The organism is Curtobacterium sp. MCLR17_043 (assembly GCF_003224215.1).
GTDB lineage: Bacteria > Actinomycetota > Actinomycetes > Actinomycetales > Microbacteriaceae > Curtobacterium > Curtobacterium flaccumfaciens.
The window spans coordinates 226,835-281,652 of record NZ_QKLH01000004.1 but is presented as its reverse complement, the minus strand read 5'-3'; the positions used below and the strand labels follow the sequence as shown (position 1 = coordinate 281,652).

Sequence of the window (54,818 nt, the reverse complement as noted above, 5' to 3'; positions counted from 1 at the left end):
CCGTCGAGATCATCGGCGGCCCGGAGCCGGTCACCGTGACCCTGCACCCCGCCGACAGCGGGTGGGCTGCGGTCTTCGCCGACCACCGGCGACGCATCCTGGAGGCCCTCCCCGGCTCCGGCACGGACGCTCCGGTCGTCGAGCACATCGGCTCCACGGCCGTCCCCGGCCTGGCAGCGAAACCCATCGTCGACATCGTGGTCGTCGTCGCCGACATCACCGCCGAGGCCACGTACCTCGACCAGCTCCTCGCCGCCGGGTACGAGCTGCGCGTCCGCGAGCCGGGCCACCGCCTGGTCCGGACGCCCGCCCGCGACGTCCACGTGCACGTCTACGAGCGGGGTGCGACGGCGGTCGACGAGTACCTGCTCCTCCGTGACCACCTGCGCGCCGACGCCGACGACCGGGTGCTGTACGAACGGACGAAGCGGGAGCTGCTCGACCGGAGCTGGGACGACATGAACGCCTACGCCGAGGCGAAGACGGCCGTCATCACCGCGATCAAGGAGCGGGCACGACGGAGCCGCGCGTCCTGAGACGCGCGGCTCCGGTGCCGATCCTCAGCTCGTCGGGACGACGTCCCAGTGCTCGCGGATCAGGTTGTCGTCGACCCGGAACAGGTCGGCCGCGCCGAACGGGGCGTCGGCCTTCGCACCGACCGGCTTCGAGAACGTCCACACCAGGTCGCCGTCGGCGAGCGAGATGACGGACTCCTGCTTCGGCAGGCTCTGCGCGGCGCTGCCGGCGAAGAACTGCTTGAGCGCGGCCGTGCCGTTCGCGGCGACCGAGTTGTGCTGCAGGTACGCCGGGTCGAACTTCTCGTCGAGGACGGACACGTCGTGGTCGCGGAACAGCCGGTTGTACGCGGTCACGGCGAGCACCCGGTTGTGCTCCTCCTGCCGCTCGGTCAGGTGACGGTCACGCTTCGCGGCCGGGTACAGGTCGCTGAACATGCTGTTCGTGTTGCCGCTGGCCGGCGTGCCCGTCGGGACCGTCTGACGGAGTGCCCACCACTCGCTGATGCGCCCGTCGCGCATGCGGAACAGGTCGACGGCAGCGTCACCGGTGCGTTCGTCCTTCGGCTTCGCGGTGATCTGCCAGTGCACGGCCACCAGGTCCCCGTCACCGGCGATGTGCTTGATCACGGCGTGGGCGCCGGGCACCCGGGAGCGGTCGGCGGTGAACTCAGCGAGCAACGCGGACGGACCCGAGGCGCTCGTCGCACCGTGCGCGACGGCACCGGTCGCGACGGCGGTCCGTGCAGCCGCACGGGCCTTCGCGGACGCGGGGGACCGGAACGCGCACCGGAACAGGTGCCGGACCGTGGCCTCGTTGCGCTGCTCGGCGCGACGGTCGAGCCGCGAGACCGCCGTGCCACCCGAGGTCGTCCGCGCCGCACGGTCCACCGTGTGGTGCGCGGAGGTCGCCGTGGTGACGGAGGTGGAGGATGAGGTGGAGGTGTGGAGGGGTGCCGCCACGGCCGGACCGGCCACGAGCGACACGGCGATGGCGACCGGAGCTGCCACCGCACACGCCTTGGCGATGATGGGGAGAAGTGATGTCGTCTGCACGGCAGAACGATGGAACCGGTCCCTGGAAGCCCACGCGCGCCCTGGGGCCGCCACTCGCTCGACCGTGACCGGCTTCTCAGTCGCGGTGCGCGCCTCCAGGGTGGCCTGTGCACGCGCTGCCAGGGTGACCCGCTCCCGCTGGTGATCGACGGTCCGTACCTGTGGGACGGCTCACGTCGCCGCTCAGGCGATCGCAAGCCCGGCGAGCAGGTCCTGCACCCGTGCGCGCACGTCGTCGCGGATCGGCCGGACGGCGTCCAGGTCGAGCCCCGCGGGGTCGGTGAGCTCCCAGTCCTCGTAGCGCTTGCCCGGGAACACCGGGCAGGCGTCCCCGCACCCCATCGTGATGACGACGTCCGCGGCGCGGACGGAATCGGTGCTGAGCAGCGCGGGCTGCTCGTTCCGGATGTCGATGCCCTCCTCGAGCATCGCTGCGACGACCACGGGGTTGAGCTGGTCGGCCGGTTCGGAGCCGGCGCTCCGGACGTCGACGCGGCCACCCGCCAGGTGCTGCAGGAAGCCGGCGGCCATCTGGGAGCGGCCGGCGTTGTGGACGCAGACGAACAGGACGGTGGGCATGCGGAGTGCTCCGATCAGAGGACGACGGCGCCGAGCAGGCCGGCTCCGATGACGACGGCCCACGGGGGAGCGGACCAGCGGGTGAGGGCGGTGAAGGCGGCCACGGCGAGCGCCAGTGCGGGTGCCGAGCGGATGCCCTCGGTGATGACCGGGTCCCAGAGCGCCGCGGCGAGGAGCCCGACGACCCCCGCGTTCACACCGGCCAGCACGCGCCGGGCCCACGGCAGGGCACGGAGCACGTGCCAGAACGGCAGCGCACCGATGACCAGGAGCGCCGCCGGCAGGAAGATCGCGACGAGTGCCACCGCCGCGCCGAGGAGCCCGCTCGGACTGCCGTCGGCGACGGCGCCGAGGTAGGCGGCGAAGGTGAAGAGCGGCCCGGGCACGGCCTGTGCGGCGCCGTACCCGGCCAGGAAGTCCGCGTGGCCCACCAGGTGCGTGGCCACGGTCTGTGACTCGAGCAACGGCAGGACGACGTGGCCGCCGCCGAAGACGAGCGAGCCCGCCTGCGCGAAGACCCCGAACAGGCGCACTGCCCCGGTGCCGCTCGCGGCGACGGGTGCCGCGACGAGCAGGGCGGCGAACGCGACGAGCGCCGACACGGCGACCCAGCGGGGGAGGCGCACGGCGATCTGGGAGCCGGCGTCCTCGGTGTCTCCGACATCCTCGACCGAGTCGACCACCCGACCGAGCCACAGCACGCCGACCACACCGCACACCGCGATGACCGCGACCTGCGCCGCCGGGCCGGGGACGAGCAGCACCACGACCGCGGCGGCGGTCGCGATGGTCGCCCGACGGCGGTCCGGTGTGAGCGAGCGCGCCATGCCGAGCACCGCCTGCGCCACCACCGCGGCTGCGGCGGCCTGCAGCCCGAGCAGCCACCCGGCGCCGGCCAGGTCGGGCGTGCCGGAGACCAGCAGGGCGAACGCGACGAGCAGCACCGCGGACGGCAGGGTGAACCCGCACCACGCCGCGAGGAGCCCGGGCAGTCCGGCGCGCTGCAGCCCGAGTGCCATCCCGACCTGGCTCGACGCCGGTCCGGGCAGGAACTGGCACAGCGCGACGAGGTCGGCGTAGGCGTCGTCCCGCAGCCAGCGGCGACGCACCACGAAGGCCTCGCGGAAGTACCCGAGGTGTGCGACCGGCCCGCCGAACGAGGTCAGCCCGAGCCGCAGGAACACCAGGAACACCGATCCCGCGGACGACCGCAGGGGCTCGGGGCTGGTCGTCACCCGCTCATCTTGACGACGGCAGATGGTTCAGTCAACATTGAACCGATGAACACCCGGCGGCAGGACCTCGAGCGGCGTGCGGCGCAGCACGCGGCACTCGGCGACGTCGCCCGCCTGGCGATCGTCGACCTGCTCGCCGCGTCTGACGCCAGCCCGAGCGAGGTGCGGTCTGCCCTCGGGATCTCCGGCCCGCTCCTGGCGCACCACCTGCGCGTCCTCGAGCAGGCCGGTCTGGTCACGCGACGCCGCTCCGACGGCGACGGGCGCCGCAGCTACCTGCACCTCGAACCGAGCGGTGTCCCGCACGGTTCGGCGGCGGTGCCCGGCCCGGTGTCCCGCGTGCTGTTCGTCTGCACCGGCAACTCCGCGCGCTCCCCGCTGGCCGCGGGCGTCTGGGCGCAGGTCAGCGAGATCGGCTCGCTGTCGGGCGGGACGCGTCCCGCGGCCGCCATCGCCCCCGGGGCGGTCGCCGTCGGGGAACGCCACGGCCTGGACCTCGGCCGCCACGTCCCGCGTGCCTTCCGCGACCTCGTCGCCGACGGTGACCTGGTCGTCACGGTCTGCGACCGCGCGCACGAGTCGATCGACGACGGCGACAGCATGCACTGGTCGCTGCCGAACCCCTCGCGCGTCGGCACGCCGGACGCGTACGAGGCCACCTACGCGGACCTCCGGTCCCGCGCCACCGCGCTCGCTGCGCGCCTCGCCGCCTGACGCGGCCCCACGAACGGAACGCCCCGATGAGATCCCCCCTCCTCATCGGGGCGTTCTTCCTGCGCCGTGGTCTGGACGCGCCGACGGACGGGAGGCCCGGGGCGGGCCCGCCCCGTGCCTCCCGTCCGTCCCGTGGTGCGCCCAGGGCGGCGCGCGCGTTCCTGGGAACACCGGGTGTGAGGTCCGTTTACGTTTTCGGCCAACGGGGCAGGCAGGGGCCCCGAGGGCGAGGGCGGCCGCATGACCTGGGTCAGGGACACCATCATCGAGCACCCCGAGATCGCCGTGTTCCTGGCGCTCGGGGTCGGGTTCTTCGTGGGGCGCTTCAGCTACCGCGGCATCGGTCTCGGGGCCGTGACGGGCACCCTGCTCGCCGGCGTCGTCATCGGCGCGGTGCTCGGGGACGACCTGCAGGTCGACCCGATCGTCAAGCAGGTCTTCTTCCTGATCTTCCTGTTCTCGCTCGGCTACAAGCTCGGCCCGCAGTTCGTCGCGGGGCTGAAGGGCTCCGGGCTGCCGCAGGCGGTGTTCGCCGTCGTGCTGGCCGTGGTCGGGTTCGGCACGACGATCGTCATCAGCAGCATCCTCGGCTACAACCCGGGTCTGGCCGCCGGTCTGGCGGGCGGCGGGCTGACGCAGTCGTCGATCATCGGCGTCGCGCAGGACTCCATCGCCGGACTCCCGGTGAGCGACGCGACGGCGAAGGCGTGGAGCGACCTGGTGCCGGTGGCGTACGCGGTGACCTACATCTTCGGCACCGTCGGTGCGGCGCTCTACATCTCCCTGCTCGCCCCGCGGTTCCTCGGCATCCGCGACCTGCCCGCCGCGGCGCACGACCTGGAGCAGCGCCTCGGGGTGCACGACGACAACCCCGACGTGACGTCGGCGTACCAGCAGGTCGTCCGGCGCGCGTACCGGCTGACGACGGCCTTCACGCCGCAGACCGTCGGCGAGTTCGAGCAGGCCTCGGACGCCCGCATCGGTTCGCGGGTCTTCATCGCCCGGGTCCGGCACGGGGACACGATCGTGGAGCCGCACCTGGACCAGACGCTCGCCCCCGGCGACATCGTGGTCGTCGCCGGCCACCACGCGGCGATCATCGAGGACGACCTGGCCGCGTTCGCGGTCGAGATCGACGACCCGACGCTGCTCGACGTGCCGATCGAGGAACTGTCCGTCGTCGTGACCAACAAGGCGGTCGTCGGCCGGACCGTCGAGGAGCTCCGGCACACCGAACGGGCCCGGCAGATCTTCCTGAAGGGCATCAGCCGGGGCGGGCACGCGATCCCGTTCGGCCCCGACACGGCGCTGCACGCCGGTGACGAGCTGCGGGTCCAGGGGCCGTTGCCGTTGCTGGAGCAGGGGATCCGGTACGTCGGCTTCCCCGAGCGGACCGACCCGAAGACCGACATGGTCACCGTCGCCCTGGGCATCACCGTCGGCGCCGTCATCGGTGTGCCGTCGATCACGGTGGGCGCCGTGCCGCTGTCGCTCACCACCAGCGTCGGTGCGCTCATCGTCGGGCTGATCCTCGGCTGGCGACGCTCGAAGAGCCCCACGTTCGGGCACGTCCCGCCCGGCGCGCAGTGGTTCTTCGAGACCGTCGGGCTCACGCTCTTCGTGGCCGTCGTCGGCATCAACGCCGGGCCGGGCTTCATCGACGGGCTCGCGCAGTACGGCGTCCAGCTGCTCGTCGCCGGGGTGGTCGTCACCCTGGTGCCCCTGGTCGTCATGACCTTCGTCGGACGGTTCTTCTTCCGGAAGACCGACCCCGTGCTGGTCCTCGGCATGCTCACGGGTGCCCAGACCACCACCGCGGCGGTCGGGTCCCTGCAGGAGACGGCGAAGAGCAGTGTGCCGCTGCTCGGCTTCACCGTCCCCTACGCCATCGGCAACATCGTCCTCAGCATCGGCGGCGCCGTCGTCGTCGCGATCACCGCACACTGACCCCGCACAAGGAGCACCACATGCCCGTCGCCAGCGTCTCCCGCGAGCAGATCGCGCGCCTGCAGCACCTGTCCCCGTTCGAACTCAAGGACGAACTCCAGCGCATCGCCGGCGAGCACGAATCACGAACCGCGTTCCAGATGCTCAACGCCGGCCGCGGCAACCCCAACTTCATCGCGCCCACCCCACGCGAGGCGTTCTTCGCCCTCGGGCAGTTCGCGCTCACGGTCTCGCGCGAGAACCGGGAGTGGGACCCCGAACTCGTCGGCGTACCGCAGAAGGACGGCATCGCCGATCGCTTCGGGGCGTGGCTGACCGAGCACGACGGCGAACCCGGGGTCGACCTGCTGCGCCGGGTGCTCCGGCACGGGGTGGACGACCTCGGCTTCGCACCCGACTCCTTCGTCTGGGAACTCGCGGACTCCGTGATCGGCGACCACTACCCGGAGCCGGACCGGATGCTGCACCACGCCGAGCAGATCGTGCACGAGTACCTCGTCCAGGAGATGTGCGCCGGGGAACCGCCGGCGCAGCCGTACGACCTGTTCGCCGTCGAGGGCGGCACCGCGGCGATGTGCTACGTGTTCGACTCGCTGCTCGAGAACCGGCTGATGCACCGCGGCGACCGGATCGCGCTGATGACGCCGATCTTCACCCCGTACCTCGAGATCCCCGCGCTGGCCGACTACGACCTCGAGCAGGTGCACCTGCACGCCAGCACCGTGGACCAGGACGGCGTGCACACCTGGCAGTACCCGCCGGAGGAGATCGACCGACTGCGCGACCCGTCCGTCAAGGCCCTGTTCGTCGTCAACCCGACGAACCCGCCCTCGGTCCGCATCGCCCAGGAGACGCTCGACGCGATCGCCCACGTCGTCGCCACCGACAACCCCGAGCTGACGATCATCACCGACGACGTCTACGGCACCTTCATCGACGGCTTCCGCTCCCTGATGGCCGAGGTCCCGCGGAACACGATCGGCGTCTACTCGTTCTCGAAGTACTTCGGCGCGACCGGCTGGCGGCTCGGCGTCGTGGCCGTCAACCGGGACAACGTGTTCGACGAGCGGCTCGCCGCACTGCCCGAAGCGGACCAGTCCGCCCTCGACGCCCGGTACGGCACCCTCTCGCTGCACCCGCGCGACATCCGGTTCGTCGACCGGCTCGTCGCCGACAGCCGCTCGGTGGCGCTCAACCACACCGCCGGACTGTCGCTCCCGCAGCAGTGCCAGATGCTGCTCTTCGCGGCGTACGCCGTGCTCGACGACACCGACCACTACAAGCACCAGGCGCAGGGGCTCATCCGGCACCGCCTGGAGCTGCTGCTCGACGGCATGCAGGTCACCCTGCCCGAGGACGTCAACCGGGTCGGCTACTACGTGGAGCTCGACGTGCTGGCCTACGCCGAACGGCTGCGCGGGCCGGGGATCGGCACGTTCCTCCGCGAGCACTACGAACCGACCGACATCCTGTTCCGGCTCGCCGACCAGACCGGCATCATCCTGCTGAACGGAGGCGGGTTCGACGGCCCCGAGTGGTCGGTCCGGGTGTCGCTGGCGAACCTGCGCGACGAGGACTACACGCAGATCGGCCGGAGCCTGCGGGCGATCGGCAAGCAGTACTTCGACGAGTGGCGCGACGAGCAGGGCGCCGACGCCGACGCCGACGCCGAGGCCGACCGGGCGGCCCGGCCGTGACGGCGCGGGTCCGCAGCCGGACGGCACTGCTCGGCGTCGCCGCGCTGCTCGTTCCGACGGCCCTGGTCACGCCGGCGGCCCTGTTCGCGACGGAGCCGGCAGCGGCGGCCGACGTCCCGCCCGTCAACCCCGTCACCGTGCCGGTGGACGGGCACCCGGCGAACCAGGGGTTCCTGGTCTTCGTCGAGGGCGACGTCGAGCTCGCCGCCGACGAGGCCGAGGGCACGCTCGCCGCCGGCGGTGACCTGGCCTTCGAGACCAGCTACAACATCGGCGCGGGCAACCCGCCCGCGAACGCCCTGACGCTGCCGGGGGAGAGCCGTCCCACGTTCCTGTACGTCGGCGGCGGCATCCGGTTCCCCTCGGAGCAGTCGGCCGTGCTCCGCGTGCTGAACGGTGGGTACGCCCACGTCGGCGACACGGCGACCTACGATGCCTTCGACACCGACCAGAACGGCGCGACGATCGACTACCGGCTCGCTCCGGAGGGCACCACCGCCGAGACGTTCCCCCGCATCGAGGGGACCACCCGGCAGCCTGCGAGCTCCGTCCCGACGACGGCCGACCCGTCGGTGCTGGACTTCGCGTCGTCCTTCGCCCGCTACCGGTCCCTGTCCGCCGACCTCGGGACGTGCCCGGTGACGACCGTGCTCCACGATGCCGCTGGCGCGCCCCTGCCGACGCCGATCGCGCCGGGGACGGCCGCGTACGCGGATGTCCAGCCCGGCGTCACGAACGTGCTGACGGTGGCCGCCGCGGACCTCGACACACTCGACCTGCTGACCTTCGACGGCCTGCCCGGCCCCGGATCGCCCCTCGTCGTGAACGTCACCGGGACGACCTTCGACGGTTCCGTGCCGAACCTCGCGAACCTGACGAACGCGCACGCGCCGTTCGTGCTCTGGAACTTCCCGGACGCGACCACCGTGCACGTTACCGGCGCCGACGTCCTCGAGGGCACGATCTACGCTCCCCGGGCCGACCTGCGGTGGGACGTGACGCAGAACGTCGAGGGCAACGTCGTCGCGGCGTCGTTCACGCACGGGGTCGCGACCGCCGCCGGCCCGGTGCCACGCGAGATCCACGGGTTCCCGTTCTCGACGACGGTGTCGTGCCTGTCGACCGACGCGGTCGAGGGGGACCTCACCCTGGTCAAGCGGGTCGTCGGTGGCGATGCGGACCCGGGTGACTGGACCCTGACCGCGACCGGACCGAGCACGGTCTCCGGCACGTCGGGCAGCGACGCTGTGACGGGTCGACCGGTGCAGCCGGGGGACTACACGCTGACCGAGTCGGGCGGCCCCGACGGCTACGAGGCGGGGGACTGGACCTGCACCGGCGCGCCGGTGACGGACGGGGCGGTCACCGTCGCGGACGGCGACGACGTCGTCTGCACCATCGTGAACACGGCGGTGCCGGACGACGGCAACGGCGGGGGCGACGGAGGCGGCGACGGCGGTGGCGATGGGGGCGGCGGTGGCGGTGGCGGAGGCGACGGCGAGCCCGGTGGTGGCGGTGGCGGGTCCGGCACACCGACCCCCGGCCCGGGCGGGACCAGTACGGGCAACCAGGGCGGCGGCGGACCCGGTACGGGCGGTGACGTCGACACGGCGCCTGTCGCCGGCGTGGAGCCCGGCGGCGGGACCGGGAGCCTGGCCGCCACCGGAGCCGATCCGCTGCCCCTCGCGCTGCTCGCGCTCGGGCTGCTCGTCACCGGTGGCACGACGGCCCGCGTGCGTCACCGCCTCCGGGCCGTCACTCAGCAGGAACGCGAACCGGCGACCAGCCGGAGGACCTGATCGGTGTGCCGTTCCGGCGTCGCGCGTCGGGCGTGCTCGATCGCGGCGGCGGTGTGCGGTCGCAGCAGCGTCCGGTCCGAGGCGAGTTCGATGATCGTCGTGGCGAGCCCGAACGCGGTCTCGTCGTCGGTCAGGACGGCGGCGGAGCCGAACTCACTCGCCAGGCGGATGTCGGAGACGATGACCGGGCGGTGGTCCCGGATCGCCTCGAGTGCGGTCATCGGCTGGCCGTCGTGCTCGAGCGAGCAGACCACCGCCGCGTGCCCGCACAGCAGCAGGTCGTGGACGGCCTGCGACGACAGGCGGCCGTGGACGCGGACCGACACCGGCGTGCGGGCCGGGGGGACGGTCCCACCGGCGACGTCGACCCGCACGGCGTGTGCCCCGAGGCGGATCTCCACCAGCCGGATCGCGTTGAGGAGGACGTCGAGGCGCTTGTCCGGGGTGAACCGCGACGCCCAGACGAGCCGGAGCGGGCCGAGTTCCGGCGACGGCGGCGGTTCGACCGGCCGGCGGACGAGGGCGTTGGGCACGACGTGGACCGGGCCGATGCCGGCCTCGCGGAGGACACGGGCCTGCCGCGTCGTCGGGGTGACGACGACGTCGGCCGCCCCGGAGACGGCCACTGCCATGTTGCGGCGAGCGTCGTCCATGGGGTGCCCCGTGAAGCGGTGCCGTGTGGGCCGGATCCCGGTCACCACGCGGTGCGCGTGCCGTGCGAGGGGTGCCATCGCCGCCGCGGTCCAGCCCCGGACCGGCGCCGAACCGTGCACGGTGTGGATCGTCGGCAGCTCGAGGGAGCGCGCCGTCGTCAGCGCCGCCGCGGCGAGGCCGAAGTCCGAGTGGGTGACGACGAGGTCGATCCGTTCCTCGACCATCAGCGTGCCGAGGCACCTGCGGACACGGACCGAGTTGCGGACCACGGGTAGGTCGCTCTCCGGGGCGCTGATCGACGGCTCGACCTCGAACAGGCGGACGCCGTGCTTCCGAAGGTCCGCGGTCTCGCTCGACTGCGGAGTCGCCACCCAGACGACGTGACCGGACTCGGCGAAGGCCTTCGCCTGCTCGACCAGCGCGGCTCGTTCGCCCCGCATCGCCGACAGGGGGAAGTCGCTCACGAGCAGGACGGTCGCCTTCGCCGCTGCCACGTCAGCAGCCGGTCTCGAGCACGGTGGTGTGGCGGGCGCTGCGCATGCGGTCTCTCACGGTTCGGGAGCGGAACGGGGTGCTAGGAACCGTAGGCGTTCAGAAGACGATCGTCTAGTGAGCCGCTGTGCTGCTGAGCGGGCCTTCATCACTCCCCGGGTCGACGCTCAGCCGGGCGGGGTCCAGCTCGCCTACCGTGGAGCCACCAGACGATCGTCTGGCGAAACTGACGGCGCACGCCGAGGAACGAGACGACATGCCCATCTCCATGCCAGCTCGGGCGCACCACGTCCCCACGCTGCTGTCCGGCGTCGCGCTCGTCGTGGGCGCGGTCCTGGTCGCGACTCCGGCACAGGCCTCCGCGGACGCCGCGCAGGCGACGGCCGCCGTGGTCTCCACGCCGACCACACCGACCACCTCGTCGCAGCACTGGAACTACTGGTTCACCTACCCCCTGGGGCACGCGAGCCCCACGGACATCTGGAACCGGCTCCACACCTGCTTCTCGTGCGGGATCCCGATCACCGGCGCCCCGACCGCGTTCCCGAAGGTGGGTGACGTGGTGCCGTTCACCCTGAACCGGTTCGGGGACGACAGCTTCCGGGTGAGCACGTTGTACGACTACTCGGATCCGACGGTGCGACCGGGCGTGAACTCCGGCCTGATCTTGACCGCGACCGATCAGAACATCGGCGGGGCCGGATCGGTGCTGAACATCGACTTCACGGTCCGAGCCACCGACGGGCAGACGATCATGACCGTCAGTGCGAACGTCGAGAACGACTTCGGGTCGTCCGGTCGGCGACAGGCCTACGCCCAGTGGGAGCACGACCAGTGGGCCCGCGTCGCGGACCGGCTGCAGCACGGCTGAGCGGCTACGGGCTGATCCGGGACCCGCCGGTTCCTGTCCGGTTCCGGCGGATCCTGTACACGTCTGAGCCGTGGTCGTCGTACAGTCTCCGGAAGCTACCCCGCCGGACCCTACCGGCGGGTGCCCGACCCCCCGTTCCCGGGCTGGCCTCGTCATGACCACCGCGTCGAACCCGACGGCGTCGTAGCGCGAGGACGTCTGCTCCTGACCCGAACTCGTGGCAGACGTCCTCGCACCTTCCCGCTATCGTCGAGGAACTGCCGGTCCCCGATCTCGGGGCGAGCAGCGGCCAGGGGACCACGGGGGACACCATGCAGCACCAGCGCGCCATCACCGCACTCACGACGCTCACCGCGACGATCGCCCTGGCGGTGACGCTCAGCGGGTGCACGGTGTCGACGTCGTCGTCACGGACCGTCACACCGGACGCCTTCGAACGCGTCGTCGTCGACGCGTTGGCGGACGTCTCGGACGCGACCCCCGAGGTCGACTGCGGTGCGGACGACATCGCGATCGAGGACGGCGCCGAGGTGCACTGCGACGTGAACACGGCGGGCTACGACGTGGTCTACGACTCGGTGTCCACGATCAGCACCGACGGCGGCGACGACTACCACGTGGACGTGGAAGTGGCCGACCAGCCCAAGGACTGATCGGCCACTGCGCGGTGTCCGACGACTAGCGGTCGGACGCCTCGACGACGCAGCTCTCGACCTGCTCGGCGGCCTTCGAGTCGTCGGCGAACGGCGTCGGCGCGTCCGAGGTGGTGGTCGTCTCGTCGGCGACGGCCTGCTTGGCGACGTCGTTCACGGCGTACAGCGGACCGTCGAAGTCGTCGGCCGTGGGGTCGGCGGTGGTCGCCCAGATGGTGACCTCGTCGTCGTTCGAGTCGTTGCTGTCCGCGGGGACGATCGCGGCACCGAGGTACCAGCCGCCGTCCCCCTTCTGGATGTTCGCGAACTCGGTGGTGTCGTGCGACCCGACCGCCTTGTCGATCATGTCGACGGCGGCGCTGGCGGCCACGTCGCACTGGGCCGACTGGGACTTCTCCTCGGAGCCGGGGACCTTGCCGACGGGGTTGATGTTCTGGGCTCCGCCGGGGTCGCAGGCGGTGAGCAGGAGGGCTACGGTGGCGGCGCCGAACAGCGCCGTGACGGTCTTCGCTCGCGTGGACATGGCCCTGAACGTAGGCCAGCCCCGGTGGGCGGCGGTTCAGCCAGGAGCGTTCCCCGACGACGGACGGGAGGCCCGGCGCACGTCGTGCCCCGGGCCTCCCGTCCGTCACGTGGTCCCGTTGCCGGACCGGCGTCCCGTCACAGGATCGGGGTACCGCCGGTGACGGCGACCCGCGCGCCGGAGACGTAGCTGCCGTCGTCACTGGCGAGCAGCACGTAGACGGGTGCGAGCTCGGCCGGCTGGCCGGGACGGCCGAGCGGCGACTGCTTGCCGAACTGCTCGACCTGCTCCGGCGGCATCGTCGACGGGATCAGCGGCGTCCAGATCGGACCGGGGGCGACGCTGTTCACGCGGATGCCGCGTTCCCCGAGCAGCTGCGCCAGCGCGGCCGACAGGTTCGCGACGCCGGCCTTCGTGACGTCGTAGGGCGCCAGGTTCGGCTTCGGGTTGTCGGAGTTCACCGAGCTCGAGCCGATGATCGACGACCCCGGGCCGAGGTGCGGCAGGGCCGCCTTGACGAGGTGGAAGTAGGCGCTGAGGTTCGTCGCGAGGGTGTGGTCCCACTCCTCGTCGCTGATCTCCTCGATCGTCTCGTGGGTCATCTGGTAGGCGGCGTTGTTCACGAGGACGTCGAGCCCGCCGAGTTCCGAGACCGCCTGGTCGATGACGGATCGGCAGTACGCGGGATCGCTCACGTCGCCCGGGAACAGCACGGCCTTCCGACCGGCTTCCTCGATCCAGCGCTTCGTGTCCTGCGCGTCGTCCTCCTCTTCCGGCAGGTAGCTGATCAGGACGTCAGCGCCCTCGCGCGCGAACGCGATCGCGACGGCCTTCCCGATGCCGCTGTCCCCGCCGGTGATGACGGCGCGCTTGCCGGTGAGCTTGCCGGAGCCGCGGTACGACTCCTCGCCGTGGTCGGCCTTCGGGGTGAGTTCCTGGTCGCTCCCCGGGGTCTGCTGCTGCTCGGTCATGTCTCTCCCTGTGGTCGGTTTCCCTGGACGTCCCCGATCGTCTGCGACCCCCACTGGGCACCGGTTCAGGCTCCGGGCGTACCCCGTCCGGAAAGCGAAGATGTGTGCGGCGCGCAACGGCGGCCTACCGTGGCAGCGGATCAGGGAACCGTCACCGCGACGGATGCTCCTCTTCACCAGGGAGCAAGTGTGAAGTACGTGAACTACGCGGGCACGGTCCGTGTCCTGACGAGCGACACGATCGCCGACGCGGTGATCCGGTACGCCGCAGCACTGCACCAGAGCCGGCTGAGCGACGTCGTGTCGATCCCGACGGCCGACGACTTCGGGGTGGCGAGCACGATCGAGGTGCTCCTGGCCCCGGCGATCCCGGTCGCCCTCGAGCCCGCTCCGGACGACGACCTCGAACCCGAGGGCGAGGCGTTCCTGCTCGAACTCGGTCGGCGCACCGAGGCCGTGCTCGCCGTCGACACCAACGCGTCGCCGCCGGACTTCGGGCGCTGAGCCGGCGCCCCTACGCCACCGGCCCCTCGGTCAGGTCCGACCGGGTGTCCGCGTGGATCACCTCGTCGTGGTCGAACGTCAGCGCGGCGGCGCGCAGGCGAGCCACGAACACGGTGTCCTCAGCCTCGAGTTCGTCCTCCTCGGCGTCCTCGACAACGAGCTGGCTCGACGGACCGATGAGCACCTTGGTGGTCGTCATGGTGCCGTCGGCGGCCACGGCGGGGATCGCCACGGTGTCCGCACGGCTGCCCCCGGCCAGTGCGGCGGCGTACTCGATCACGGCATCGGCCACGTCGTCGCTCGTCAGGATCGTCGAGCGGTCGTACTGGATGTACTTCATGTTCGACCTCCTGGAGCACAGCCAACAGCGCGTTGGCTGGCCGCCGTACAGGAACGCGGCGCGTCGCTCGTTGCGCGGACGCCGACTTGTCGGGAGGATCATCACGTGCCCGAGACGATGCACCGCTTGCTGCGGGAGACCCAGACCGCCGAGCCGTCGGTCGCGGCCGAGGCGATGGCTCGGACGCACATCACCCACGGACTGTCGGTCGAACCCACGGACGCCGAGTTCGTGTTCGAGGAACGCGTGCGCGGGACGGCACTGCTGTCGCTCGAGTCGACCCGCTGCACCGGGGTCCTGAGCGGCACGATCGAGCCGGGCGACGCGATGATGATCTTCTGGATGAAGTCCGGGGTCGCCCAGGTCGACGAGAACATCGTGAAGATCGGCCGCCCGACGCTCTTCCGGCAGGGGCCCCAGCGCTTCCGCTGGATCGCGTGCAACAAGGACGTCCTGCGCATCGACCGCTCGATCGTCGAACAGGTCGCGGCCGAACGCGGCGACTGGGCCCCCGGTCCCATCGAGTTCCGTCCGCGGCACGTCCCCGAGGGCGCGCCGCTCGCTGCCTGGTGGCTCATGGTGCGGTCCGTCGCACAAGAGGTGCTGGCCGGACCGGACGCCGTCCCGGTCGAACGCGAGCGGGAGCTCGCGCGCTTCGCCGCCGGTGGGCTGCTCACCGCGATCCCGCACTGGCCCGTCGGGCAGCACGAGCCGGCGATGGCCGCCACCGCCCGCTTCGCCCGTGCCGAGACCTTCCTGCTCGAGCACGCCACGGAGCAGATCACCGTCGACGACGTCGCCGAGGCCGCAGGCCTGAGCGTGCGTGGCGTGCAGGCGGCGTTCCAGCGGCACCACGGCATCACCCCGACCATGTACCTGCGCCGCATCCGGCTGCTGCTCGCCCGCGAACAGCTCGAGTCGGGCGACGGTCGGAGCATCGCCGAGATCGCCCGGGCCACCGGGTTCGCCCACCTCGGCCGGTTCGCGGGGAGCTACCGCGAGGAGTTCGGCGAGCTGCCCCGGCAGACCGCGTCCACCGCGCGGGACGGCGCCCGCGCCTAGCGAGCAGCCGCGCGGGCCCGCAAGAATCCCGCAACCGCCCGCCGTCCGGCCGATCGCCGACGATCGTCGCCCTACGTTTGCGCTGCACGGACACGCAGCCACGACGACTGGAGACCCCATGGCCGGCTCAGCAGCACCACCCGTCCCGACCACGGCCGTCCCGCCGACGACCGATCCGTCGACGTTCGGCCGCCGGCTCGTCGAGGACGCCTCCTACGCCCGTGAGCACTTCGTCTTCACGGCACTGCTCGGATCCCCGCTGCTGCCCCGGATCGTCCGGCGGCTGCTGCTCCGTGCCGCGGGGGCACGCGCCGAGTCCGGTGTGGGGACCGGGTTCTCGCTGACGGGCGACCCGAAGCACCTCACCATCGGCCGGGGCGTCTTCTGCAACCGCAACGTGACCGTCGAGGCCGTGGCCCCCGTGACGATCGGTGCGAACACCGCGATCGGGATGCAGGTGCTCATCATGACGAGCCACCACGAGATCGACGCCGAGGGCCGGTGGAGCGACGTCGCGACCGGCCGTCCGGTGGTCGTCGAGGAGCACGTCTGGATCGGCGGCCGCGCCACGATCCTGCCGGGCGCCCACATCGAGCACGACGTCGTGGTCGCCGCCGGCGCCGTGGTCGTCGGCCGCCTGGCGGCGCACGGCGTCTACGCCGGCGTCCCCGCCAAGCGCATCCGTGAGCTCGCCCCGTCCGCGCGACCGCCGGTGGTGGACCCCGCCGCCTGACGGCCTGGAGGCCCGTGGCGTCGTCGCCACGCGCCTCCCGTCCGGCGTTGGTGCGGCTTCGAACACGCCGGTGTGTTGCTGCGACGCCCTGCCGTCGTCGAGACGCCGCCGAATGTGGAGGCGTCTCGACGACCTGGCGGCGCCGAACGAAGACGACGGCGTCTCCTTCCGCGGGGACGCGGGACCTGCCACGATGATCACGACGCGGACGACGACGCCCGCGCAGGACGAGGGAGACCGTCATGACCGTTCGCCTCAACCCCTACCTCGGGTTCCGGAGCGGCGCCCGCGAAGCGCTCGAGTTCTACCACTCGGTCTTCGGCGGGACGCTCACCATCGGCACGTTCGGTGAAGCCGGCATGAGCCAGGACCCCGCCGACGCCGACAAGGTGATGCACGGCCAGCTCGACGGCGACCAGGGCCTGCTCCTGATGGCCTCGGACGCGCCGTCCGGCATGCCGACACCCGCGGAGAGCAGCATCTCGCTCTCGCTCAGCGGCGACGACCACGAACTGCTGACACGGTGGTGGAACGGCCTCGCCCAGGGCGCGACGATCATCGAACCACTCACCACAGCGCCTTGGGGCGACACCTTCGGCATGCTGACCGACCGCCACGGGGTGTCGTGGCTCGTCAACATCAGCGGCGCGACGAGCTGAGCGGCAGCGAACCCTCGCGCGCCGGCACCGGCCACCGCGGCACCCAGCACCGGACCTGCTCGGCGTAGCGGCGGAAGTCGTCGCCGAACCGTTCCTCCAGGTCGGATTCCTCGAGCGGGCGGACGATGCAGTTCCAGACCACGGAACCGGCGATCGCGTAGACGACGACCAGCCACGACGACAGCAGCAGACCGACGGCGACGCCCTGCGTGATGCCGGCCAGTGCCATCGGGTTCCGCACCGACCGGTACGGCCCGGCGACCACCAGGCGGTTCGCGGTGGCCGAGGGCAGCGGCGTGCCCTCGCCCTTCGTCGACATCGCCGCTGCCGACGCGATGCCGAGCGCGCTGGCCAGCAGGAGCACGACCACACCGACGACGGTGATGGTGGTGACGAAGGGTGCCGGCAGCTGCGGGTGGAGGCCCCAGCGGTGCTCGGCGAACGCGATGAGCAGGGGGAACACCCCGAGGAACAGGCCCCAGAAGACGACGATCTGCAGCACGGTCGCGGTGACGTGCCGGGAGCGCGGGGCGCTGGCGTCGGCGGTCCGGATCCGCAGCGGACCACTCGTCACCCACTCCGTCGGGACCCGTCCGAGCAGCACCAGGGCGAGGGCGAGGGCCGAGCCGATCGTGGCGGCCAGCATGACGAGCACCCCCCAGCCGGCCTCGCCGGTGACGGTGGCCCAGACGCTCAGGGCGACGAGCACCAGGGCGGTCCACACCGTCGTGCCCAACGCGGCGGCCCGGACGCCGGCGGCGGCGAGCGCCGAGGCGACGACGAACAGCGGGACGTCGAACACGGCGACGAGCACCGGGTCGAGCGAGCCGAGCGTGGCCGTGCGGATCCAGGGCAGCGTCGCGACGGCGATCCACCAGGCCGCTCCACCGACGGCTTGCAGCGCGTAGTACCGCCGGCCCCAGGACATGGGTGCACGGTAGCAGTGCGCGGCGAGGGGCCGGGCCGTCGGCGGACCGTGCGTGCCGTCGCTCCCGACGGTGGGTCAGTCGGTGTGGTTGATCTGTCCGAGCCAGCGACCGAAGGACGGGGTGCGCTCGTCGTGCAGGGTGGGCAGGACGGGCTTCGGCAGGCAGGCGCGCTCGTCGGTGACGGTTCCGGCGCCGGTGCTCTTGTGGAGGTCGAGGCTCATGGTGTGCTCCTTCGTGGTCGGTGGAGAGTTCGACACCGGGCGGGGCCGTTCCATTCCCACCCGGTGTCGTCCTGGTCCGGTGCAGCGCGTTCCGGTGCAGCGCGTGCCGGTGCGTCGCGTTCCGGTGCCTCGCGTTCGGTTCAGGAGGTGCCGAGCTCGACCTTGATCCAGCCGGGTTCGCGTCGGTCGAACGCCTGGTAGGCAGCGATCGCGTCGGTGATCGGCTCGTGCTCGGTGATCAGGGCTGTCGGGTCGAACTGTCCGGCCGCCACCATGTCGATCAGCGGCGGGGTGACGGAGTGGTGGTCACAGTTCCCCATCCGCACGGTCAGGTTCTTGAGCATCGCCTCGCCGATCGGGTAGTGCTCGGCCGTCGGTCCGTACACCCCGATGATCCCGATGCGGCCGTACTTCGCCACGCTCGCCACCGCCCAGCGAGCCACCTGCGAGGGGCCGTCCCCGGGCTTCCACTGCTGTTCCTCGCCGAAGCCCTCGGGCTCGGCGTCGGGCGCGACCGTGGCGACCTCGGCGTCGAACGCCGCCGCCTGGTCCTGGTCGACCGCCGCCGGGCCGCGCTTCGGGCGTTCGGCGTCCACTCCGACCGCGTCGATCACGCAGTCCGCGCCGATGCCGTCGGTCAGCGACATGATCGCCTCGACCGGGTCCTCGGCGTTGTAGTCGACGACCTCGCAGTTCTGGGCGAGCGCGGCAGCGAGCCGGGTCTCCTCGCCGTCGACGACGATGACGCGGGCCGCACCCTGCTTGTACGCCGAGGCCGCCGCGAACTGTCCGACGATCCCGGCGCCGAAGACCACCACGACGTCACCGCGCGTGACGCCCGCGAGCTCCGCGCCGAACCACCCCGTGGGGAAGATGTCGGACAGCAGGATCGCCTGCTCGTCGGAGACGGTGTCCGGGAGCGGGTGCATGGTGTTGCGGGCCCACGGGACGCGGACGTACTCCGCCTGCATGCCGTCGACCGGTCCCGTCGAGGCCGGGCCGCCGAAGAACGCGGTGCCCGCCTGCGGTCCGTTGCTGTTCGAGCGGTCGCACTGGGCGGTCTTGCCCATCCGGCAGTACCGGCAGGCACCGCAGGACACGGTGGAGTTGATGACGACGCGGTCGCCGGGGCTGAAGCCGCGCACCGCGTCCCCGACCTCGGTGACGACGCCGACGGCCTCGTGACCGAGGATCGTGCCCTCGACCATCGGTGCCATCGTGCCGCGGACGAAGTGCAGGTCGGTGCCGCAGATCGCACTGCGGGTGATCCGGACGATCGCGTCCTCCGGGTCCTGGATCGTCGGCTGCGGGACCTCGTCGAGCCGGATGTCGCCGATGCCGTGCCACACGACTGCGCGCATGTGATGCCTCTTCCTGTTCGGGTGCGGGGTTCGCAGGGTCAGGAAACGCGCGAGGGGCTGGGCGCGGTCGGAGGCGCATCCGCCCTGCGCAGTCGTCCAGCACCGCCGGGTTTGCTCGACGGCATGAGCGAGCACGACGACGAGCAGACCCGGGCCGACTTCGACGACGCGGTGAACATGACCGCCACCGAGTTGCGGAAGTGGCTCGACACCGACGAGTCGAAGTCCGTCGGGCAGAAGCCCTCGGGCGGTGGCGAGTCGACCGGGCACGAGAGCGGCCGGCACATCATCCGCATCCTCGAGAAGCACAAGGCCGACCGCACCGACGACGACCTGGCGCACATGCGGAAGGTCGTCGGCTACGTCGCCCGGCACTCGGAGCAGCGGCCCGACGGCGACGTGCACGACACCCCCTGGCGGTACTCGCTCATGAACTGGGGCCACGACCCGGAGAAGCACTGACGGCATCGGGCAGAATGGGCGGTGTGAACGAGACGGGCATGCCGCGCTTCCGACGGATCTGGTCGACCGTGCAGGTCGGTGTCCTCGCGATCGCCGTCGCGTTCTGCGTCGTGATGCTCGTGATCGGGCAGGGCAAGCTCGACCGGGTCTACGCGGTCGCCGCGGTGTTCTTCGGACTCGCCCTGGTCGGGCACAGCACGTACCTGTGGCTCGTCGCCCGGGCGAACCGCCGTCCCTGACGCTCTTCCGCGTCGGCGATCACGGCTAGGCGTTCTGGTGGACCCGCAGCCAGTCGATGGTCATCTGCTGCGGGAACCGTGTCGAGGCGTCCGGCGAACCCGGCCAGTTCCCGCCGACCGCGACGTTGAGGATCACGAAGAACGGCTTGTCGAACACCCACGTCGCCGAGCCGACGTCGGCCCGGGTGACCGTCCGGTACGCAACGCCGTCGACCGTCCAGGTGATCGAGCCAGGGCGCCAGTCGACCCCGTACACGTGGAAGTCGTCGGCGAACGCTGCTCCGGACGGGTTCGTGTACGCCGCCGAGATGCCCTGCGCGCCGGAGTACCCGGGCCCGTGCACCGTGCCGTGCACGATCCCCGGCTCGTACCCGACGTTCTCCATGACGTCGATCTCCCCGCACGCCGGCCAGCCGACCTGCCCGATGTCCGCGCCGAGCATCCAGAACGCCGGCCAGATGCCCTGGCCGCGGGGGATGCGGATCCGCGCCTCGATGCGGCCGTACTGCGCGGTGTAGGTGCTCTCGGACTTCAGCCGAGCCGACGAGTACGAGCCGTCGGCCTCGCGGTGTGCGGTGATCACGAGGTTGCCGGCACCGTCGAGCGCCGCGTTCCGCCGCGAGTCCGTGTAGGTCTGCAGCTCCGCGTTGCCCCAGCCGCCGGCACCCAGGTCGTACCGCCAGATCCCCGGGTTCGGCGCGCTGCCGGCCGGGCCGTCGAACTCGTCGGCGGCGAGCAGCACGGGCGCAGCGGTCGGCGCCGCAGCTCCGGTCACGGCCTGTGCCGAGCCGTCCGGGATCGCCGTCGCGCCGAGGGCGGTCGTCGCGGCCCCGGCGAGTCCGAGCGTCATGAAGCGCCGTCGATCGATGTGCTGGTCCATGTCGTGCTCCCTGCAGCGCGATGGTGGTGTGGTCGTCGGATCATGCACCATCCGGCCGCACCTGAACAGGCCCACATCCCGCTTCGTCCGCGGGACGCACCCGTCAGCCGAACCGCATCGCCAGCGGCACGAGCAACCCCGCGACCCAGACGAGCACCATCACGAGGGCGCCGACCGCGATGAGCCGTCGGCGACGCCGCAGCTTCGGGCTCCGCTCCTCGCCCCACATCTGTGCACGGACCAGCACCCGGTTCGCCTGCTCGACGACCTTCCGCACCTCGGGGTCGTCGACGTCGAGGACACCGGCGCGGGCGTGCTCGGCGATGACCGCGGCTTCGTCGACGGTCAGGTCGTCCTTGCGCATGCTCCATCTTCGCACCGCGTGCAGGGGTACGACCCGGCTGTGCGGGAACGGACCACGGCCGGGTACCAAGGACACATGGGACATCGGTACCGCGGGAAGATCGTCGTCATCACCGGAGCATCGAGCGGCATCGGGAGGGCCGCCGCACACGAGTTCGCCCGGCAGGGCGCCACACTCGTGCTCGCCGCACGCGGGCACGACTCGCTCGAGGCCGCAGCAGCCGAGTGCCGGAAGCTCGGCGCCGAGGCGATCGCGATCCCGACCGACGTCGCCGACGAGCACCAGGTCAAGGACCTCATCGGCACGGTGACGACCCGCTTCGGTCGCATCGACGTCTTCGTCGGCAACGCGGCCCTGTTCGTCTACGGCCTGTTCGAGCAGACGCCCACCGAGGCGTTCAAGCGCGTCGTCGACACGAACCTGTACGGGCACCTCAACGCCATCACGCACCTGCTGCCGCACTGGAAGCAGCGCGGGAAGGGCACCTACGTGCTCGTCGGCTCGATCCAGTCGCTGCTCTCGGCGCCGTACCAGTCGGCGTACGTGACGAGCAAGCACGCTGCGCTCGGCCTGGTCGACGTGCTCGGTGACGAGTTCGCGGGCACCGGCATCAAGTTCACCGCGCTGCTGCCGTCCACGATCGACACCCCGATCTACCAGAACGGTGCCAACTACACCGGCAAGACCTCGCACCCGCTGCCGCCCACCGTCTCGGTCGAGCGGGCCGGCCGTGCTGTCGTGCAGGCCGCCACGCACCCCAAGCGCTACCGCTTCGTCGGACGGATCCAGGCATCGCTCGTCCCGTTGCAGTACGTGTTCCCGGGCCTGTTCCACAAGATCACGAAGCCGATGGTGGAGACGTTCGCGCTCCGTGGCAAGGGCGCCCCGACCGACGGGAACCTCTACGCCCCCGCCGACGCCGCGAACGCGACGGACGGCGGCTGGGTCGCGAAGCGACGGCGCGTCACGCGCCCCCTCGTCTGGCTCGGCGTCGCGGCTGCGGGCGCGGCCGTCGTGCTCGGCCGCTCGCGTCGGTAGACGCATCCGCTGACGGCCTGGAGGCCCGGTGCCAGCTGGCACCGGGCCTCCCGTCCGTCCGCGCGTGCGTCCGAATCCGGGCGTACCTGCCCGAACCGGGCGTACCTGGCGGAAACGGGCGTACCTGCCCGATCCGGGCGTACCTGCCCGATCCGGGCGTACCTGCCCGATCCGGGCGTACCTGCCCGAACCGGGCGTACCTGCCCGAACCGGGCGTACCTGCCCTGTTCTTCTTGGCAAGTACGCCCGATCTCACCAGGTACCGCAGCTGTTCTGGGAAGGAACGGGCGGCTAGAAGAGCTTCGCGCTCGCGCGCCGGGCACCCTCGCCGAGGGACTCGAGCTTCGCCGCGGCGATCTGCGGGTGCACGCGGCCGCCGAGGCCGCAGTCGGTGCCGGCGATGACGCGCTCACGCCCGACCACCGAGGCGAACCGCTCGATGCGCTGCGCGACGAGGTCGGGGTGCTCGACGACGTTCGTGGCGTGGCCGACGACGCCCGGGACGATGACCTTGCCCTCGGGCAGGGCGACGTCCTGCCAGACGGTCCACTCGTGCTCGTGGCGGGCGTTCGCGGCCTCGAACGAGTACGCGCCGGCGTCGATGTCGAGCATCAGGTCGACGATGTGGCGGAGCTCGATGTCGGTGGTGTGCGGGCCGTGCCAAGAACCCCAGCACAGGTGGAAGCGCACGCGGCTGGTGTCGAGGCCCCGCAGCGCGTGGTTGAGCGCCTCGACACGGATGCGGGTGAAGGCGCGGTAGTCCTCGATGCTCGGCTCGGGGTTGATCTGGTCCCAGTTCTCGGCGATCGAGGGGTCGTCGATCTGCAGCACGAGGCCGGCGTCGAGGATCGTCGTGTACTCCTCGCGCAGGGCGTCGGCCCACGCCCAGATGTGTTCTTCCTCCGTCGCGTAGTACTCGTTCGCGATGCGGGCGGCGGAGCCGGGGGAGAGCGCCGTGATGAAGCCGTTGTCCGCGCCGGCGGCCTCGACCGCGTGCTTGAGGTTCGCGGCGTCGGTGGCTGCGGCCTCGTGGCCGGTGTAGGTGATCGGGCCGGTCGTGGTCGGGAACGCGGTGGCGTTCTTGCCGGTGCCGATGCCCGACTCGGGGTCGGTGTAGGCGTCGTGGAAGATCGTCCAGTCGCGGCGGTCCGGGAAGCTCGTGAGCCGGATGTTCCCCGGGGTGGACCGGACCGGCTGCTGCGAGAAGATGTTCTCGTCGGTCAGGCTCAGGCCGCTGACGCGCTGGAACGAGTAGCCCCACCAGGCGCCGTAGTCGACGCTGTTCGACATCGCCTTGCCGAACTCGCCGTCACCGGGCTGCGTGATGCCCAGCGCGGTCTGCCGTGCGACGACGTCGTCGACGGCCGCGCTCGTCAGGGCTCGGACCTCGTCGGTGGTCTCGAGCGTGAAGCCGTCGGCGGCCACGGGCCGTGCGGCGTTCGCGGCGATGAGCTCGGGGGTGCGGGGGAGCGATCCGGCGGTGGTGGCCTGGATGCGGTCGGTGTTCTCGAAGGGCATGCGCTGCCTTCCTCTCGATGGGTGCGGACTGTCGGGAGTCGGGGGCCGCGCGCGAGGCTTCGCGGTGCGCTGCAGTGCCACTCTGCCACGAGGGGTCCGGCCCGTTACGTTCCGCGTCGCGCCACCGGGCCACGCGTCGTACGGTCGACCCATGAGCACGACGACCCCGACGAGCGACACCACCACGACGAACCCGACGCCCCCGGCCGCACCGACCTTCGCGGAAGCGTGGACCACGTGGCACGACGACCACGAGCAGGCCCGGGCGAGCGAGCACGGCTTCCTCGCGATCACGAGCATCCGTTGGCTCACCGCGACGCCGGAACGGTTCGAGGACGCCCCGGGCAGCTGGTCGACGGACGAGGACGGCCCGGTGGTCGCACTGGCCGACGACGAGACGATCGAGGTCGACGGACAGCCGGTCACCGGGACGCACCGGTTCGGCCCGCTGCCGGAGCGCTCGAGCACGAACGTGGTGTGGCGCGACGGCGAGGAGACCGTGGTGATCGAGGTCGCCCGGCGCGGCGGCAGTGACCTGCTGCGCCCGCGGCACCCGTCGAACCCGACCCGCGTCGGCTACCAGGGCACCCCGGCGTACGCTCCCGCTGAGCGCTTCGTCGTGGACGCGCACTTCGAGCCGTTCGACACCCCGCGTGAGGTCACCGTCGGCAGCGTCGTCGACGGCCTGCTGCACGTGTACGAGGCCCCCGGCGTCCTGACGTTCGACCTCGACGGACCGCGGTCGCTCCTGGCGTTCAACGGGCACGCCGGCGGCCTGCACGTGCTGTTCACCGACCGCACGAGCGGGGTCACGACGTACGCGGCGAACCGGAGTCTCGACATCGCCGCACCGGATGCAGACGGTGCCACCCGCATCGACTTCAACCGGGCGACGAACCTGCCGTGCGCGTACACCCCGCACGCGACCTGCCCGCTGCCGCCCGCCGAGAACCGGCTCGACGTGGCGATCGAGGCGGGCGAGCAGCTGCCCGCAGCCTGACCGCGGAGCACGCACGCCCCGCCGAGCACGCACGGCCCGCGGGCGCGCACGGCCCCAGCCGCGCACCGGCGCAGCCGACCCGTCCACGAGAATGGGGGAGCCATGCCACGACCCACCTCCCGCATCCCGCTCAACACCCTCGCCGTCCCGTTCGGCCTCGCCGGCTTCGCCGAGACGTGGTCGTACGCCGCCCCCGTGCTGCACCTGCCCACCGTGGTGCCGCAGGTGTTCTGGGCGATCGCCGCCGTAGCGTGGGTGTGGCTGCTCGGTGCGCACGCCGTCCGGGGCGCACGCGTCAGCGAACGGCTCGTCGACCAGCTCCGCCACCCGGCGCAGGGGCCGATCGCCGCGCTCGTGCCCGCGACCGCGATGCTGCTCGGCGTCGACCTGGCGCGGTTCGCCCCCGTCGCCGGGCAGGTCGTCGTACTCGCCGCCGTGGCCACCGCGGCCGGGTTCGCCGCCTGGCTGCTGAGCACCTGGTTCGAGGGTCGACTCGCCCTGGAGTCCGTGCACGGCGGCTACCTGCTGCCGACCGTCGCCGCGGCCCTGGTCGCCTCGGTCGCCACGCACGAGGTCGGCGTCGGCTGGCTGTCCTGGCCGGCCCTCGGCGTCGGCGTGTTCTTCTGGGGCGTCATGACCGGCCTGCTGCTCATCCGGCTGGCGTTCCGACCGGCGCTGCCGGGGCCGCTCGTGCCGACGATGGCGATCCTGGTCGCGCCGCCGGCGGTCGCCACCCTGTCGGTGTTCGCCCTCACCGACAGCGCTGTGACCCTGCCCGTGCAGGCCATCGCGGGCCTCGGCGTCCTGATGGTCCTCGTGCAGCTGGCCCTGCTGCCGCGGTACGTCCGCCTGGCGTTCTCGCTCGGGTTCTGGTCGTTCGTGTTCCCGGCCGCCGCGGTCGCCACCGCCGCGGTGGAGTGGTTCCGGGCACTCGCGCTGCCGTCCGCCTGGATCCCCACCACCGCGTTGCTGGCGCTGCTGAGCGTGCTCGTCGCGGTCGTCGGTGCGCGCTCGATCGGCCTCGCCGTGCACCACCTGCTCGGGCAGGCCGAGCGCACCCTGCACGACGCCGACGACGAGGACGCCGCCCCCGGCCCCGTGACGGGCGCGACGCGCGTGGTCTGACGGGCGGGGCGGTCGGGCCGCGCAGGCGGCGGACGGGAGGCCCGTGGCGGCCCCGCCCCGCGCCTCCCGTCAGGTCGCGGGGACGCGTCTCCAGCCGCTGGTCGCCCGCCAGGCGAGCGCGTCGAAGTGGAAGACGCTGCCCATGCCGGGCTGGTCGAGGGCGCGCGTGATCGGGACGCCGCGCAGGTGGGCCAGGAGCAGTGCGCCGACCGCGCCGTGCGACACGATCGTGACGTCGCCGGTGGCGCAGTGCCGGCGGACGGCCGCGACGATTCGCTCCTGGGCGTCGATCGCCCGCTCCCAGCCGCGGACCGACTGCTCGGGTGCAGCGAAGAACGCGTCGACGACGGCCTCGAACTCGGACGGCGGCAGGTAGCCGGTCGCGCTCCGGTCGATCTCGCCCAGCAGCGGGTCGTGCTCGACCGGCAGTCCGACGGCGCTGGCGAGCAGGTCGGCGGTCTCGACGGCCTTGCGCTCGGTGCTCGAGACGGTCCGCCGGGAGACCGGTGTCGATGCGAGCCGGTGTGCGGCGGCGGCCCGGACGCGACCCTCGGGCGACAGCCCCCACGACTCGATCGGGACCGCGGGGTCGACCACCACTTCCGCGTGGGTCAGGAACGACGAGACCATCCGGCGATCCTCGCACGGTGCGAGGCGCGTCACACGGCGACACCGTCGGTCACGTTCCGCAACACCGCTTCGCCGCTCGGCCGAACCGTCCTAGCGTCGCCCCATGACCGTGCCCGACCGCATCACCCTCGTCACCGCGCTGCAGGGCGCCGGCTGGCACCCCGCCGCCTGGCGCGCCGCCGGCCCGGCAGCACAGCGCCTCACGAGCCTCCGGCACTGGCGCGACGTCGTCGTCGAGCAGGACCGGCTCGGCGTCGACGCCGTCACCCTCGAGGACTCCTTCACCGCCGGCCCCACCGACCCCGACGGCGACCTCGACACATCGACCGTCGTCGGCCGCCTCGACGCCCTCCTGGTCGCGAGCGCGGTCGCCCCCGCGACCCGCGCGATCGGTCTGGTGCCGACCGTCTCGGTCACGCACACCGAACCGTTCCACGTCGCCACGGGCCTCCAGACCCTCGACCACGTCTCGCTGGGGCGGGCCGGATGGCGGATCCAGGTGAGCCCGACGACCCGCGAGGCCGCGCTGTTCGGCCGCCGCCCCGGCGGCGACGACGCGGCCACGTTGTTCGACGAGGCCCGCGAGGCCGCCGAGGTCGTCTCCCGCCTCTGGGACAGCTGGGACGACGACGCGATCATCCGCGACGTCACGACCGGCCGCTTCATCGACCGCGACCGCATCCACGAAGCGGCGTTCTCCGGCTCGTTCGTGTCGGTGCACGGCGCGTCGATCGTGCCGCGGTCGCCGCAGGGGAGGCCGCCGGTGTTCGCGCTCGCGCACCGCTCCGACGCGGCAGCGTTCGCGGTGGACGCCGCGGACGTCGTGCTGGTCACGCCTGGCTTCGACGGCCTGGAGGATCGGGGTGCGCTGGCACTCGTCCGTGACGCCGAGCAGGCGGCCGGGTCCGACCTCCGTCGTCCGGTCCTCGCGGACCTCGCGGTGCTCATCGGGTCGTCGCCGGCGGCCGCCGCCGACGAGCTGGCCGCGCTCGATGCGACAGCGGGCGCTCCCCACGCCGTCGGCTCCGGGTCGGACACGTCCGTCCTCGCGACGACGGTGCCGGACCTGGTGACACGGATCGGGGACCTGCGGGCACTCGGGTACGCCGGCGTCCGGCTCCGTCCGCTGCGCATCCCGATCGACTCGACCGCCATCGCCAGGCAGCTCGTCCCGGCGCTCGTCACCGCGGGGCTCCGCGCCGACGTGGCGTCCCGTCCCACCGCCGACCTGCGCACGCGGCTCGGCATCGCGCCGGCGGTCAGCCGGTACGCGCGTCCTGCCGTCACCGGTGTCGGTGTCAGTTCCGGTGTCGGTTCCGTCTCCTCGGGGGTCTCAGCATGAGCGTCAAGCGTCAGGTCCACCTCGCCGCCCACTTCCCGGGCGTCAACAACACCACCGTCTGGAGCGACGACCGCGCCGAGAGCCAGATCGCGTTCTCGTCGTTCGAGCACTTCGCCCGGAACGCCGAGCGGGGGTGCTTCGACTTCCTGTTCCTCGCCGAAGGGCTGCGGCTCCGCGAGCAGAAGGGACGCATCCACGACCTCGACGTCGTCGGGCGCCCGAACACGCTCGCGATCCTGGCCGCGCTGGCCGGCGTCACCGATCACATCGGTCTCGTCGGCACGCTGCAGACGACCTTCAACGAGCCCGTGGAGCTCGCGAAGCAGCTCGCCACGCTCGACCACCTGACCGACGGCCGCGCCGGCTGGAACGTCGTGACGAGCTCGGACGCGTTCCACGGTGCGAACTTCCGCCGCGGCGGGTTCCTCGACCACGCCGACCGGTACACGCGGGCAGCGGAGTTCGTGGAGCTGTCGCGTGAGCTCTGGGACTCGTGGGAGTCGGACGCGATCGTGGCGAACGGGTCGGGCGCCGCCGGGACCCTGGCCGCCGGCGCCTTCGCCGACCGCTCCCGCATCCACGACGTCGACCACCACGGTCCGCAGTTCGACGTGACCGGCACGTTCCCGGTGCCGCGCAGCCCCCAGCGGCACCCCGTGATCGTGCAGGCCGGCGACTCCGACGAGGGCCGCGACCTCGCCGCCGGGCACGCCGAGGTGGTCTTCTCGCTGCACACCGAGTTCGACGACGCGCAGTCGTTCTACCGCGACGTGACCGAGCGACTCGAACGGGTCGGACGGTCGAAGGACGAGCTGCTGATCCTGCCCGGCGCGACCTTCGTGCTCGGCGACACGGCGGACGAGGCCGAGGAACGTTCCCGGGCGATCCGCCGCGCCCAGGTCAGCCCGGCGACGGCGATCGCGTTCCTCGAACAGGTGTGGAACCGCGATCTGTCGTCGTACGACGTCGACGGGCCGTTGCCCTCGATCGAGCCGGACCTGGAGGGCGCCGACATCACCCGTGGCCGCGTCCGTCACACCCGCGACGTCCCCGCGCTGGTGCAGTCGTGGCGTGACCTCGCCGCGGCCGAACACCTGTCGATCCGTGACCTGGTCATCCGCGCCTCGACCCGTGGCGGCTTCGTCGGCACGCCCGCACACATCGCCGCCGAGATCGACCGGTACGTGCAGGAGCGCGCCACCGACGGGTTCGTCGTCGTGCCGCACACCAACCCGTACGGGCTCGACGAGTTCGTCGACCGGGTCGTCCCGCTGCTGCAGGAGCGCGGCGTGTACCGCCAGTCGTACGACGAGGGTGCGACGCTCCGCCAGACGCTCGACCTGCCCGGACGGGTCCTCGACCGGCAGCGGGTGCTCGCATGAGCCGGGTCCCGCTCTCCGTCCTCGACCTCGTCCCGGTGAGCAGTGGGTCGACCCCCGCCGAGGCCCTGGCGAACACGGTCGACCTGGCCGTCGCCGCGGAACGTGCCGGGTACGCCCGCTACTGGCTCGCCGAGCACCACCTCAACCCCGGCGTGGCCGGCAGCGCACCGACCGTCGTCATCGGTGCGGTCGCCGCTGCCACCAGTTCGATCCGCGTCGGCAGCGCCGCGACACTCGTCGGCAACACCCGCGGGCTGCAGATCGCCGAGACCTTCGGCACGCTCGCCGCGCTGTACGGGCCGCGCATCGACCTCGGGCTCGGCCGCTCAGGAGCACCAGCACCGGGCGCCCCGAAGCCGCCGTCGCTCGCCCCGCGGACCGACCGGGTCGTCGACGGCCTGCTCGTCCCCGCGCCGTTCGAGTTCCGCATCGCGCCGGGCAGCAGGTTCGCGCTGCAGGGTGAACTGCTCGGCCGAGTGCCCGGGGACGTCGACCGGTTCGCGGGCGAACTCGACCTGATCCGCGGGCTGTTCGCCGGCACGTGGTCGCGGGACGATGCTGTCGTCGAGGCGCCCCCGGCCTCCGGCGCACCCGTCGAGCTGTGGATCCACGGCTCCACCGGCGGCGAGAGTGCCCGGATCGCCGGCGCGCTCGGGCTGCCGTACGGCGCGAACTACCACACGTCCCCGGGCACGGTCCTGGCTTCGGTGCAGGCCTACCGCGACGCGTTCCGCCCGGGTGTGCTCGACGCGCCGCACGTCATCGTGTCGGCCGACGTGCTCGTGGCGCCGACCGCGGCCGAGGCGGACGAGCTCGGGCTCGGGTACGCCCAGTGGGTGCACTCGATCCGCTCCGGCGTCGGGGCGATCGAGTACCCCACCCCGGACCAGGCTCGGGAGCTGCGGCTCCCCGCTGAGGCCGAGGCGTCGGTGGCGGACCGGCTCGCGACGAGGTTCGTCGGCGACCCGGCACACGTCGCGGAACGGCTCGAGACGCTCCGGCGGGTCACGGGAGCGGACGAGTTGCTCGTCACGACGATCGCGCACGACCACGACGCCCGGGTGCGCTCCTACGAGCTGCTCGCCGCGGAGTGGGCGGCGCCTGTCGTCGAGGGGGAGTCCGCTCTGGCTGCGCGATAGCTCGCTGCGTGCGCATGTTCCGACGTCCCACCTGTCGTTCGACGGGTGGGACGTCGCTCGTTGCCCACGCATCGGGTGCGCCCCGCACGCACGACACCCCCGCGACCACGACGGTCACGGGGGTGTCGCGCGCGTGTTCAGCTGTTGTCGAGCGGCAGGCCCTCGGGGTTCACCTCGGACGTCTTCACGGCCTCGTTCGACAGGTTGTAGGCCGCGAGCCACTTCGCGTAGGTGCCGTCCTCGATCAGCTCGTTGATCGCCGCGGCGACGGGCTTCGCGATCCCGCTGCCCTCCTTCGTCGTCGCCGCGATGAGGCCCTGCAACGAGGAGCCGGCGCCGGAGTAGGTGCCCGCGGTCTTCGTCGGCTTCGCGGTGCCCTTGCTCTGCGTGTTCTGGTACGCGATCGTCGGGTTCGGGCCGAAGTATGCGTCGATCTTGCCCGAGTCGAGCGCAAGCTTGATCGCGTTGCCGTCCGGGTAGTACTTGATCGTGAAGTCCTCGCCCTTCGCCCGGAGTTCCTTCTGCCACTCGAGCAGGATGTTCTCCTGGTTCGTGCCGGAACTCACGGACAGGGTCTTCCCCGCGAGCACGGACGGGTCGCCGTCGAAGCGCAGCGAGCTCGACGCCAGCACCTGGAACGCCAGGTTGTCCTGCCGGTACGAGGCGAAGTCGTACTTCTCCTTGCGCTCCTCGGTCACCGTGACGTTCGAGAACCCGGCGTCGTACTTGCCGCTGTCGATGCCGACGAACAGGTTGTCCCACGTGGCGTTCTGCACGTCCGCGCGCAGCCCGAGCTTCGCGGCGACGAGCCGTCCGAGGTCGGGCTCCGAACCGGTGATCGTCTTCTGGTCGTCACCGGTGAAGGCGAGCGGCGGGAACCCGGCGGGCAGGGCCCCCACGCCGATCGTGAGCTTGCCGGATTTCCGGACCGCGGCGGGGAGCGCGTCGTGCAGCTTCGTGTCCTCGGTGACCTCGACGGTCGTCTCCTTCGCCGCACCGTTCGAGGCGGCGCCGATGGTGACGGAGCCGTCGGGTGCGCCGCTCGTGTCGGCGGAAGCGCCCGCGGAGCACCCGGCGAGGGCGACGACGACGCCGGCTGCGAGGACGAGGAAACCGGCGCGGTTGCGCCAGCGGGACGGGGTGGTCGTGGACATGGTTCTCCTTGGGGTGCGTGCGGGGATCGGGGGTCAGGGGTCAGCGGACGCGGGACAGGAAGTCGCGCGTGCGGGTGTGCTGCGGGTGGTCGAGCACCTGGGCCGGCGGCCCCTGCTCGACGACCCGCCCGTGGTCGAGGAACACGACGTGGTCGGCGACCTCGCGGGCGAAGGCGATCTCGTGCGTGACGATGACGAGCGTCGTGCCGGACTCGGCGAGGGACCGGATGACGCCGAGCACCTCGCCGACGAGCTCCGGGTCGAGCGCCGAGGTCGGCTCGTCGAGCAGGACGACCGACGGCTCGAGCGCCAGGGCCCGGGCGATCGCGACCCGCTGCTGCTGCCCGCCGGAGAGCTGCCGTGGCCGGGTCTCGCCGCGGTCGCCGAGTCCGACCCGATCGAGCAGGGTCCGTGCCCGGGCTCGGGCCGTGGCGACGGGGACCCCGGCGGCGATCGGCCCCTCGGCGACGTTCTCGAGCGCGGTGAGGTGCGGGAAAAGGTTGAAATGCTGGAACACGAACCCGATCCGGGCACGCTGCCGCAGGATGTGCCGCTCGGGCAGCTCCTTCCAGCGGGGGACCCCGTCGCGGCCGGTGCGCAGGCGGACCCCGATGGGCTCGTCGCCGACGGTGACGACCCCGCGGTCGAGCGGTTCGAGGTGGTTGATCGCCCGGAGCAGCGTGGACTTGCCGGAACCGGAGGGGCCGAGGACGACGGTCACGCTGCCGGACGGCAGCGACAGGTCGATGCCGTCGATGACGACGCTGTCCCCGAACGCCTTGACGGCTCCGTGGATCGCGATGGCGGCGCTCATCAGATGCTCCTGTCGTCGACGGTGGAAGCGGACCCGGACGCGACCGCGCGCTCGGCGGCGGCTGCCTGTGTGCGGCGACCCGCGCCTCCAGGCCGTCCCGGACCACGTCCGGTCCCGCCGCCCCGCAGCGCGCTCCGCACCCGCTGCCACGGTGTCGGCGGCAGCGCACGGACCGACCCGCGGGCCGTCCACCGCTCGACGTAGTACTGCACGATCGAGACCGCGCTGGTGAGCACGAGGTACCAGATGGTGGCGACGACGAGCAGCGGGATGATGTCGCCCGGGTACGTGCTCGACAGGTTCTGCACCACGCCGAACAGGTCGAGCAGCGACACGTAGAACAGCAGCGACGAGGCCTTCAGCAGTCCGACGACCTGGTTCACGAACGCCGGGACGATCGACCGCAGCGCCTGCGGCATGATCACCCGCAAGAACTGCCGGCGACGGGGGAGCCCGAGCGCCTGCGCGGCCTCGTGCTGGCCGTGGTCGACGGCGAGCACCCCGGCGCGGACGATCTCGGACGCGTAGGCGATCTCACTGAGGCTCAGCCCGATGACCCCGATCGCCAGGTCCCCGAGCAGGTTCGCGGTCGGCACCTCGAGCTGCGGCCCGAAGGGGATCCCGATGCCGATGGTCGGGTACAGCGACCCGAGGTTGTACAGGAAGACGAGCACCAGGATGAGCGGCACCGACCGGAACAGCCACACGTACCCCCACGCCAGCCCGGACAGGACCGGGTTGTGCGACAGCCGGGCGATGGCCACCAGGATCCCGCCGGCGAAGCTGATCACGGCGCTCAGCGCGGTGGCGGTGAGCGTCAGCTGCAGGCCGGTCAGGACCGCCGGACTGAACAGCCACTTGCCGACGGCCGGCCAGCCCCACTGCTCGTTCGTGAACAGCGTCTCGCCGAAGTTCAGCAGCACGACGAGCACGAGGGCCGCGGCGATCCACCGCAGCGGGTGCCGCAACGGCACGACGGAACGGTCGAGTGCGGCGTGTCCGGCAGCGTCGATGGTCGCGGTCTCCGGCCTGGAGGCGCGGCTCGCCCCGGTCGTCCGGCCCGCGTCGTCGACGCTGGTCGCCTCCCACTGCGGGGCCCTGGTGGTGTCGGTCATGTCGCGACCGTAGGAGGGCCGGACGCCGCCGACAACGCCTCGCGCAACACCCCGCCACGCGGCGCAACACCCGGCCATCCGGCGCAACGCGGCGTCACAGAACGGTGTCCTGCGTGACGTTCCGTGACGGCCGACGGAGCGCTACCGTTGCGCCATGACAGCGCATCGTGTGACCGCCCCGGCGCCCCCGGCGGACGGCACCAAGGTGAAGGGTCCGGCGTCGTACTTCCCGAGCATCGAGACGACGTACGGGCGCCCGGTGCAGGAGTGGCTCGACCTGGTCGCCGACCGGCTCGACGACCACCAGCACATGGAGGTCGTCGGGTGGCTCAAGGCCGAGCACGGCCTCGGGCACGGGCACGCGAACGCCCTGGTCGCCTACGTGAAGCACGCGCTGGCCTCCTGAGCGGTTTTGCGTGGTGTGGTGCCGCGGCGGTGTCGGTCGCGGTGCGTGGTGCGGCGGTGTCGGTCGCGCCGCGTGGTGCGGCGGTGTCGGTGGTCGTTCCTAGCGTGGGGGCGTGGCCGAACCCGTCGATGCGTGGTGGCGCCGCCGACAGTGGTCGCGCGGCGAAGCGGTGCCGTACGCCGTCGGACAGTTCCGCGCCGACTGGGCTCCGTACCCGGTGCTCATCCGGCAGTACCACCCCGACTGGAACCACGGCGTCGTCCTGACCCAGGTCCCCCCGGCTGCCGAGGTCCTGCTCACCTGGGAGTGCGACGTCGGGCACGTCTTCGTCGCGACCCCGTCCGAACAGCGGTCCCGCCCGGGCCGTGAACGTCGGCGATCCGTCTGGTGCCCCGAGTGCGCGGTGCAGGCCCAGCCGCAGCGGTGGCCGGTGCTGCCGTCGGACTGGCCCCAGGCGGTACCCGTGCCGCAGCGGGTCGTCCGGAGTTCCGGACGACAGACGCTGCCGGCGGCTCCGGTGCGCGGGGTCCCGGCCGGAGCCGTCGCGTCGAGCCGATCCCGGTCCCGTCGGCCCGTCGCCGGGTCCGCCAGCGCGGCCGGCTCGGCAGGGGCGGCCCGTGGTGCACCACGGCGGACTGCTCAGTCCGTTCCCCGCACGATCTGCCCGAAGACCCCGCGGCTGCCGTCGGGTGAGTCGTTCACGAGCGTCTGCGCCCCGGCGACGGCGTCGGCGGTCGAGGCCGAACTCCGGGGCATGCTGTCCGAGCGGTTCGCGTTCACCTACGACCACTCCGCCATCCGACTCGACCGCCCGTTCTTCGACCACGTCGAGGCCTGGCCGGACATCATCCTGCCCGAGCTCCGCGTCGCCATCGAGTACGACTCCACCGGTCGTCACGGCCTCGAGCACGTCGGCCCGCGGCAGGAGACCGACCGGAAGAAGGACCGCGCCGTCCGCGCCGTGGGGTGGGAGGTCGTCCGCATCCGCACCGGGCGGCTCCCCGCGCTCGGCCCGTACGACCTCCAGGTCTCGGGGATCTCCGGCCGGACCGTCGACCGGTTGGCGGACACCCTGCGCGAGCTCCGGGGCGCGCTGTTCGTCGACGCGTACGCCCGGTGACGCCGTCGATCGGGGTACACGCACGACCCGGCGGGGTACGGCCCGGCTGGGAGCGGTCGCGAGCGACGGGTAGGTATACATGGTGACCACCGTCTTCTGTCTCCACGCCCTCGGAGCGAGTTCCGAGGAGTTCGCGCTGCTGCGCGCCGAACTCCTCGGCGACCTCGACCTGATCGGCATCGACCTGCCCGGCTTCGGCCGCAGCCCGTCGTCGTCCGGCACCACCGTCGAGGAGATGGCCGTCCTGGTGGAGCGCGCGATCGGGGCGAGTGGCTCGACGGAGTGGATGCTCCTCGGACACTCGATGGGTGGCAAGGTCGCCACGGTGGTGGCCGACCGCACGATCTCCGGCGCGAACGGCCTGTTCGGACTGCGGGCCGTGCTGCTCCTCGCCGCGTCCCCGCTCGCTCCCGAGCCGATGGACGACGACCGCCGCTGGACGATGCTGTCGTGGGCTGCCGGTGGCCCGATCGGTGCCGAGGACGCCGCGGAGTTCGTCGCCGCCAACACCGCGGCACCCCTGGCGCCCGCGCGGCACAGCGCGGCGGTGCAGGACGTCGAGCGGACCGACCCCGCGGCCTGGACAGACTGGCTCTCCCGCGGCAGCCGCGAGGACTGGTCGGACGGCGCACCGAACCCCGTGCCCGCCCTGGTGCTCGCCGGTGCCGAGGACGGCGACCTCGATGCCGACGCCCAGCGCCGCCTGACCCTGCCGCACTGGCCGAACAGCGAGCTCCACGTCGTCGACGGGGCCGCCCACCTGCTGCCCTGGGAACAGCCGAAGGCCGTGGCCGAGCGCATCCGCGAATTCTGGCAACGCCGGGTCACGGGATCGCCGGTCGTCCCCGTGGAGCACGCACGCGTGATCGCCTCGCCGCGGGTCAGCGCCCGGACGCGGGGGCTGCTGGCCCAGCGGTCCCTGCCCGACGACCCGGCCGCCGCACCCCACGCGCTCACGCCGACGCAGCTGGACACCCTGCGTGCGGTCGCGCGGATCGTCGTCCCGCAGCCCGGCACCGACCAGGTCGACCTGGCACTGCGGGTCGACGCGCAGCTGGCCGCGGGGCTCGGCGACGGCTGGCGGCCGGACGGCCTGCCGGTGGACGCCGAGGCCTACCGTGCCGCGCTCGACGTCCTCGCCGCACCGGCCCGCGACGGCGTGCTCGACCAGGCCCTCGAGTCCGTGGCTGTCGGGCGCTACCGCGCCGACGGCGACCTCGACGCCGAGCAGCTGCGCGCGTGGTTCGAGGACGCCAGCGTCGACCTCGTGAAGCACTGGCTCGCACACCCCGCCACCATGGCCGCCATCGACTTCGACGGGTACGCGAACGGCGGCGACGGCGTCCGCAAGCAGGGCTTCCAACTGCTCGCTGCGGGCGAGCGCGAGGCCTGGGAACCCGAGGCTCCCGCCGACCCCGGCACCGCCACCACGATCGACACCGCACCGACGACCGGAGCTGCACGATGAGACTCGACGGACAACGCACGTACGGCACGGACGACGTCGTCGACGTGGTGGTGGTCGGCACCGGGGCCGGGGGAGCACCGCTCCTCGCATCGCTGGCCCGCCGTGGCCTGACGGTCGTCGCGCTCGAGGCCGGGCGCAACACCGAGCCGGGCGACCACGTGCCCGACGAGGTCGCCGCCCCCGGTGACATCAACTGGATGGACGAGCGGCTGAGCGGCGGTGGAGCCCCCACGGCCTTCGGCCCGAACAACAGCGGCACGGGCGTCGGCGGGTCGACGCTGCACTGGGGCGCGTTCACCCCGCGGCCGAGCGAGCACGATCTGCGACTGCGGACCGAGAGCGGCGCGGGGCAGGACTGGCCGATCAGCCACGCGGAACTCACCGGCTGGATCGAGCAGGTCGAGCACGACGTCGGTGTCGCCGGTCCCGAGCACTACCCATGGGACCCGTCCCGCCGCTACCGGATGCGCCCGCCGGCCCGGAACGCCTCGTCGGACATGATGATGCGCGGCACCGCGGCGGCCGGGATCACCGCGACCGACGCCCCGGTCGGCCTGACCACCGAGGACCGGCACCAGGAGCACCACGGGCTGCGCCAGGCCTGCGTGTCCTGCGGCTCCTGCCACCAGGGCTGCCGCAACGGCTCGAAGGTCTCGATGGACACGACCTACCTGCCCGCCGCGGTGGCGTTCGGTGCCGAGATCCGTCCGGAGTCCTTCGTGCACGGCATCGAGCTCGACGCGGCGGGACGGGTCGAGGCCGTCCTGTACACCGCCGAAGGGCGCGAGCACCGCCAGCGCTGCCGGACCCTCGTCCTCGCCGCGGGTGGTGTCGAGACGCCGCGACTGCTGCTGCACACCGGTGTCGCGAACGGCAGCGGGCAGGTCGGCCGGAACTTCACGGCGCACGGAGCCACCCAGGTGTGGGCGCGGTTCGACGAGTCGATGCGCTCGTACCGTGGGTACCCGTCGTCGATCATCACCGAGGACTTCGTCCGACCGGCGGACGCCGACTTCGCGGGCGGCTACCTCATCCAGAGCCTGGGCGTGCAGCCGCAGACCTTCGCGACCTCGCTGGTCCGGGGCGGCGGACTCCGCGGTGCCGAGCTCGTCCGGGCGCTGCAGGACTACCCGTTCTCGGCCGGCGTCGGCATCAACGCCGAGTGCCTGCCGTACGACGACAACCGCCTCGAGCTGACCGAAGAACTCGACGAGCACGGTGTCCCACGTGCCCGGGTCTCGTTCACCCCGGGGTCGAACGAGGAAGCGATCCGCCGCCACGCGGTCCGCACGATGACGACCATCGTCGAGGCCGCTGGCGGTCAGGACGTCCGGGTGCTCGAACGCACGGCGCACACCATCGGCACCGCGCGGATGGGCACGGACCGCGAGACCTCCGTCGTCGACCAGGACGGCCGCTCGTGGGACGTCCCGAACCTGTGGATCGCCGACAACTCGGTGTTCCCGAGCGCGGTCATCGCGAACCCGGCGCTGACGATCATGGCGCTCTCGCTCCGCACCGCCGACCGCATGCTGCAAGCCGCCTGAGCAGCAGACGTCAGCCGCGGAGCGCCAGCGCCTCGCTCGTCCACCGGGCGTGCAGGTCCCACGGATCGTCGACCCCGGCGGCGACGGCCTCGACGTGCGCGAGCAGCTCGGGCGTGACCCGGAACCACTCGGTACCCGGGTACCGGCTGGCGGCGAACGCGGCGTGCCGTCGGCGTTCGAGGTTCCGGTCACCGCGCTCGAACGCCAGCAGGTCCTGGTGCGGGATCGCCGCGAGCCGCTGCCGGGGGTTCATCGTCGTGCCGATCTTGATGCGGTCGCCGAAGTCGTCGCGCATCCGCAGGTAGTAGACGACATCGACCCGAGGGGGAGCGAGGTCGCCGTCCGGCACGTCACCCCACCGCCACTCGCACCGGGCGCACACCACACCTGAGGGGTACCGCACACCGATCCTCGACCCGCACACCGGGCACGGGCCGGGCAGTGCGTCCTCGATGCCGGGGTGTTCGGCCGCGAGGTCGGCGACGAACGCGACGTGCGCGCCGCACAGGGGGACGCCCGCGAGCCCGTCCGCGAGCACGCGTGCGCAACCAGGCACGCAGCACGAGGAGGTGACCATGCGCCGAACGTTAGCCCGACCCACCGACGTGCCCCGGGCCTCCCGGCCGCTGCGCGCGCTGGGCGTACCGGGCGTCCCTGGGCGGACCGGGCGTCCCTGGTCGAATCGGGTGTACCTGGTCGAATCGGGCGTCCCTGGTCCGTTCTTCCGACCATGTACGCCCGTTCCCACCAGCCATCGCGCCCGTTCTGGGAAAGAACGGGCATACCTGCGACAACCGGCCGCCCCGGCCGCCGGGTGTACCGACCGAGAACGGGCGTGCCGGGTGTACCTGGTCGAACCGGGCGTACCTGGTCCGTTCTACCGACCAGGTACGCCCGTTCCCACCAGCCATCGCGCCCGCCATGGGAAAGAACGGGGACGCAGGCCGCCGTCAGTCGGTGAAGATCACCCCGACGGGCTCGCGCTTCTCCTCCTGGAACTCGTCCTCGCCACGACCGAGCGCCCAGTACGCCGACAGCGACATCTCGCGCTTCTCCAGCCCCCAGTCGTCCTGCAGCAGCCGACGGATCGCCTTCATCGCGGTCCGCTCGCCGTGCGCGAAGACCTGGACCGGCCGGGAGGCACGCGGCAGCCCGCGGGCCGTCTCCAGCAGGAGCGTGCCCGGCTGGGCGCCGGTGGCGTCCCGGTGCAGCCACCGCAGGTCGACCCCGGCCGGGTGCCGGAGGTCCTGCTCATCAGCGGGCCCGGCCACCTCGACCAGGGCGACCCCGGTGGCGGAGTCGGGCATCGACTCGAGTGCCGCGCCGATCGCGGGCAGGGCGCTGTCGTCACCGAGCAGCACGTGCGTGACCGCCGGGTCCGTGGTGGGCGCGTAGCCACCACCGGGCCCGGACAGGGCGAGCCGATCGCCCGGCTGCGCGGACGCTGCCCAGGGACCGGCGAGGCCCTCGTCGCCGTGCACGACGAAGTCGATCGCGATGGTCCGCGTGGTGTGGTCGACCGCGCGCACCGTGTAGGTGCGGCGGGCGGGGCGGTCGTGCTTCGGCAGGGTCTCGCGCAGTGCCTCGAGGTCGTACGGCGGCACCAGTCCGAGCGACGGCTTCGCGAGCAGGAGCTTGACGTACTTGTCGGTCGAGCCGAGTCGGTCGGGGTCGGCCTGGGCGACGAAGTCCTCGAAGGCCGAGCCGCCCAGGTGCACGCGCACCATGTGGGGCGAGAGCCGTTCGGTGCGGTCGACGACGAAGACGTGCTGGGGGCGTTTGGGTTTCGAGCTCATCGTGGGGGAGCTTCCTCTCGCGGGTTCGGCGTCACCTGGGTGATCCCTGCTTGACGCGCGCATCACTAAGGTTAGCCTTACCTCATGGACTCGACCGTCATTCCGTTCTCCGAGCTGCTGCGGCGTCGCACGCGGCGCTCGCACGGTGCCTCGGCCACGAGCGGCTTCATGCAGGACCTGCTCGGCGGCGACTGCGACGTCGCCGACTACGCGGACCTGCTCGGACAGTACGCCTTCGTGTACGACGCACTCGAGCGGGCGGCGGAACCCATGGCCGACCACCCCGTGGCGGCGCCGTTCGTCACCGCGCAGCTCACCCGGATGCCGGCGATCCGTGCCGACCTCGAGTACCTGATCGGCCCGGACTGGTCCGAGCTGGTGTGCCCGCTGCCCGCGACGACCGCGTACGTGCGACGCCTCAACGAGGTTGCGGCCGAGTGGCCCGGCGGCTTCGTGGCGCACCACTACACGCGGTACCTCGGCGACGTGTCCGGCGGGCACGTGATCGGCCAGGTGCTGGCCGAGCGGTTCGGGTTCGACACGAACGGTGTCCTCTTCTACATCTTCGACCAGGTCGCCGACCCGAGCGACTTCGAGCACACCTACCGGGCCCAGCTCGACGCCGCGCCCTGGACGGCTGACGAGCAGGAGCGGGTGATCGCCGAGGTCGAGCTCGCCTACGAGCTGAACCGAGGGCTGCTCGCCGGCCTCGATGCCCGCCGTGCGCCGTTCCGTCAGGAGCCGGGCAGCGCCTCCGTGCCTGCCTGATCCAGCGGCGGCAGCACCCCGGCACTTCCGAACCCGGACCCGCGCGGGACCGCCGGCCCCGCGCGGACCCTGCTCCGCGTCCGTCCGGACCCCGCCCCGCGTCCGTCCGGACGGTCGACGTCATGCGCCCCGGGTGCCGATACGCTGCTGGGACCCGGGACCAGCCTCCCGGACGACCCGGAAAGGACTCCATGACGGCGATCGACGGATCTGCACGCCACGAGCGCGCGCGGGACGACGTCAGCGGTGCGGTCGACAGTGACCTGCGCGCCGACGTGCGGTACCTCGGCAACCTCCTCGGCCGGGTGCTGCGGGAGAATGGGGGCGACGAACTGCTCCACGACGTGGAGTCGTTGCGCGCCGCCGTGATCGACGCCTACGAGGGCGACCACGCCGAGGGTGCCGCGCGTGCCCAGGCGATCGTCTCGGGCATGTCGGCCGAACGCGCCGAGGCCGTGGCACAGGCGTTCACCACCTACTTCCACCTCACGAACCTGGCCGAGGAGCACCATCGCGTGCGGGTCCTCCGGCAGCGTGGTGACGACGGCGGCGTGGCCGGCGACTCGTTCCCCGCCACCTACGCCGAGCTCGTCGCCGAGGTCGGCGAGGCCGAGGCCGCCGAGCGCCTCCGCACCCTGCGGTTCCACCCGGTGCTGACGGCCCACCCGACCGAGGCCCGCCGCCGCGCGGTCACCACGGGTGTCCGCCGCATCACGGACCTCATCGACGAGCGTGACCGCGCCCGGAACGCGACGGCCCGCGCCGAGAACGAGCGCCGCCTGCTCGAGGAGATCACGACCCTCCTGCGCACCTCGCCGCTCCGGACCACCCGGCCGACCCCGCTCGACGAGGTCCGTACCGCGATGAGCGTGTTCGACCAGACCCTGTTCGAGATCGTCCCGCAGGTCTACCGCCTGCTCGACGACCGGCTGCAGGGCGACGACGCCGGCCGCGCTCCCGTGATCGCGCCCGCGTTCGTGCGGTTCGGCACCTGGATCGGCGGCGACCGTGACGGCAACCCGCACGTGACGGCCGACGTCACCCGCCAGGCCGCCGAGATCGCGGCGGAGCACATCCTGCTCGGCCTCGCCCGCGCGACCACCCGCATCGGCAGCGCCCTGACGCTCGACGCGAGCGACACCCCCGCCGACGCCGGCCTCACCGCCCTCGTCGCCGCGCAGGAGTCCCTCGACCCGGGCATCGCCGAGCGCATCGGCGTCCGCGCACCGAACGAGACCCACCGCCGCGCGCTCCTGTTCGTCGCCGCGCGCATCGACGCCACCCGGACCGGCACCACGCCGCTGGCCTACGACGGCCCCGAGGCGCTGCTGGCCGACCTCCGCACGATCCAGGCGTCGCTCATCGCCGCCGGCGCGATCCGCCCGGCGAACGGCGAGTTGCAGAACCTGATCTGGCAGGTCGAGACCTTCGGGTTCCACCTGGCCGAGCTCGAGGTCCGCCAGCACTCCCAGGTACACCGCACGGCCCTGGCGGAGATCCGCGCCGGTGGCGAACTCAGCGAGACCACCGAAGAGGTCCTCGCCGTCTTCCGCACGATCGCCGGGCTGCAGTCCCGCTACGGCGTCCGCGCCGCGAACCGGTACATCGTGTCGTTCACGCAGTCCCCGGCGGACCTGGCGAACGTGCACGAGCTCGCGGTCGCCGCGCTCGGGTCCGCCGAGGCCGCGCCGGTGCTCGACGTCATCCCGCTGTTCGAGACCTTCGCCGACCTGCACGCCAGCGTCGACATCCTCGACGAGGCCGTCCGCACCGAGGCGTTCCAGCGACGCCTCGCCGCGACCGGCCGTCGACTCGAGGTCATGCTCGGCTACTCCGACTCGTCGAAGGACGTCGGCCCGGTGTCCGCGAACCTGGCGCTGTACGACGCCCAGGCCCGCATCGCCGACTGGGCCCGAGACAACGACATCGAACTGACCCTGTTCCACGGCCGCGGCGGTTCGCTCGGCCGCGGCGGCGGTCCCGCCAACGAGGCCGTCCTCGCGCAGCCGCCGGGATCGATCGACGGTCGGCTCAAGCTCACCGAGCAGGGCGAGGTCATCTTCGCCCAGTACGGCGACCAGGACATCGCCGCCCGCCACCTCGAGCAGATGGCCTCGGCGACGCTGTTCGCGTCGACGCCGTCGAACGAGGCGCGCACCGCCGCCGCGGCCGCCCGGTTCGCCGACCTCGCCCAGCAGCTCGACGACGTCTCGCGCGTCGCCTTCTACGACTTGGTCAAGGCCGACGGCTTCGCGCCCTGGTTCGCCCGGGTCACCCCGATGGAGGAGATCGGCCTGCTGCCCCTCGGCTCCCGCCCGGCCCGTCGTGGCCTGTCGGTGGAGTCGCTGGAGGACCTCCGCGCCATCCCGTGGGTGTTCTCGTGGACGCAGGCGCGCATCAACCTCGCCGGCTGGTACGGGCTCGGCTCCGCGCTCGAGGCCGTCGGCGACGTCGACGTGCTCCGCGCCGCGTACGCCGAGTGGCCGCTCTTCGCCGCGATGATCAAGAACGTCGAGATGTCACTCGCGAAGACCGACGAGCACATCGCCCGCCGGTACCTCGAGCTCGCCGACCGCGACGACCTCGCCGCGAAGGTGCTCGACGAGATGGTCCGCACCCGCGACTGGGTGCTCCGCGTCTCCGGCGGCAGCGACGTGCTCGAGGACCGACCCGTCCTCGCCCGCGCGGTGCGACTCCGCAGCCCGTACGTCGACGCGCTGTCGCACCTGCAGCTCCGTGCGCTGCGCGCCATCCGCACGTCCGGCAGCACGGACCCGACGGACGCCGACCACCGGCTCCTGCTGCTCACCGTCAACGGGATCGCGGCCGGCCTGCAGAACACGGGCTGACGCCCCCACCCGACGGACAGGAGGCCCGGTGCCAGCTGGCACCGGGCCTCCCGTCCGTCCCCGCGCACGTCCCGGGCCGCACCGCCCAGCGGTCACGAAGCGTCTGCCGCGCCTCGCGTCGCCGCTCCGCCGAGTGGTCAGGACTCGTCGGGCGGCCCCGGCCGGGCGGTCACGAGGCGTCGGCTGCGCCGTCGCCGAGCGACGGAACACGACCGCTCGGCGGACGTGAGCGGGGTGTCGTGACCGCTCGCGCCTCGCGCCGTCGGTCGGCCCGAGCGGTCAGGACACGTCGGGTGGCGCCTGCCGAGTGGTCACGAAGCGTCGGCTGCGCCGTCGCCGGGCGACGGAACGCGACCACTCGGCGGACGTGAGCGGGGTGTCGTGACCGCTCGCGGCGCCGGACGGGAGGCCCGGTGCCAGCTGGCACCGGGCCTCCTGTCCGTCCGCGCGCACGTCGCGGGCCCGCACTTCGTGAGCAGGAACGGTCGCCTCCGGCACCGCGAACCGACCGTTGCTGCTCACGAAGTGTCCGTCGAATCGATTCGGGGACGCGTAGCGTGTCGGAGGTGACGACGGAGCGCAGCCTGGGACCGACGACGACCGTGCTGCCCCCGATCGTGCCGCTGGCGCTCATCGTCGGGGTCTCGCCGTTCGCGACGGACATGTACATCCCCGCACTCCCGGCCATCGCACGCGACCTCGGCACCACGCCCGGCGCCGTGCAGCTGTCACTCACGGCGTTCCTCGTGGCCTTCGCGGTCGGCCAGCTGCTCGTCGGACCGGTGAGCGACGGGATCGGTCGTCGGCCGATGCTCGTCGTCGGGACCGCCCTGTTCGCCCTCGCGTCGGTCGGCTGCGCGCTCGCCCCCGACGTCGTGACGCTGGTGGTGGCCCGCGTCGCCCAGGGACTCGCCGGAGCCGCGGGTGCCGTGGCCGGTCGGGCGATGGTGTCCGACGTGACGAGCGGCACCCGGATGGCGAAGGTGTTCGGCACGCTCGCGGCCATCAACGCGATCGGGCCGGTGGTGGCCCCGCTGGCCGGGGGAGCGGTGCTCACGGTCGGCACGTGGCGGCTCATGTTCGTCGTGCTGGCCGTGCTCGGTGCCGTGTTCTTCGTGGCGGTGGTCCTGCGGTTCCGCGAGACCCTGCCGCCGGAGCGTCGTGGTGGCGTCGGGTTCGCGGCGAACGGGCAGCGGATCCGCGAGCTCCTGGCGATCCCGCGGTTCCGGGCCTACGTGCTGAGCGGGGTGCTCTCGACGGTGGGGTTCTTCGCCTACATCGCGACGAGCTCGTTCGTGTTCCAGTCGGAGTTCGGGTTCTCCGAGGGGCTGTACACGCTCGTCTTCGCCACGAACGCGTCGATGATGATCGTCACGACGCTGTTGTTCGGCCGGCTCGTCGGGCGGTTCAGCGAGGACGCCCTGCTGACCCTGGGCCTGGTCGTCGGGACGGTCGGGGCCACGGCCGTGCTCGTGTCGGCGCTCCTCGGACTCGGGCCCGTGCCGGTGTGGTGCGCCCTCGCGGTCGTGACGGCCGCGTGGGGCTTCGTCCTGCCGGCGGCGATGACCCGAACCCAGCACGTCGGCGCGGCGCACCCGGGGACCGCGGCCGCCCTGCAGGGCGGGCTGACCTTCGGCATCGGCGGTCTCGGCACCCCGCTCGCCGGAGCCCTCGGCGGCACCGCACTGGCGATGGGCGGGGTGATGGCAGCGCTGATGGCCGCGGCCGTGGTGGTCCAGGTGACGGCGACGCGGCGAAACCGGTCCCACAACTGAGGGGCTGAGCCGGTAGGTTGCTGGTTGCAAGGCGCACCGATCTGAGGAGACCCACCGAGATGGACATCGTCGTACACGAGGCGGAGACCGACACCGCCGTCCTGGAGTGCAGCGGCCGGCTCAACATGGTCTCCGCGCCCACCTTCCGCGAGACCGTCGCCCAGATCGTCGGCAACGGGCGTTCGCGGCTCGTGGTCGAGCTCTCCGGGGTCGAGTTCATGGACTCCTCCGGCCTCGGCGCCCTGGTCGGCAGCTTGAAGACCGCACGCCAGGCCGGCGGCGACCTCCGCATCGCGGCGCCGTCAGAACAGGTCCAGATGGTGCTCAAGCTCTCCAACATCGACAAGATCCTGCGGACGTACCCCGACGGGGACGCCGCGGTGACCGACTGGTGATGACCGCCCCCGTCGCCGAGCACATGCTCGCACTGGCGTGCCCCCCGGACGACGTGTCCGCCGTGCACGACTTCCTCGCAGGCGTCTGGCAGCACGAGCCGTCCGTCACCGCCGAGGACCGGATGGCCCTCGAGCTCGCCCTGGTCGAACTCACCTCGAACGTCATCGAGCACGGCGCCCGCCCGGACGGTGTCTCGTGCGAGCTCCGGCTCGAGATCGGCGACGAGCGCTTCCAGGCGCTGCTGTCCGACGACGGGGTCGCGGCGACGGTGGATCCCGACGCCGCCGTGCTGCCCGACGACTTCGCTGAGGGCGGTCGCGGACTCGCCCTCGTCCGCATGGTCGTCGACGACCTGCGGTACGAACGCGTGGCCGACCGGAACCGCTGGACGGTGCTGCGCTCCCGGCACTGAGCGGGAGCACGGCCGTCATCGATCGGCCGAGTCGCAACGGTCGTCCGCCCAGCGCACTCCGTGGGCCGTAAACCGCAATGACGGGTCGGCGATTGTCGCGTTTCCCGGATACCGTGTCACGATTCGCGCGATGACTGTCGAGCCTGATCCCCGGATCCGGTTCGAGACGTCCGGCGCCGGACTCGACGCGGCCGTGCAACTGTACGAAGAGGCCTACGAGAGCACGGGGTTCTCGGCGTCCCGGACCGATCGTCCGTTCGCGTACCGGTTCCAGGTCGTGGGCGACGGATCGATGACCTTCCGCTCCACCCGGTTCGACGGGCGGATGCAGGGCGAGGTCGAGGTCCCCGACGAGTACGTCGTGATGTGGACGTCGGACGGCGGCGGCCGCGTCGACGTCGGTCGCCAGGAGGTCGACTTCGCACCGGGGACCCCACGGGTGTTCCCGACGCGGCGTCCCTTCGTGTTCGACCTGCAGGACGTCCGCCAGAGCCTCGTGCAGTTCGACCGCACGTACCTGGAGGGCGTCGCCGCCGAGGTGCACGGCACCCGGCCCGGCCCCCTGGTGTTCGACCACACCGCAGCGCCCCGGCCCGAGGACCTCCGCGCCTGGAACGCCCGGGTGCAGCGCGCCGCGGCGATCGTGCTCGGCCCAGCGCCGCTGACCGAGCTGGCCCTCGCCGAGACCGTGCGGGAGACGGCGCTGGCGTTCCTCGACACGTTCCCGCACGAGACCATCGCCCCCGACGTCGCGCTGCCGCAGGGGGCCACTGGTCGTGTCCGCGAGGCCGTGGAGTTCATGCACGCCTTCGCCCACACGCCCGTGACCACGACCGACGTCGCCGAGCACGTCGGCCTGAGCGTCCGGGGGCTGCAGCAGGCGTTCCAGCGGCAGGTCGGAACGGCGCCGAACGCGTTGCTGCGGGGGATCCGGCTGGACCGCGTGCACGAGGAACTCCGCCGCGCGTCGGCGGGCGACCTGACGGTGGCGAGCGTGGCGTTGCGCTGGGGCTTCGCGCACCTCGGCCGGTTCTCGGCGGCGTACGCGTCCCGCTTCGGGCAGTACCCGCGCGACACGCTGCAGCAGCCCCGGGGCGCAGTCCCGCAGCTCTGAGCCGGGCAGTGCACCGCGCGCCACACTCCGGAACGGTGCCTCGCTTCTTCGCTACGCTGCCCCGGTGAGCAGAGCGCTACCGTGGGTGATCGTCCCCGGCATCTGGAACTCGGACCAGGACCACTGGCAGTCCGTCTGGGAGCGGGAGCAGCAGGACGAGCACGACGAGCACATCCAGCACGACCACCGCCCCCAGCAGCCCGCCGCCGTCCGCATCGCCCCCACCTCGTGGAGCGACCCGGACCCGGACGACTGGCGCGCCGCGATCTCCACGGCCGTGGCCTCGTGCCCGGAGTCCCCGGTCCTCATCGCCCACAGCCTCGGCGTCCTGGCCGTCGCCGACTGGTTCGCCACCACGGCGGACGCTCCCGCGCTCGTCACCGGTGCCTTCCTCGTCGCCCCGCCCGACCCGCTCGGCGACACGTTCCCGGCCGAGGCCTCGGGCTTCGTGGCGCCGCGCCCGGTGCCCTCGGCCCAGCAGGTCCCGACGCGCCTCGTCGTGAGCGACGACGACCCGTACTGCAGCGCGGACCGGGCGCTCGTGTTCGCCGACGCAATGGGCGCGGACGTCGTCCGCGTCGGTGCCCTCGGGCACGTGAACGTCGCGAGCGGCGTCGGTGCCTGGCCCGCGGGACGGGAACTGCTGCGGGCGTTCGAGGACGGCCTCCGCCCACCTCGGTGACGACGGGCGCGACACGCCGCTCAACTCCGCCGCGATATGGCAGGCGGTGCAGCGACACACCGCGGATGTCCCGCGTTTCGGCCCGCGCGATATTTATCCTTCGAACATGGAGACCCAGTCCGGCGCACGCACCCCGCTCGTGGACCCGTTCGGCCGCGAGCTCGAGGAGTGGCTCCGCGACGCACCGGCGACCCGTGCCCCCTACGTGCCGGACCTCGTCGTCCCGCCCGTCACCGGCCCCGTGCAGCGCCCCGGACACGCCGCGAGCAGCACCACCACCGCGGCCGCCGAAGCAACCGCCGACGCGACGACCGCCGACCAGTCGGCCGCCCCGGCACCCGTCGCCGCCCCCGCGTTCCGCCGCGACCGCGCCCGCCACGCCGCCGTCTGCGCCCCGTCGTTCCCGGAGCCGCCGGAGCGTCTGGCCCTGCGCATCGAGGACCTCGCGGTCGAGGTGTCGTCGTCCACGGGCCGCAGCAGCATCGAGCGCATCGTCCTGCTCGAGGACGAGGTCCGCCGCCGTGACGAGGACCTCGCTCGCCTCGCCGCGTGGGAGGCCACCGTCGCCGGCTCGGAGGACCCCGAGGTGACGGCCGCCCGCGCCTTCGCCCACACCGTCTTCGCCGACCTGCTCACCGACGCCGCCGCCGAGGCGGACCGCCGCGACCGTGCCGCAGCCCGCCGCGCAGCGACCGCGCCCGTGGCGCTCGTCACCCGGCCGGCACCCGTGCCGACCCGCGCAGCACCGAGCGTCCCCGCAGCAGCGCAGGCCGCACCCACCGCGGAAGCCGCGCCGGTGGTGGCACTCGTCACCCCGGAACGCGACGAACCCGTCCGACCGGTGCTGGGCCTCCCGGCCGTGTCCCCGGTGTCCGCGGCCACCCGACCCACCCCGCTCGTCCTGCCCGCCACCGGGCCGACGGTCATCGACCGCGCGGCCTTCGCCGCCGCGCTCACCGCGCACCAGGGCGTCACCGCGAGCACGCCGGTCGTCCTGCCGGACGCCGTCGCCGCCCCCGTCGTCCCGGCACCCGTCGTGGACGCGACGGAAGCCGACACCGACTCCGCCACGGCAGCAGCGCCGGCCCCGGCCGGCTGGTGGTCGCGATTCGTCGACCGGCTGCTCGGCCTGCTCGGTCGTCGCTGACGACCCGCGGCCGCGGTGCGGTCGGCTGCAGCGCTTCCGGTCACACCGCTTCCGGCTGTACTGCCTGGAGGCCCGGATCACCCCACACGGACCGGCTGCCCCGTGCGGGGCGGTCGCCTCGGTAGACTGACGGGATGCCGACGCTCCGCGAACTCCAGGCCGTGATCGAGGACCTGTGGCCCGCCGCCGGTGCCGAGTCGTGGGACTCCGTCGGACTCGTCGCGGGCGATCCGGCCGCCACCGTCGAGCACGTGCACCTCGCCGTCGATGCGGTCCCCGCCACCGCACGGGAAGCCGTCGAAAACGGTGCCGGGCTCCTGCTCACGCACCACCCGCTGCTGCTCCGTGGGGTGACGACGATCGCCGAGTCGACCTACAAGGGCAGCGTCCTCGCGACCCTCGTGCGTGGCGGCAGCGCCCTGCTCGCGGCGCACACCAACGCCGACGTCGTGACGACCGGCACCTCGGCCGTCCTCGCCGACCGACTCGGGCTCACCGAGCAGCGACCGCTCGACGCCGGAGCCGACCCCGACACGGGCATCGGCCGAGTCGGGGTGCTGCCCGAGGGGACGACCCTCGGCGCCCTCGCCCGGAAGCTCGTCGACCTGCTGCCGCCCACGGCCACCGGGGTCCGCGTCTCCGGTGACTTCGACCAGCCCGTCCGCACCGTGGCGCTCTGTGCGGGTGCCGGCGACTCGCTGCTCGGCCACCCCGCCGTGCTCGGCGCCGACGTCTACATCACGAGCGACCTGCGGCACCACCCGGCCTCGGAGTTCCGCGAACAGGCGCTGCTCGGCAGCGGGCCGGCGCTCATCGACACCTCGCACTGGGCCACCGAGTGGCTCTGGCTCGACGTCGCCGCGGAGCAGCTGCGCACCCGGGCCGGGGTCCGTGTCACCGTGAGCGACCTCCGCACCGACCCGTGGGACTTCGCCGTCCTGCCGGCCGCCGAACCCACCACCCCCACAGAAGGAGCCTGACCATGAAGGCAGCACCCGAGGACCAGGTCATCCTCCTCGACGTCCAGCGTCTCGACAACGACGTCACCCGCATCGCGCACCGCATCACGTCGTTGCAGAAGGGCGACCAGCTGACCGAGCTGAGCAAGCAGGCCGCGGCGCTCCGGAGCGAACTCGTCGCCGCCACCGGCGAGGTCGAGGACGCCGAGCGCGACCTCGCCCGCCTGGAGTCCGACACCGCTGTGGCACAGGCCCGTGTCGAACGCGACACCACGATGCTGCAGAACGTCGCGAACGCGAAGGACGCCGCTGGACTGCAGAGCGAGCTCGACTCGCTGCAGCGGCGCATCGGCGGCCTCGAGACCGCCGAGCTCGAGATCATGGAGAACCTCGACGGCCTCCGCGCCCGGGTCGGTGACATCGAGGCCAAGCTCGCCGACGTCGAGGCCGCCCGCGGTGGTCTGGTCGCCGAGCGCGACGCGGAGATCGCCCGGCTCACGGCCGACCGCGAGTCCGCCGAGCAGGCCCGCGCCGACGTCGCCGCCAAGGTGCCGGCCGAGTTGCTCGCCCTGTACGACCGGCAGCGTGCGCGCTACGGCTTCGGCGCCTCGCTGCTGCAGGGCGGCGTGTCGACGGCCTCGGGCGTGGCGCTCAACAACTCCGACCTGCAGACCATCCGCCGGGCTGCGCCCGACGACGTGGTGCTGTGCCCCGACAGCGACGCGATCCTGGTGCGGACGGCCGAGTCCGGGCTGTAGACGCGAGCGACGTCCGTGGCGGAGGCGCGGTGCCAGCTGGCACCGCGCCTCCTGTCCGTTCGTGGGCTGGTCGCAACGCGTCGCGTGCGTGCCGCCGTGCGGTCACGACCTGTCGGCTGCGGTCGTGCCGGCCGACGGTTGGTGACCACTCGGCGAACCTGAGCGGGGAGTCGTGACCGTGCGCGCCGCCTGCGCCGCCAGACGGGAGGCCCGTGGCGGCGCCGCACCGCGCCTCCCGTCCGTCGTGGGCTGGTCGCAACGCGTCGCGTGCGCGCCGCGCGCGACGTCCGCGCGGACCGACGCGGCACGGAGGAGGGGCGAATGGGCCGGCCGTACGCCGGGTTCTGTCCCGCCGCTTGCACGGCGGTGACGGCCATCTCTCTCGGACCGACGTTGCCGTCGGCCTCCAGCGGTCTACCCGAGGACTCGGCGAGCAGCCTCAACGTCCTCTGTCTGACCTTGCTCCGGGCGAGGTTTACCGAGCGGATCCGGTCACCCGGACCCCTGGTGGTCTCTTACACCACCGTTTCACCCTTACCGACGTTGCCGCCGGCGGTCTGCTTTCTGTGGCACTGTCTCGCGGATTGCTCCGGGTGGGTGTTACCCACCGCCCTGCTCTGTGGAGCCCGGACGTTCCTCGGCGCTCCCGGGGGAGCGACGCGACCGTCTCACCGACCCATTCGCTGGATCGAGTCTACCCGGCTCCGCGGTGCCCGATGCGAGGGGAGCCCCACGCACACGGGTACCTGATGAGAACGGGCGTACCTGGTCGGAAGTTCCGACCGGGTACGCCCGATTCGACCAGGTACGCGCGCGATCAGGTACGCCCCCGACCAGGTACGCGCGACCAGGACTAGACGCTGCGCGCCGCCAGGGTCGCGGCACCGATGATGCCGGCGTTGTTGCGGAGCGTCGCGGGGATGATGTCCGCCTGCAGGTCGAGCAGCGGGAGGAACTCCTCGTACTGCTTCGAGACCCCGCCGCCGACGACGAAGAGCTCGGGGGAGAGCAGGGCTTCGAGCGTCGAGTAGTACTTCTGCAGGCGCTTCGCCCAGTGCTTCCACGACAGGTCGTCGCGCTCCTTGGCGGCGAACGAGGCGCGCGACTCGGCGTCGTGCCCCTCGATCTCCAGGTGCCCGAGCTCCGAGTTGACGATGAGCACGCCGTCGTTGATGAGCGCGGTGCCGATGCCGGTGCCGAGCGTCGTCACGATGACCAGGCCGTCCTTGCCCTTGGCCGCACCGAACTGCTGCTCGGCGAACCCGGCGGCGTCGGCGTCGTTGACGAAGTGGATGGAGCGGCCGAGTTCCTTCTCGAACAGCGCCTCGGCCTCGAAGCCGATCCACTTCTTCGACACGTTCGCGGCGGACATCGTCTTGCCGTCCCGCACGATCGCCGGGAAGCAGACCCCGACGGGCACGTCGTCACCGGGGGCGAGCTCGCCGATGATCTCCTTGACCACCGCCGTGATGTCCTGGGGCTTCCCGCCCTCGGGCGTGGCCTTCTTGATGCGGTCCGTGGTGAGGGCGCCGGACGCGACGTCGACGATCGCGCCCTTGATGCCCGTACCACCGATGTCGACGCCGACTGCGAGGGAGGTCATGAGGTTGTCGTGCCTTTCGGTTGCCTGCCGGAGGTGTCCGGTCAGGAGACGGTGAGGAGCTCCGCGCCGCGTTCGGTGACGACGAGGGTGTGCTCGAACTGCGCGGTCCACGACTTGTCACGGGTCGAGACCGTCCAGTCGTCGGACCAGATGTCGGCCTCGATGCCGCCGAGCGTGAGCATGGGTTCGATGGTGAACACCATGCCGGGTTCGATCACCGTGTCGTACTGCGGTGCGTCGTAGTGGGGGATGATCAGGCCGGAGTGGAACGCCCGACCGACGCCGTGTCCGGTGTAGTCGCGGACGACGCCGTAGCCGAAGCGCTTCGCGTACGCCTCGATCGCGCGGCCGATCACGTTGACCTGCCGGCCCGGGGCGACGGCCTTGATGCCGCGACGCAGTGCCTCTTCGGTCCGGGTCACCAGGTCCGACACCTCGGGCGCGGCCTGTCCGACGACGAACGTGCGGTTCGTGTCGCCGTGCATGCCGTCCATGTAGGCGGTGATGTCGATGTTGACGAGGTCGCCCTCCTGCAGGACGGTGTCGTCGGGGATGCCGTGGCAGATGACCTCGTTGAGGCTCGAGCAGAGCGACTTCGGGTAGCCGCGGTACCCGAGCGTGGAGGGGTAGGCACCGTGCGCGACGACGAACTCGTGCCCGATCCGGTCCAGCTCGTCGGTGGTCACACCGGGGCGGATGGCTTCGCCGACGGCGTCGATGGCCTGCGATGCGATGCGTCCGGCGACTCGGATGCGCTCGACCTCGTCCGGCGTGTAGGTGTCACCGAGGCCGTGCTCGTGGGGCTCGACCTTCCCGACGTACTCCGGACGCTCGATGTCCTTCGGGACGGCGCGGTGCGGGGAGATGCGGCCGGCGGTCAGGTGTCCGTGTTCGTCCCGGGGCATGCGGACCACTCTAGCCGCGGCGCGACGCGCCGAGCGCAACCGCCCCAGGGCGCAGCCCGACGCGCCGAGCGCAACCGCCCGACGCGTCGAGCGCAACCGCCCCACGGTGCGGCCCGACGGGGTGGACGTGACTGCCTGGAGGCCCGGTGCCGGTCCGCCGGACCGGCACCGGGCCTCCAGGCGGTTGCGTGGGTACGGTGGGCGGCATGAGCGAAGAACGCATCGAGTCCCAGTGGTGGTTCAACGACAAGACCGGCCAGGTCGAGCAGGGCCCGCAGTCCCCGCAGCGAGACCGGATCGGCCCGTTCGCGACGCGCGAGGAGGCGCAGCACGCGCTCGACCGCATCGCCGCGAACAACGACAAGTGGGACGCTGAGGACCGCTGAGCACCCCGGCCGGCGCCCCGCCGACGCCCCGGTGACGGCGCGTCGCACGGCCCCGCGCACACCGCCGGACCACTAGCCTGGGACGAGGCCCGCCAGCGGCCACCCGATACACGGAAAGGTCGTGCATGGACAAGCAGACGGACTTCGTGCTCCGCACCATCGAGGAGCGCGGCATCAAGTTCATCCGACTCTGGTTCACGGACGTCATCGGGACGCTGAAGTCGGTGGCGATCGCCCCGGCCGAGGTCGAGGGCGCGTTCGCCGAGGGCATCGGGTTCGACGGCTCCGCGATCGAGGGCCTCACCCGTTCCTACGAGGCCGACGTCCTGGCACACCCGGACCCCTCGACCTTCCAGATCCTGCCGTGGCGCGGCGAGATCGACCCCACCGCGCGGATGTTCTGCGACATCACGACGCCGGACGGGCAGCCCGCCGTGGCCGACCCCCGCAACGTGCTGAAGCGCACCCTGGCGCGTGCGAGCGATCGCGGGTTCACGTTCTACACGCACCCCGAGATCGAGTTCTACCTGCTGAAGAGCCGCGAGTGGAAGGACGGCGGCCCGCAGCCCGTCGACCAGGCCGGCTACTTCGACAACGTCCCCGGCGGCAGCGCGCACGACTTCCGCCGCCGGTCGGTCCGGATGCTCGAGGACCTCGGCATCTCGGTCGAGTTCTCGCACCACGAGGCCGGCCCCGGGCAGAACGAGATCGACCTCCGCTACGCCGACGCACTGACGATGGCGGACAACATCATGACCTTCCGCACCGTGGTGAAGGAAGTGGCGATCGAGCAGGGCGTCTACGCGACGTTCATGCCGAAGCCGATCTCCGGCCAGCCCGGTTCCGGCATGCACACCCACGTCTCGCTGTTCGAGGGTGACCAGAACGCCTTCTACGAGGCCGGCGGCCAGTACCAGCTGTCGCAGACCGCCAAGCACTTCATCGCCGGCGTGCTCAAGCACGCGCCGGAGATCACCGCGGTGACGAACCAGTTCGTCAACTCGTACAAG

General features: G+C 72.4%; 56 protein-coding genes and 1 other RNA gene (2 of these 57 running past the window's edge). 35 read left to right on the top strand and 22 right to left on the bottom strand.

The genetic code is table 11. The features are described 5' to 3' along the window. Positions 1 to 536: the 3' portion of a GrpB family protein gene (locus DEJ03_RS06155; RefSeq protein WP_110863908.1), read on the top strand. Its footprint begins 40 nt before the window's first position; only the last 536 of its 576 coding nucleotides appear in the window; its start codon lies beyond the left edge, outside the window; the stop codon is at positions 534 to 536. Positions 537 to 560: 24 nt separating this feature from the next. Here DEJ03_RS06155 and DEJ03_RS06150 read toward each other — a convergent pair whose 3' ends face one another. The 3 genes from DEJ03_RS06150 to chrA form a co-directional block, all read right to left on the bottom strand. Then, positions 561 to 1,526, bottom strand: coding sequence for a nuclear transport factor 2 family protein (locus DEJ03_RS06150; protein WP_110863907.1), 966 nt, complete (start codon positions 1,524 to 1,526; stop codon positions 561 to 563). Between the two features lie 228 nt (positions 1,527 to 1,754). Next, positions 1,755 to 2,150, bottom strand: coding sequence for an arsenate reductase ArsC (locus DEJ03_RS06145; protein WP_110863906.1), 396 nt, complete (start codon positions 2,148 to 2,150; stop codon positions 1,755 to 1,757). A 14-nt stretch (positions 2,151 to 2,164) separates the two neighbouring features. Next, positions 2,165 to 3,385: a chromate efflux transporter gene (gene chrA, locus DEJ03_RS06140; RefSeq protein WP_110863905.1), complete on the bottom strand. Its 1,221-nt coding sequence runs from the start codon at positions 3,383 to 3,385 to the stop codon at positions 2,165 to 2,167. Positions 3,386 to 3,430: 45 nt separating this feature from the next. Here chrA and DEJ03_RS06135 point away from each other — a divergent pair, with 45 nt between their 5' ends. The 4 genes from DEJ03_RS06135 to DEJ03_RS06120 all read left to right on the top strand — a co-directional run bounded on the left by DEJ03_RS06135 (position 3,431) and on the right by DEJ03_RS06120 (position 9,542). Then, positions 3,431 to 4,099: an ArsR family transcriptional regulator gene (locus tag DEJ03_RS06135; protein ID WP_110863904.1), complete on the top strand. Its 669-nt coding sequence runs from the start codon at positions 3,431 to 3,433 to the stop codon at positions 4,097 to 4,099. Between the two features lie 240 nt (positions 4,100 to 4,339). Beyond that, positions 4,340 to 6,046, top strand: a complete 1,707-nt coding sequence (locus DEJ03_RS06130; RefSeq protein WP_110863903.1) for an aspartate:alanine exchanger family transporter — start codon at positions 4,340 to 4,342, stop codon at positions 6,044 to 6,046. Between the two features lie 20 nt (positions 6,047 to 6,066). Continuing rightward, entirely contained in the window at positions 6,067 to 7,743 is a 1,677-nt protein-coding gene (gene aspD, locus DEJ03_RS06125) for an aspartate 4-decarboxylase (RefSeq protein ID WP_110863902.1), read from the top strand. Beyond that, positions 7,740 to 9,542, top strand: coding sequence for a collagen-binding domain-containing protein (locus DEJ03_RS06120; protein ID WP_181422619.1), 1,803 nt, complete (start codon positions 7,740 to 7,742; stop codon positions 9,540 to 9,542). The genes aspD and DEJ03_RS06120 overlap by 4 nt, the downstream gene beginning before the upstream one ends. On the opposite strand, the gene DEJ03_RS06115 is transcribed toward DEJ03_RS06120, so the two are convergent. Continuing rightward, complete coding sequence (locus DEJ03_RS06115; protein ID WP_146237660.1) at positions 9,503 to 10,660, bottom strand: glycosyltransferase family 4 protein; 1,158 nt, start codon at positions 10,658 to 10,660, stop codon at positions 9,503 to 9,505. The genes DEJ03_RS06120 and DEJ03_RS06115 overlap by 40 nt on opposite strands. A gap of 284 nt (positions 10,661 to 10,944) precedes the next feature. Here DEJ03_RS06115 and DEJ03_RS06110 point away from each other — a divergent pair, with 284 nt between their 5' ends. Together DEJ03_RS06110 and DEJ03_RS06105 are read left to right on the top strand one after the other, a co-directional pair. Then, positions 10,945 to 11,559: a hypothetical protein gene (locus DEJ03_RS06110; RefSeq protein ID WP_110863899.1), complete on the top strand. Its 615-nt coding sequence runs from the start codon at positions 10,945 to 10,947 to the stop codon at positions 11,557 to 11,559. 311 nt (positions 11,560 to 11,870) lie between these two features. Then, positions 11,871 to 12,212, top strand: coding sequence for a DUF4333 domain-containing protein (locus DEJ03_RS06105; RefSeq protein WP_110863898.1), 342 nt, complete (start codon positions 11,871 to 11,873; stop codon positions 12,210 to 12,212). A gap of 25 nt (positions 12,213 to 12,237) precedes the next feature. Here DEJ03_RS06105 and DEJ03_RS06100 read toward each other — a convergent pair whose 3' ends face one another. Both DEJ03_RS06100 and DEJ03_RS06095 read right to left on the bottom strand, forming a co-directional pair. After that, entirely contained in the window at positions 12,238 to 12,735 is a 498-nt protein-coding gene (locus DEJ03_RS06100) for a hypothetical protein (protein ID WP_110863897.1), read from the bottom strand. A gap of 137 nt (positions 12,736 to 12,872) precedes the next feature. Next, positions 12,873 to 13,706 (bottom strand): SDR family oxidoreductase, encoded by an 834-nt coding sequence (locus DEJ03_RS06095; protein WP_110863896.1) that lies wholly within the window; start codon positions 13,704 to 13,706, stop codon positions 12,873 to 12,875. 189 nt (positions 13,707 to 13,895) lie between these two features. On the opposite strand from DEJ03_RS06095, the gene DEJ03_RS06090 reads away from it, so the two are divergent. After that, complete coding sequence (locus tag DEJ03_RS06090; RefSeq protein ID WP_071244494.1) at positions 13,896 to 14,210, top strand: hypothetical protein; 315 nt, start codon at positions 13,896 to 13,898, stop codon at positions 14,208 to 14,210. A 10-nt stretch (positions 14,211 to 14,220) separates the two neighbouring features. Here the strand turns inward: DEJ03_RS06090 and DEJ03_RS06085 are convergent, their stop codons facing one another. Beyond that, a complete protein-coding gene (locus DEJ03_RS06085; RefSeq protein WP_110863895.1) occupies positions 14,221 to 14,550 on the bottom strand; it encodes a hypothetical protein in 330 nt (109 codons plus the stop codon). A gap of 105 nt (positions 14,551 to 14,655) precedes the next feature. Here DEJ03_RS06085 and DEJ03_RS06080 point away from each other — a divergent pair, with 105 nt between their 5' ends. The 3 genes from DEJ03_RS06080 (at position 14,656) to DEJ03_RS06070 (ending at position 17,004) form a co-directional block, all read left to right on the top strand. Continuing rightward, positions 14,656 to 15,612: an AraC family transcriptional regulator gene (locus DEJ03_RS06080; RefSeq protein ID WP_110863894.1), complete on the top strand. Its 957-nt coding sequence runs from the start codon at positions 14,656 to 14,658 to the stop codon at positions 15,610 to 15,612. A gap of 118 nt (positions 15,613 to 15,730) precedes the next feature. Continuing rightward, positions 15,731 to 16,345: a DapH/DapD/GlmU-related protein gene (locus DEJ03_RS06075; RefSeq protein ID WP_110863893.1), complete on the top strand. Its 615-nt coding sequence runs from the start codon at positions 15,731 to 15,733 to the stop codon at positions 16,343 to 16,345. A gap of 242 nt (positions 16,346 to 16,587) precedes the next feature. Then, entirely contained in the window at positions 16,588 to 17,004 is a 417-nt protein-coding gene (locus DEJ03_RS06070; RefSeq protein ID WP_110863892.1) for a VOC family protein, read from the top strand. Here DEJ03_RS06070 and DEJ03_RS06065 read toward each other — a convergent pair. The 3 genes from DEJ03_RS06065 to DEJ03_RS06055 all read right to left on the bottom strand — a co-directional run bounded on the left by DEJ03_RS06065 (position 16,985) and on the right by DEJ03_RS06055 (position 19,515). After that, positions 16,985 to 17,932, bottom strand: coding sequence for an isoprenylcysteine carboxylmethyltransferase family protein (locus tag DEJ03_RS06065; protein ID WP_110863891.1), 948 nt, complete (start codon positions 17,930 to 17,932; stop codon positions 16,985 to 16,987). The two genes, DEJ03_RS06070 and DEJ03_RS06065, sit on opposite strands and share 20 nt — an antisense overlap. A 75-nt stretch (positions 17,933 to 18,007) precedes the next feature. Then, the gene (locus DEJ03_RS17875) at positions 18,008 to 18,154 is read right to left on the bottom strand and encodes a hypothetical protein (protein WP_164941096.1); all 147 of its coding nucleotides are present in this window, start codon (positions 18,152 to 18,154) and stop codon (positions 18,008 to 18,010) included. Positions 18,155 to 18,294: 140 nt separating this feature from the next. Beyond that, positions 18,295 to 19,515, bottom strand: coding sequence for an alcohol dehydrogenase catalytic domain-containing protein (locus DEJ03_RS06055; RefSeq protein WP_110863889.1), 1,221 nt, complete (start codon positions 19,513 to 19,515; stop codon positions 18,295 to 18,297). A 123-nt stretch (positions 19,516 to 19,638) separates the two neighbouring features. Here DEJ03_RS06055 and DEJ03_RS06050 point away from each other — a divergent pair, with 123 nt between their 5' ends. Together DEJ03_RS06050 and DEJ03_RS06045 are read left to right on the top strand one after the other, a co-directional pair. After that, positions 19,639 to 19,977, top strand: a complete 339-nt coding sequence (locus DEJ03_RS06050) for a DUF3140 domain-containing protein (RefSeq protein WP_071244508.1) — start codon at positions 19,639 to 19,641, stop codon at positions 19,975 to 19,977. 38 nt (positions 19,978 to 20,015) lie between these two features. Then, entirely contained in the window at positions 20,016 to 20,216 is a 201-nt protein-coding gene (locus DEJ03_RS06045) for a hypothetical protein (protein ID WP_111110269.1), read from the top strand. A gap of 25 nt (positions 20,217 to 20,241) precedes the next feature. Here DEJ03_RS06045 and DEJ03_RS06040 read toward each other — a convergent pair whose 3' ends face one another. Beyond that, positions 20,242 to 21,096 carry a family 16 glycosylhydrolase gene (locus DEJ03_RS06040; RefSeq protein WP_110863937.1) on the bottom strand — a complete coding sequence of 285 codons (855 nt, stop codon included), beginning with the start codon at positions 21,094 to 21,096 and terminating at the stop codon, positions 20,242 to 20,244. Between the two features lie 103 nt (positions 21,097 to 21,199). Beyond that, positions 21,200 to 21,460, bottom strand: a complete 261-nt coding sequence (locus DEJ03_RS17870; protein ID WP_071405277.1) for a hypothetical protein — start codon at positions 21,458 to 21,460, stop codon at positions 21,200 to 21,202. A 75-nt stretch (positions 21,461 to 21,535) separates the two neighbouring features. Here DEJ03_RS17870 and DEJ03_RS06035 point away from each other — a divergent pair, with 75 nt between their 5' ends. Then, positions 21,536 to 22,498 (top strand): SDR family oxidoreductase, encoded by a 963-nt coding sequence (locus DEJ03_RS06035; RefSeq protein WP_071405276.1) that lies wholly within the window; start codon positions 21,536 to 21,538, stop codon positions 22,496 to 22,498. Between the two features lie 291 nt (positions 22,499 to 22,789). On the opposite strand, the gene DEJ03_RS06030 is transcribed toward DEJ03_RS06035, so the two are convergent. Further along, the gene (locus DEJ03_RS06030) at positions 22,790 to 24,016 is read right to left on the bottom strand and encodes a cobalamin-independent methionine synthase II family protein (RefSeq protein ID WP_110863887.1); all 1,227 of its coding nucleotides are present in this window, start codon (positions 24,014 to 24,016) and stop codon (positions 22,790 to 22,792) included. A 151-nt stretch (positions 24,017 to 24,167) separates the two neighbouring features. Here DEJ03_RS06030 and DEJ03_RS06025 point away from each other — a divergent pair, with 151 nt between their 5' ends. Further along, positions 24,168 to 25,016 carry a DUF1684 domain-containing protein gene (locus DEJ03_RS06025; RefSeq protein WP_110863886.1) on the top strand — a complete coding sequence of 283 codons (849 nt, stop codon included), beginning with the start codon at positions 24,168 to 24,170 and terminating at the stop codon, positions 25,014 to 25,016. A 102-nt stretch (positions 25,017 to 25,118) separates the two neighbouring features. Continuing rightward, positions 25,119 to 26,141 carry a transporter gene (locus DEJ03_RS06020; RefSeq protein ID WP_110863885.1) on the top strand — a complete coding sequence of 341 codons (1,023 nt, stop codon included), beginning with the start codon at positions 25,119 to 25,121 and terminating at the stop codon, positions 26,139 to 26,141. A 69-nt stretch (positions 26,142 to 26,210) separates the two neighbouring features. Here DEJ03_RS06020 and DEJ03_RS06015 read toward each other — a convergent pair whose 3' ends face one another. Beyond that, positions 26,211 to 26,771, bottom strand: coding sequence for a histidine phosphatase family protein (locus DEJ03_RS06015; protein WP_110863884.1), 561 nt, complete (start codon positions 26,769 to 26,771; stop codon positions 26,211 to 26,213). Between the two features lie 103 nt (positions 26,772 to 26,874). Here DEJ03_RS06015 and DEJ03_RS06010 point away from each other — a divergent pair, with 103 nt between their 5' ends. The 3 genes from DEJ03_RS06010 to DEJ03_RS06000 are packed head-to-tail and all read left to right on the top strand — an operon-like array spanning position 26,875 to position 30,634. Continuing rightward, positions 26,875 to 28,113 carry an LLM class flavin-dependent oxidoreductase gene (locus DEJ03_RS06010; protein WP_110863883.1) on the top strand — a complete coding sequence of 413 codons (1,239 nt, stop codon included), beginning with the start codon at positions 26,875 to 26,877 and terminating at the stop codon, positions 28,111 to 28,113. Then, positions 28,110 to 29,495: an NtaA/DmoA family FMN-dependent monooxygenase gene (locus DEJ03_RS06005; protein WP_110863882.1), complete on the top strand. Its 1,386-nt coding sequence runs from the start codon at positions 28,110 to 28,112 to the stop codon at positions 29,493 to 29,495. The genes DEJ03_RS06010 and DEJ03_RS06005 overlap by 4 nt, the downstream gene beginning before the upstream one ends. Next, positions 29,492 to 30,634, top strand: a complete 1,143-nt coding sequence (locus tag DEJ03_RS06000) for an LLM class flavin-dependent oxidoreductase (protein ID WP_110863881.1) — start codon at positions 29,492 to 29,494, stop codon at positions 30,632 to 30,634. The genes DEJ03_RS06005 and DEJ03_RS06000 overlap by 4 nt, the downstream gene beginning before the upstream one ends. Before the next feature lie 137 nt (positions 30,635 to 30,771). Here the strand turns inward: DEJ03_RS06000 and DEJ03_RS05995 are convergent, their stop codons facing one another. From DEJ03_RS05995 to DEJ03_RS05985, 3 genes are read right to left on the bottom strand one after another with little or no spacing between them, the layout of a single operon-like run. Further along, positions 30,772 to 31,788 carry a transporter substrate-binding domain-containing protein gene (locus DEJ03_RS05995; protein ID WP_110863880.1) on the bottom strand — a complete coding sequence of 339 codons (1,017 nt, stop codon included), beginning with the start codon at positions 31,786 to 31,788 and terminating at the stop codon, positions 30,772 to 30,774. Positions 31,789 to 31,828: 40 nt separating this feature from the next. Beyond that, positions 31,829 to 32,602 (bottom strand): amino acid ABC transporter ATP-binding protein, encoded by a 774-nt coding sequence (locus tag DEJ03_RS05990; protein WP_110863879.1) that lies wholly within the window; start codon positions 32,600 to 32,602, stop codon positions 31,829 to 31,831. After that, a complete protein-coding gene (locus DEJ03_RS05985; protein WP_110863878.1) occupies positions 32,602 to 33,717 on the bottom strand; it encodes an amino acid ABC transporter permease in 1,116 nt (371 codons plus the stop codon). Before DEJ03_RS05985 ends, DEJ03_RS05990 begins: the two co-directional genes overlap by 1 nt. A 154-nt stretch (positions 33,718 to 33,871) precedes the next feature. On the opposite strand from DEJ03_RS05985, the gene DEJ03_RS05980 reads away from it, so the two are divergent. From DEJ03_RS05980 to DEJ03_RS05965, 4 genes are all read left to right on the top strand, one after another. Next, on the top strand, positions 33,872 to 34,123 hold the full coding sequence (locus DEJ03_RS05980) for a DUF4287 domain-containing protein (protein ID WP_110863877.1): 252 nt from the start codon (positions 33,872 to 33,874) through the stop codon (positions 34,121 to 34,123). Between the two features lie 112 nt (positions 34,124 to 34,235). After that, a complete protein-coding gene (locus tag DEJ03_RS05975; RefSeq protein WP_110863876.1) occupies positions 34,236 to 35,243 on the top strand; it encodes a hypothetical protein in 1,008 nt (335 codons plus the stop codon). A gap of 82 nt (positions 35,244 to 35,325) precedes the next feature. Continuing rightward, on the top strand, positions 35,326 to 36,711 hold the full coding sequence (locus tag DEJ03_RS05970) for an alpha/beta fold hydrolase (RefSeq protein WP_181422618.1): 1,386 nt from the start codon (positions 35,326 to 35,328) through the stop codon (positions 36,709 to 36,711). After that, on the top strand, positions 36,708 to 38,258 hold the full coding sequence (locus DEJ03_RS05965) for a GMC family oxidoreductase (RefSeq protein ID WP_110863874.1): 1,551 nt from the start codon (positions 36,708 to 36,710) through the stop codon (positions 38,256 to 38,258). The genes DEJ03_RS05970 and DEJ03_RS05965 overlap by 4 nt, the downstream gene beginning before the upstream one ends. A 10-nt stretch (positions 38,259 to 38,268) precedes the next feature. On the opposite strand, the gene DEJ03_RS05960 is transcribed toward DEJ03_RS05965, so the two are convergent. Both DEJ03_RS05960 and DEJ03_RS05955 read right to left on the bottom strand, forming a co-directional pair. Beyond that, entirely contained in the window at positions 38,269 to 38,835 is a 567-nt protein-coding gene (locus DEJ03_RS05960; RefSeq protein ID WP_181422617.1) for a GIY-YIG nuclease family protein, read from the bottom strand. Positions 38,836 to 39,208: 373 nt separating this feature from the next. Next, positions 39,209 to 40,054 (bottom strand): siderophore-interacting protein, encoded by an 846-nt coding sequence (locus DEJ03_RS05955; protein ID WP_110863873.1) that lies wholly within the window; start codon positions 40,052 to 40,054, stop codon positions 39,209 to 39,211. 84 nt (positions 40,055 to 40,138) lie between these two features. Here DEJ03_RS05955 and DEJ03_RS05950 point away from each other — a divergent pair, with 84 nt between their 5' ends. The 10 genes from DEJ03_RS05950 to DEJ03_RS05900 all read left to right on the top strand — a co-directional run bounded on the left by DEJ03_RS05950 (position 40,139) and on the right by DEJ03_RS05900 (position 50,914). Next, positions 40,139 to 40,822 carry a heme oxygenase (biliverdin-producing) gene (locus DEJ03_RS05950; RefSeq protein WP_110863872.1) on the top strand — a complete coding sequence of 228 codons (684 nt, stop codon included), beginning with the start codon at positions 40,139 to 40,141 and terminating at the stop codon, positions 40,820 to 40,822. Between the two features lie 191 nt (positions 40,823 to 41,013). Next, positions 41,014 to 43,671, top strand: coding sequence for a phosphoenolpyruvate carboxylase (locus tag DEJ03_RS05945; protein WP_110863871.1), 2,658 nt, complete (start codon positions 41,014 to 41,016; stop codon positions 43,669 to 43,671). 566 nt (positions 43,672 to 44,237) lie between these two features. Beyond that, a complete protein-coding gene (locus tag DEJ03_RS05935; RefSeq protein WP_258370585.1) occupies positions 44,238 to 45,446 on the top strand; it encodes a multidrug effflux MFS transporter in 1,209 nt (402 codons plus the stop codon). 59 nt (positions 45,447 to 45,505) lie between these two features. After that, the gene (locus DEJ03_RS05930; RefSeq protein WP_017886068.1) at positions 45,506 to 45,841 is read left to right on the top strand and encodes an STAS domain-containing protein; all 336 of its coding nucleotides are present in this window, start codon (positions 45,506 to 45,508) and stop codon (positions 45,839 to 45,841) included. Continuing rightward, a complete protein-coding gene (locus tag DEJ03_RS05925) occupies positions 45,841 to 46,254 on the top strand; it encodes an ATP-binding protein (protein ID WP_110863868.1) in 414 nt (137 codons plus the stop codon). Before DEJ03_RS05930 ends, DEJ03_RS05925 begins: the two co-directional genes overlap by 1 nt. Before the next feature lie 130 nt (positions 46,255 to 46,384). Continuing rightward, complete coding sequence (locus DEJ03_RS05920) at positions 46,385 to 47,368, top strand: AraC family transcriptional regulator (RefSeq protein ID WP_110863867.1); 984 nt, start codon at positions 46,385 to 46,387, stop codon at positions 47,366 to 47,368. A gap of 64 nt (positions 47,369 to 47,432) precedes the next feature. Beyond that, positions 47,433 to 48,050, top strand: coding sequence for an alpha/beta hydrolase (locus DEJ03_RS05915; protein ID WP_110863866.1), 618 nt, complete (start codon positions 47,433 to 47,435; stop codon positions 48,048 to 48,050). A 106-nt stretch (positions 48,051 to 48,156) separates the two neighbouring features. After that, positions 48,157 to 49,197 carry a hypothetical protein gene (locus DEJ03_RS05910; protein ID WP_110863865.1) on the top strand — a complete coding sequence of 347 codons (1,041 nt, stop codon included), beginning with the start codon at positions 48,157 to 48,159 and terminating at the stop codon, positions 49,195 to 49,197. 134 nt (positions 49,198 to 49,331) lie between these two features. Then, on the top strand, positions 49,332 to 50,177 hold the full coding sequence (locus tag DEJ03_RS05905; protein ID WP_110863864.1) for a Nif3-like dinuclear metal center hexameric protein: 846 nt from the start codon (positions 49,332 to 49,334) through the stop codon (positions 50,175 to 50,177). A 2-nt stretch (positions 50,178 to 50,179) separates the two neighbouring features. Beyond that, the gene (locus tag DEJ03_RS05900) at positions 50,180 to 50,914 is read left to right on the top strand and encodes a zinc ribbon domain-containing protein (RefSeq protein WP_027465445.1); all 735 of its coding nucleotides are present in this window, start codon (positions 50,180 to 50,182) and stop codon (positions 50,912 to 50,914) included. Between the two features lie 318 nt (positions 50,915 to 51,232). Here DEJ03_RS05900 and rnpB read toward each other — a convergent pair. The 3 genes from rnpB to map all read right to left on the bottom strand — a co-directional run bounded on the left by rnpB (position 51,233) and on the right by map (position 53,422). After that, an RNA gene (rnpB, locus tag DEJ03_RS05895) (RNase P RNA component class A) lies at positions 51,233 to 51,593 on the bottom strand. 174 nt (positions 51,594 to 51,767) lie between these two features. Beyond that, entirely contained in the window at positions 51,768 to 52,517 is a 750-nt protein-coding gene (ppgK, locus tag DEJ03_RS05890; protein ID WP_027465446.1) for a polyphosphate--glucose phosphotransferase, read from the bottom strand. 41 nt (positions 52,518 to 52,558) lie between these two features. Continuing rightward, entirely contained in the window at positions 52,559 to 53,422 is an 864-nt protein-coding gene (gene map / locus DEJ03_RS05885) for a type I methionyl aminopeptidase (protein WP_110863863.1), read from the bottom strand. A gap of 206 nt (positions 53,423 to 53,628) precedes the next feature. Here map and DEJ03_RS05880 point away from each other — a divergent pair, with 206 nt between their 5' ends. Together DEJ03_RS05880 and glnA are read left to right on the top strand one after the other, a co-directional pair. After that, complete coding sequence (locus DEJ03_RS05880; RefSeq protein ID WP_110863935.1) at positions 53,629 to 53,808, top strand: SPOR domain-containing protein; 180 nt, start codon at positions 53,629 to 53,631, stop codon at positions 53,806 to 53,808. A gap of 125 nt (positions 53,809 to 53,933) precedes the next feature. Beyond that, positions 53,934 to 54,818: the 5' portion of a type I glutamate--ammonia ligase gene (glnA, locus tag DEJ03_RS05875; RefSeq protein WP_027465449.1), read on the top strand. It continues 453 nt past the right edge of the window; the window shows 885 of its 1,338 coding nt (coding positions 1-885); it begins with the start codon at positions 53,934 to 53,936; its stop codon lies beyond the right edge, outside the window.

Bases quoted from the DNA above. Each gene is read 5' to 3' on its own strand.
- DEJ03_RS06145 (WP_110863906.1), bottom strand. From the start codon at position 2,150: ATGCCCACCGTCCTGTTCGTCTGCGTCCACAACGCCGGCCGCTCCCAG.
- DEJ03_RS06135 (WP_110863904.1), top strand. From the start codon at position 3,431: ATGAACACCCGGCGGCAGGACCTCGAGCGGCGTGCGGCGCAGCACGCG.
- DEJ03_RS06130 (WP_110863903.1), top strand. From the start codon at position 4,340: ATGACCTGGGTCAGGGACACCATCATCGAGCACCCCGAGATCGCCGTG.
- aspD (WP_110863902.1), top strand. From the start codon at position 6,067: ATGCCCGTCGCCAGCGTCTCCCGCGAGCAGATCGCGCGCCTGCAGCAC.
- DEJ03_RS06110 (WP_110863899.1), top strand. From the start codon at position 10,945: ATGCCCATCTCCATGCCAGCTCGGGCGCACCACGTCCCCACGCTGCTG.
- DEJ03_RS06105 (WP_110863898.1), top strand. From the start codon at position 11,871: ATGCAGCACCAGCGCGCCATCACCGCACTCACGACGCTCACCGCGACG.
- DEJ03_RS06100 (WP_110863897.1), bottom strand. From the start codon at position 12,735: ATGTCCACGCGAGCGAAGACCGTCACGGCGCTGTTCGGCGCCGCCACC.
- DEJ03_RS06095 (WP_110863896.1), bottom strand. From the start codon at position 13,706: ATGACCGAGCAGCAGCAGACCCCGGGGAGCGACCAGGAACTCACCCCG.
- DEJ03_RS06085 (WP_110863895.1), bottom strand. From the start codon at position 14,550: ATGAAGTACATCCAGTACGACCGCTCGACGATCCTGACGAGCGACGAC.
- DEJ03_RS06075 (WP_110863893.1), top strand. From the start codon at position 15,731: ATGGCCGGCTCAGCAGCACCACCCGTCCCGACCACGGCCGTCCCGCCG.
- DEJ03_RS06070 (WP_110863892.1), top strand. From the start codon at position 16,588: ATGACCGTTCGCCTCAACCCCTACCTCGGGTTCCGGAGCGGCGCCCGC.
- DEJ03_RS06065 (WP_110863891.1), bottom strand. From the start codon at position 17,932: ATGTCCTGGGGCCGGCGGTACTACGCGCTGCAAGCCGTCGGTGGAGCG.
- DEJ03_RS17875 (WP_164941096.1), bottom strand. From the start codon at position 18,154: ATGAGCCTCGACCTCCACAAGAGCACCGGCGCCGGAACCGTCACCGAC.
- DEJ03_RS06055 (WP_110863889.1), bottom strand. From the start codon at position 19,515: ATGCGCGCAGTCGTGTGGCACGGCATCGGCGACATCCGGCTCGACGAG.
- DEJ03_RS06050 (WP_071244508.1), top strand. From the start codon at position 19,639: ATGAGCGAGCACGACGACGAGCAGACCCGGGCCGACTTCGACGACGCG.
- DEJ03_RS06045 (WP_111110269.1), top strand. From the start codon at position 20,016: ATGCCGCGCTTCCGACGGATCTGGTCGACCGTGCAGGTCGGTGTCCTC.
- DEJ03_RS06040 (WP_110863937.1), bottom strand. From the start codon at position 21,096: ATGGACCAGCACATCGATCGACGGCGCTTCATGACGCTCGGACTCGCC.
- DEJ03_RS17870 (WP_071405277.1), bottom strand. From the start codon at position 21,460: ATGCGCAAGGACGACCTGACCGTCGACGAAGCCGCGGTCATCGCCGAG.
- DEJ03_RS06035 (WP_071405276.1), top strand. From the start codon at position 21,536: ATGGGACATCGGTACCGCGGGAAGATCGTCGTCATCACCGGAGCATCG.
- DEJ03_RS06030 (WP_110863887.1), bottom strand. From the start codon at position 24,016: ATGCCCTTCGAGAACACCGACCGCATCCAGGCCACCACCGCCGGATCG.
- DEJ03_RS06025 (WP_110863886.1), top strand. From the start codon at position 24,168: ATGAGCACGACGACCCCGACGAGCGACACCACCACGACGAACCCGACG.
- DEJ03_RS06020 (WP_110863885.1), top strand. From the start codon at position 25,119: ATGCCACGACCCACCTCCCGCATCCCGCTCAACACCCTCGCCGTCCCG.
- DEJ03_RS06015 (WP_110863884.1), bottom strand. From the start codon at position 26,771: ATGGTCTCGTCGTTCCTGACCCACGCGGAAGTGGTGGTCGACCCCGCG.
- DEJ03_RS06010 (WP_110863883.1), top strand. From the start codon at position 26,875: ATGACCGTGCCCGACCGCATCACCCTCGTCACCGCGCTGCAGGGCGCC.
- DEJ03_RS06005 (WP_110863882.1), top strand. From the start codon at position 28,110: ATGAGCGTCAAGCGTCAGGTCCACCTCGCCGCCCACTTCCCGGGCGTC.
- DEJ03_RS06000 (WP_110863881.1), top strand. From the start codon at position 29,492: ATGAGCCGGGTCCCGCTCTCCGTCCTCGACCTCGTCCCGGTGAGCAGT.
- DEJ03_RS05995 (WP_110863880.1), bottom strand. From the start codon at position 31,788: ATGTCCACGACCACCCCGTCCCGCTGGCGCAACCGCGCCGGTTTCCTC.
- DEJ03_RS05990 (WP_110863879.1), bottom strand. From the start codon at position 32,602: ATGAGCGCCGCCATCGCGATCCACGGAGCCGTCAAGGCGTTCGGGGAC.
- DEJ03_RS05985 (WP_110863878.1), bottom strand. From the start codon at position 33,717: ATGACCGACACCACCAGGGCCCCGCAGTGGGAGGCGACCAGCGTCGAC.
- DEJ03_RS05980 (WP_110863877.1), top strand. From the start codon at position 33,872: ATGACAGCGCATCGTGTGACCGCCCCGGCGCCCCCGGCGGACGGCACC.
- DEJ03_RS05965 (WP_110863874.1), top strand. From the start codon at position 36,708: ATGAGACTCGACGGACAACGCACGTACGGCACGGACGACGTCGTCGAC.
- DEJ03_RS05960 (WP_181422617.1), bottom strand. From the start codon at position 38,835: ATGGTCACCTCCTCGTGCTGCGTGCCTGGTTGCGCACGCGTGCTCGCG.
- DEJ03_RS05955 (WP_110863873.1), bottom strand. From the start codon at position 40,054: ATGAGCTCGAAACCCAAACGCCCCCAGCACGTCTTCGTCGTCGACCGC.
- DEJ03_RS05950 (WP_110863872.1), top strand. From the start codon at position 40,139: ATGGACTCGACCGTCATTCCGTTCTCCGAGCTGCTGCGGCGTCGCACG.
- DEJ03_RS05945 (WP_110863871.1), top strand. From the start codon at position 41,014: ATGACGGCGATCGACGGATCTGCACGCCACGAGCGCGCGCGGGACGAC.
- DEJ03_RS05930 (WP_017886068.1), top strand. From the start codon at position 45,506: ATGGACATCGTCGTACACGAGGCGGAGACCGACACCGCCGTCCTGGAG.
- DEJ03_RS05925 (WP_110863868.1), top strand. From the start codon at position 45,841: ATGACCGCCCCCGTCGCCGAGCACATGCTCGCACTGGCGTGCCCCCCG.
- DEJ03_RS05920 (WP_110863867.1), top strand. From the start codon at position 46,385: ATGACTGTCGAGCCTGATCCCCGGATCCGGTTCGAGACGTCCGGCGCC.
- DEJ03_RS05910 (WP_110863865.1), top strand. From the start codon at position 48,157: ATGGAGACCCAGTCCGGCGCACGCACCCCGCTCGTGGACCCGTTCGGC.
- DEJ03_RS05905 (WP_110863864.1), top strand. From the start codon at position 49,332: ATGCCGACGCTCCGCGAACTCCAGGCCGTGATCGAGGACCTGTGGCCC.
- DEJ03_RS05900 (WP_027465445.1), top strand. From the start codon at position 50,180: ATGAAGGCAGCACCCGAGGACCAGGTCATCCTCCTCGACGTCCAGCGT.
- ppgK (WP_027465446.1), bottom strand. From the start codon at position 52,517: ATGACCTCCCTCGCAGTCGGCGTCGACATCGGTGGTACGGGCATCAAG.
- map (WP_110863863.1), bottom strand. From the start codon at position 53,422: ATGCCCCGGGACGAACACGGACACCTGACCGCCGGCCGCATCTCCCCG.
- DEJ03_RS05880 (WP_110863935.1), top strand. From the start codon at position 53,629: ATGAGCGAAGAACGCATCGAGTCCCAGTGGTGGTTCAACGACAAGACC.